41 protein-coding genes (2 of these 41 cut by a window edge) are annotated in these 57671 nt (G+C 67.2%); 25 read left to right on the top strand and 16 right to left on the bottom strand.

Features of this window, described 5'->3' with window-relative positions; all coding sequences use genetic code 11:
- Both xseA and AC07PZ_RS29635 read left to right on the top strand, forming a co-directional pair.
- Positions 1 to 630, top strand: partial view of an exodeoxyribonuclease VII large subunit gene (xseA, locus tag AC07PZ_RS29640; RefSeq protein WP_495298766.1) — the final stretch only. It extends 654 nt beyond the left edge of the window; 630 of the gene's 1284 nt are visible here — the last part of the coding sequence; its start codon lies off the left edge, out of view; its stop codon occupies positions 628 to 630.
- 89 nt (positions 631 to 719) lie between these two features.
- A complete protein-coding gene (locus tag AC07PZ_RS29635; RefSeq protein WP_495298765.1) occupies positions 720 to 1301 on the top strand; it encodes a superoxide dismutase in 582 nt (193 codons plus the stop codon).
- 80 nt (positions 1302 to 1381) lie between these two features.
- Here the strand turns inward: AC07PZ_RS29635 and AC07PZ_RS29630 are convergent, their stop codons facing one another.
- The 3 genes from AC07PZ_RS29630 to AC07PZ_RS29620 all read right to left on the bottom strand — a co-directional run bounded on the left by AC07PZ_RS29630 (position 1382) and on the right by AC07PZ_RS29620 (position 2624).
- A complete protein-coding gene (locus AC07PZ_RS29630) occupies positions 1382 to 1849 on the bottom strand; it encodes a DUF192 domain-containing protein (RefSeq protein WP_495298764.1) in 468 nt (155 codons plus the stop codon).
- 77 nt (positions 1850 to 1926) lie between these two features.
- Entirely contained in the window at positions 1927 to 2151 is a 225-nt protein-coding gene (locus tag AC07PZ_RS29625) for a hypothetical protein (protein WP_495298763.1), read from the bottom strand.
- 149 nt (positions 2152 to 2300) lie between these two features.
- The gene (locus AC07PZ_RS29620) at positions 2301 to 2624 is read right to left on the bottom strand and encodes a cell envelope biogenesis protein TolA (protein WP_495298762.1); all 324 of its coding nucleotides are present in this window, start codon (positions 2622 to 2624) and stop codon (positions 2301 to 2303) included.
- A 197-nt stretch (positions 2625 to 2821) separates the two neighbouring features.
- On the opposite strand from AC07PZ_RS29620, the gene icd reads away from it, so the two are divergent.
- The 6 genes from icd to sbcB all read left to right on the top strand — a co-directional run bounded on the left by icd (position 2822) and on the right by sbcB (position 12635).
- Complete coding sequence (icd, locus tag AC07PZ_RS29615) at positions 2822 to 4081, top strand: NADP-dependent isocitrate dehydrogenase (RefSeq protein ID WP_495298761.1); 1260 nt, start codon at positions 2822 to 2824, stop codon at positions 4079 to 4081.
- A gap of 209 nt (positions 4082 to 4290) precedes the next feature.
- A complete protein-coding gene (locus tag AC07PZ_RS29610; RefSeq protein WP_495298760.1) occupies positions 4291 to 6528 on the top strand; it encodes an NADP-dependent isocitrate dehydrogenase in 2238 nt (745 codons plus the stop codon).
- 292 nt (positions 6529 to 6820) lie between these two features.
- Positions 6821 to 7177, top strand: a complete 357-nt coding sequence (gene clpS, locus AC07PZ_RS29605; RefSeq protein ID WP_495298759.1) for an ATP-dependent Clp protease adapter ClpS — start codon at positions 6821 to 6823, stop codon at positions 7175 to 7177.
- Between the two features lie 67 nt (positions 7178 to 7244).
- The gene (clpA, locus tag AC07PZ_RS29600) at positions 7245 to 9566 is read left to right on the top strand and encodes an ATP-dependent Clp protease ATP-binding subunit ClpA (RefSeq protein WP_495298758.1); all 2322 of its coding nucleotides are present in this window, start codon (positions 7245 to 7247) and stop codon (positions 9564 to 9566) included.
- 168 nt (positions 9567 to 9734) lie between these two features.
- A complete protein-coding gene (gene cls, locus AC07PZ_RS29595) occupies positions 9735 to 11180 on the top strand; it encodes a cardiolipin synthase (protein ID WP_495298757.1) in 1446 nt (481 codons plus the stop codon).
- Positions 11181 to 11192: 12 nt separating this feature from the next.
- Positions 11193 to 12635 (top strand): exodeoxyribonuclease I, encoded by a 1443-nt coding sequence (gene sbcB, locus AC07PZ_RS29590; RefSeq protein ID WP_495298756.1) that lies wholly within the window; start codon positions 11193 to 11195, stop codon positions 12633 to 12635.
- Between the two features lie 57 nt (positions 12636 to 12692).
- Here sbcB and gbd read toward each other — a convergent pair whose 3' ends face one another.
- Entirely contained in the window at positions 12693 to 13829 is a 1137-nt protein-coding gene (gene gbd, locus AC07PZ_RS29585) for a 4-hydroxybutyrate dehydrogenase (RefSeq protein ID WP_495298755.1), read from the bottom strand.
- Between the two features lie 129 nt (positions 13830 to 13958).
- Here gbd and AC07PZ_RS29580 point away from each other — a divergent pair, with 129 nt between their 5' ends.
- Positions 13959 to 14888: an alpha/beta hydrolase gene (locus tag AC07PZ_RS29580; RefSeq protein WP_495298754.1), complete on the top strand. Its 930-nt coding sequence runs from the start codon at positions 13959 to 13961 to the stop codon at positions 14886 to 14888.
- Positions 14885 to 15775, top strand: coding sequence for a YbgC/FadM family acyl-CoA thioesterase (locus AC07PZ_RS29575; protein WP_495298753.1), 891 nt, complete (start codon positions 14885 to 14887; stop codon positions 15773 to 15775). The genes AC07PZ_RS29580 and AC07PZ_RS29575 overlap by 4 nt, the downstream gene beginning before the upstream one ends.
- Positions 15776 to 15814: 39 nt before the next feature.
- Here AC07PZ_RS29575 and ygfZ read toward each other — a convergent pair whose 3' ends face one another.
- A complete protein-coding gene (gene ygfZ, locus AC07PZ_RS29570) occupies positions 15815 to 16756 on the bottom strand; it encodes a CAF17-like 4Fe-4S cluster assembly/insertion protein YgfZ (protein WP_495298752.1) in 942 nt (313 codons plus the stop codon).
- 85 nt (positions 16757 to 16841) lie between these two features.
- Between ygfZ and mltG the strand changes: the two genes are divergently transcribed.
- From mltG to AC07PZ_RS29505, 13 genes are all read left to right on the top strand, one after another.
- Positions 16842 to 17879 carry an endolytic transglycosylase MltG gene (mltG, locus tag AC07PZ_RS29565; protein ID WP_495298751.1) on the top strand — a complete coding sequence of 346 codons (1038 nt, stop codon included), beginning with the start codon at positions 16842 to 16844 and terminating at the stop codon, positions 17877 to 17879.
- Positions 17876 to 18523 carry a dTMP kinase gene (gene tmk, locus AC07PZ_RS29560; RefSeq protein ID WP_495298750.1) on the top strand — a complete coding sequence of 216 codons (648 nt, stop codon included), beginning with the start codon at positions 17876 to 17878 and terminating at the stop codon, positions 18521 to 18523. The genes mltG and tmk overlap by 4 nt, the downstream gene beginning before the upstream one ends.
- Positions 18523 to 19527, top strand: a complete 1005-nt coding sequence (locus tag AC07PZ_RS29555; RefSeq protein ID WP_495298749.1) for a DNA polymerase III delta subunit-related protein — start codon at positions 18523 to 18525, stop codon at positions 19525 to 19527. The genes tmk and AC07PZ_RS29555 overlap by 1 nt, the downstream gene beginning before the upstream one ends.
- Positions 19524 to 19886 (top strand): PilZ domain-containing protein, encoded by a 363-nt coding sequence (locus tag AC07PZ_RS29550; protein WP_495298748.1) that lies wholly within the window; start codon positions 19524 to 19526, stop codon positions 19884 to 19886. Before AC07PZ_RS29555 ends, AC07PZ_RS29550 begins: the two co-directional genes overlap by 4 nt.
- Positions 19887 to 19956: 70 nt before the next feature.
- Positions 19957 to 20763, top strand: a complete 807-nt coding sequence (locus AC07PZ_RS29545; RefSeq protein WP_495298747.1) for a TatD family hydrolase — start codon at positions 19957 to 19959, stop codon at positions 20761 to 20763.
- 7 nt (positions 20764 to 20770) lie between these two features.
- The gene (locus AC07PZ_RS29540; RefSeq protein WP_495298746.1) at positions 20771 to 21433 is read left to right on the top strand and encodes an ankyrin repeat domain-containing protein; all 663 of its coding nucleotides are present in this window, start codon (positions 20771 to 20773) and stop codon (positions 21431 to 21433) included.
- A 366-nt stretch (positions 21434 to 21799) separates the two neighbouring features.
- The gene (locus AC07PZ_RS29535) at positions 21800 to 23419 is read left to right on the top strand and encodes a methyl-accepting chemotaxis protein (RefSeq protein WP_495298745.1); all 1620 of its coding nucleotides are present in this window, start codon (positions 21800 to 21802) and stop codon (positions 23417 to 23419) included.
- Between the two features lie 2 nt (positions 23420 to 23421).
- A complete protein-coding gene (locus AC07PZ_RS29530; protein ID WP_495298744.1) occupies positions 23422 to 23967 on the top strand; it encodes a chemotaxis protein CheW in 546 nt (181 codons plus the stop codon).
- On the top strand, positions 23964 to 25250 hold the full coding sequence (locus AC07PZ_RS29525) for a CheR family methyltransferase (protein ID WP_495298743.1): 1287 nt from the start codon (positions 23964 to 23966) through the stop codon (positions 25248 to 25250). The genes AC07PZ_RS29530 and AC07PZ_RS29525 overlap by 4 nt, the downstream gene beginning before the upstream one ends.
- Positions 25243 to 25944 carry a chemotaxis protein CheW gene (locus AC07PZ_RS29520; protein ID WP_495298742.1) on the top strand — a complete coding sequence of 234 codons (702 nt, stop codon included), beginning with the start codon at positions 25243 to 25245 and terminating at the stop codon, positions 25942 to 25944. Before AC07PZ_RS29525 ends, AC07PZ_RS29520 begins: the two co-directional genes overlap by 8 nt.
- Positions 25941 to 28283 carry a hybrid sensor histidine kinase/response regulator gene (locus AC07PZ_RS29515; RefSeq protein WP_495298741.1) on the top strand — a complete coding sequence of 781 codons (2343 nt, stop codon included), beginning with the start codon at positions 25941 to 25943 and terminating at the stop codon, positions 28281 to 28283. Before AC07PZ_RS29520 ends, AC07PZ_RS29515 begins: the two co-directional genes overlap by 4 nt.
- Positions 28280 to 29335 carry a chemotaxis response regulator protein-glutamate methylesterase gene (locus AC07PZ_RS29510; RefSeq protein ID WP_495298740.1) on the top strand — a complete coding sequence of 352 codons (1056 nt, stop codon included), beginning with the start codon at positions 28280 to 28282 and terminating at the stop codon, positions 29333 to 29335. Before AC07PZ_RS29515 ends, AC07PZ_RS29510 begins: the two co-directional genes overlap by 4 nt.
- Before the next feature lies 1 nt (position 29336).
- Complete coding sequence (locus tag AC07PZ_RS29505; protein ID WP_495298739.1) at positions 29337 to 30362, top strand: diguanylate cyclase; 1026 nt, start codon at positions 29337 to 29339, stop codon at positions 30360 to 30362.
- A 49-nt stretch (positions 30363 to 30411) separates the two neighbouring features.
- On the opposite strand, the gene AC07PZ_RS29500 is transcribed toward AC07PZ_RS29505, so the two are convergent.
- A complete protein-coding gene (locus tag AC07PZ_RS29500; protein ID WP_495298738.1) occupies positions 30412 to 31209 on the bottom strand; it encodes an SDR family oxidoreductase in 798 nt (265 codons plus the stop codon).
- A gap of 347 nt (positions 31210 to 31556) precedes the next feature.
- On the opposite strand from AC07PZ_RS29500, the gene AC07PZ_RS29495 reads away from it, so the two are divergent.
- Entirely contained in the window at positions 31557 to 32528 is a 972-nt protein-coding gene (locus AC07PZ_RS29495; protein ID WP_495298737.1) for a ferritin-like domain-containing protein, read from the top strand.
- 15 nt (positions 32529 to 32543) lie between these two features.
- Positions 32544 to 34124, top strand: a complete 1581-nt coding sequence (locus AC07PZ_RS29490; RefSeq protein ID WP_495298736.1) for an Nramp family divalent metal transporter — start codon at positions 32544 to 32546, stop codon at positions 34122 to 34124.
- 13 nt (positions 34125 to 34137) lie between these two features.
- Here the strand turns inward: AC07PZ_RS29490 and AC07PZ_RS29485 are convergent, their stop codons facing one another.
- The 10 genes from AC07PZ_RS29485 to AC07PZ_RS29440 form a co-directional block, all read right to left on the bottom strand.
- Positions 34138 to 35034, bottom strand: coding sequence for a radical SAM protein (locus AC07PZ_RS29485; protein ID WP_495298798.1), 897 nt, complete (start codon positions 35032 to 35034; stop codon positions 34138 to 34140).
- A 68-nt stretch (positions 35035 to 35102) separates the two neighbouring features.
- Entirely contained in the window at positions 35103 to 35990 is an 888-nt protein-coding gene (locus tag AC07PZ_RS29480) for a hypothetical protein (RefSeq protein ID WP_495298735.1), read from the bottom strand.
- The gene (locus AC07PZ_RS29475; protein ID WP_495298734.1) at positions 35987 to 37090 is read right to left on the bottom strand and encodes a methyltransferase; all 1104 of its coding nucleotides are present in this window, start codon (positions 37088 to 37090) and stop codon (positions 35987 to 35989) included. Before AC07PZ_RS29475 ends, AC07PZ_RS29480 begins: the two co-directional genes overlap by 4 nt.
- Positions 37083 to 37700, bottom strand: a complete 618-nt coding sequence (locus AC07PZ_RS29470) for a nucleoside/nucleotide kinase family protein (RefSeq protein ID WP_495298733.1) — start codon at positions 37698 to 37700, stop codon at positions 37083 to 37085. Before AC07PZ_RS29470 ends, AC07PZ_RS29475 begins: the two co-directional genes overlap by 8 nt.
- Positions 37701 to 37710: 10 nt before the next feature.
- Complete coding sequence (locus AC07PZ_RS29465; protein WP_495298732.1) at positions 37711 to 38592, bottom strand: efflux RND transporter periplasmic adaptor subunit; 882 nt, start codon at positions 38590 to 38592, stop codon at positions 37711 to 37713.
- Between the two features lie 35 nt (positions 38593 to 38627).
- Complete coding sequence (locus tag AC07PZ_RS29460) at positions 38628 to 40640, bottom strand: preprotein translocase subunit SecA (RefSeq protein ID WP_495298731.1); 2013 nt, start codon at positions 40638 to 40640, stop codon at positions 38628 to 38630.
- On the bottom strand, positions 40633 to 42783 hold the full coding sequence (locus tag AC07PZ_RS29455) for a hypothetical protein (RefSeq protein ID WP_495298730.1): 2151 nt from the start codon (positions 42781 to 42783) through the stop codon (positions 40633 to 40635). Before AC07PZ_RS29455 ends, AC07PZ_RS29460 begins: the two co-directional genes overlap by 8 nt.
- A 7-nt stretch (positions 42784 to 42790) precedes the next feature.
- Positions 42791 to 44605 (bottom strand): GAF domain-containing protein, encoded by a 1815-nt coding sequence (locus AC07PZ_RS29450; RefSeq protein ID WP_495298729.1) that lies wholly within the window; start codon positions 44603 to 44605, stop codon positions 42791 to 42793.
- Complete coding sequence (locus AC07PZ_RS29445) at positions 44602 to 44925, bottom strand: DUF3467 domain-containing protein (protein WP_495298728.1); 324 nt, start codon at positions 44923 to 44925, stop codon at positions 44602 to 44604. Before AC07PZ_RS29445 ends, AC07PZ_RS29450 begins: the two co-directional genes overlap by 4 nt.
- Positions 44926 to 44964: 39 nt before the next feature.
- Positions 44965 to 57671, bottom strand: partial view of a DUF4347 domain-containing protein gene (locus AC07PZ_RS29440; protein ID WP_495298727.1) — the end only. 17020 nt of this gene lie beyond the right edge of the window; the window shows 12707 of its 29727 coding nt (coding positions 17021-29727); the start codon falls outside the window, past its right edge; the stop codon is at positions 44965 to 44967.

The raw sequence follows: 57671 nt of genomic DNA, 5'->3' as shown, positions 1-57671 counted from the left end.
CTGTGGGCATTCAATGACGAAACGCTCGCACGCACCATCGTGCGAAGCCCGGTGCCTGTGGTGTGCGGCGTGGGGCACGAAACCGATTTCACCATCGCGGATTTTTGTGCGGACGTGCGCGCACCCACGCCGACCGCGGCGGCGGAACTGGTTTCCTTGCCGCGTGACCTGTGGCAAGGTGCGCTCGACCTGATCGAAGAACGCCTGCAGGGCGCCCTTGGCCGGCGGATCGATCTCATGGCGCAACGACTCGACCTTGTGGCGGGCCGCCTGGGCCGACCATCCGCCATCGTCGCCGGGCAGCATCTCCGGCTTTCGGGGCATGCACAGCGTCTGCGACACGCGGCGGCTGCACGGCACGCCCTTGCGGTCAACGCGCTCGGTTTGCTGGAGGCCGATCTGCCCCGCTGTTTTTCATACGACGTGCAGCGCCGACGCGATCGACTCGATCAGCTCGAGGCCCGCTTGAAACTGCTCGATCCGGCGCTGGTTCTTCAGCGAGGTTATGCCTGGCTGAAGGATGCCGACGGACGCACGGTCACACATGCAGCGGTGCTCGCCAGCGGCGATTTCGTGTCGGGGCGGCTCGCACACGGCTCCGTTGATTTCACGGTGCGCAAGGTCCGTTAGATCAGGGGGGTCGATGCGCCGCTGTCCGACGCAGGAGGAATAATTCCTTTCTAGAATGGAACGTTCGACAACCAACCCACGAGAAATACATGGAACACGTTCTTCCGCCCCTGCCTTACGCCATTGACGCATTGGCACCCGAGTACTCCAAGGAAACCCTCGAATACCACTACGGCAAGCACCACAATGCATACGTCGTGAACTTGAACAACCTGCAAAAGGGAACCGAGTTCGAAAGCCTGACGCTTGAAGAAATCGTCAAGAAGTCCAGCGGCGGGATCTACAACAATTCCGCGCAGATCTGGAACCACACGTTCTTCTGGAATTGCATGAAGCCTCAAGGCGGCGGCGCTCCGAGCGGCGCGCTGGCCAAGGCCATCGAGGCCAAGTGGGGCAGCTTCGACGCCTTCAAGGAAGCCTTCGTGAAGTCGGCAGTCGGTAACTTTGGTTCGGGCTGGACGTGGCTGGTCAAGAAGGCCGACGGCACGGTCGACATCGTCAACACAGGTGCTGCCGGCACGCCGCTGACGACCGCTGACAAGGCGCTGCTGACCGTCGACGTCTGGGAGCACGCTTACTACATCGACTATCGCAATCTGCGCCCGAAGTTCGTCGAGACCTTCCTTGCAAAGCTCGTGAACTGGGAGTTTGCAGAGAAGAACTTCGCCTGAGTTCTTTCTGCGCCATGAAAAAAGCCGACCCTGAGGTCGGCTTTTTTCATGCACCGGGCGAAGGCGGAGGGGCGGTTGTCTCAGCGACGCACCTCAAACGGCGGGCCGCCCAGTTTGAAGCCCTTCGCGATATTTTTCTTCGCGAACCAACCCTGGTTCATCTCGAGCACGTAGCGGACCGGTTCCTGCGAGCAGTGCGAGTCGAGCGTCTGTGGCTTCATGTCGACGAGATTCACGATGCGGCCGTCGTCGGCCACAAAAGCGGCGGTCAGGGGTAGCACGGTGTTCTTCATCCAGAAGCACTGCGTCGAAGGCTGCCGAAACACGAAGAGCATGCCTTCCTGCTGAGGCATTTCCTGTCGGTACATGAGTCCTGTTTGTTGCTCGGCAGGAGAGACCGCCACTTGTGCGTCGATCTGGTACATGCCTGCTGAGAGGTGGACGCGCTGTAGATTCATTTGCGGCTGTTCCTGGGACCATGCGGGTCCGAAGGGAAGCAGCGCGGCAGCAGTGACACAGCAGATGGAAAGAAGGCGACGAATGACCATGACGAAGAGGGTTGTGACTGAACCAAAAATGCCCGCTTGTGAGCGGGCATTTTCCAGGTAAGGAGCTTACATCGGCTTCAGATTTGATGCTTGTGCTTGGCGTGTGCCGGCTTGTGCTTCGCCTTCACCACGTGCTTCTTGTGCGATTTGGTGGCTTTGTGCGCCACCTTGCTTTTCGTCGGATGGTGCGGCGCGGCGTGTTTCGCGACCCGCATCACTGGAACGGGAGCGGGCGCCGGGGCCTGGGCAAAGGCGCTCATGACAAAAATGCTGGCGGTGAGGGTAACGAGAAGCTTGTACATATAAAAGTCCTGTGTAACTAAATTCGACTGATGGTCGGCTCCCCTACAACGAGGACCTGGATTGGCGGTTGACCATTTGCCCGACTGCAATCAAATAAAAAAAGCGCCTCGAAAGGCGCTTTTTTTGACAGAGCGCAATGCTCTATCAATTACTGCGGCGTACCGCCTTGGGTCGTCTTGCGCTTCACGCCACCACCCTTGGCAGGGCGACGTGCGTCGCGCGTTTCTGCGCGCTTTTCACCGGCCACGGCAGCCTTGTCGGTTCCGACGGCGCCGCCTTCTGGCGTCTTGTTGATGTCGCCACCGGCAGCGGCCTTGACACCTGGCTTCTTCGCAGCGACCTTGGCGTCAGCGCGTGCCTGGGGCTTCGAATTGGTCACCGGCGCTTGTTCAGCCGACGCACCGGCCGGGTTTTGCGCGTAGGCGCCCGCTGCGAACAGACCAGCGATCATGACTGCGAGAAATTTGTTCATTACGGTTCCTCTGTGGAGTTAATTTGAGAATGCCTCCCGGCCAGCAGAAGGTCTGCAAACAACGAAGCCGGCATGGCCGCCGTTGACAGGCCTTCATGCCCCTCCGGTTGCGTCTAAAATTCTACGGCTATTCCGCTGGCAGTTGCTCCGCGAAAAAGCCATCGACCTTTGACTGTCACCCCTGCGCCACACTCCCAATGCCCAGCTATCAGCACATCCAGGTTCCCAGCGAGGGCCAGAAGATCAGCGCCAACGTCGACGGATCGCTCGCAGTACCCGATGTTCCGATCATTCCGTTCATCGAAGGGGATGGCGTAGGGAGGGATATCACACCGGTGATGATCAAGGTCGTGAATGCCGCTATAGAAAAGGCATACGGCGGCAAGAAAAAGATCCAGTGGATGGAAATCTACGCAGGTGAGAAGTCCACCAAGGTCTACGGACCGGACATCTGGCTGCCGGATGAAACCATCCACGCGGTGCGCGATCACCTGGTGTCGATCAAGGGACCGTTGACCACGCCGGTGGGCACCGGCATCCGTTCCTTGAACGTTGCACTCCGCCAGGAACTCGACCTGTACGTATGCCTGCGGCCCATCCAGTATTTCAGCGGGGTGCCTTCGCCGCTGAAGGAGCCCGAAAAGACCAACATGGCCATCTTCCGCGAGAACTCGGAGGATATCTATGCCGGCATCGAATTCGAGGCAGGAAGCGACAAGGCCAAGAAACTCATCAAATTCCTGATGGAAGATCTGGGCGTCAAAAAACTGCGTTTCCCCGAGACCTCGGCGCTTGGCGTGAAGCCGGTGTCGCGTGAGGGCACCGAACGTCTGGTGCGCAAGGCGATCCAGTACGCCATCGACAACGACAAGCCGTCCGTGACCCTTGTGCACAAGGGCAACATCATGAAGTTCACCGAAGGGGGATTTCGTGACTGGGGCTACGGGCTGGCGGCCAAGGAATTCGGTGGCGAACTGATCGACGGCGGTCCGTGGATGCGTGTCAAGAATCCACGGACAGGCAGAGACATCACGGTCAAGGACAGCATCGCCGATGCATTTCTGCAGCAGATACTGATGCGGCCGGCCGAATATTCGGTCGTTGCCACGCTGAACCTGAATGGCGACTACATTTCCGACGCCCTGGCGGCGCAAGTAGGCGGCATGGGGATCGCGCCGGGCGCGAACATGAGCGACACGATCGCCATGTTCGAGGCGACCCACGGCACGGCGCCGAAGTACGCCGGCAAGGACTACGTGAACCCCGGGTCGGCAATCCTTTCGGCGGAGATGATGCTGCGGCACATCGGCTGGAAGGATGCCGCGGATCTGATCATCAGCTCACTCGAGAAGTCGGTCGTCAGCAAAAAAGTCACCTATGACTTCGCGCGCCTGATGGAGGGCGCAACGCAAGTCAGTTGCTCCGGCTTCGGTCAGGTGATGATCGACAACATGTGACCGCCACGAACTGGCTCGACACAAGAACCGCACGAACGCGCTGGAATCTCAGAGGAATCGCGACGCATTTTTCATTGGTCCTGAGCTTCCAGTGAGGTTTCAGGACATACCCCTCACCATCGGAGCCGCGCCGCCACTGTCTCACGAAGACCGCGTGCAGCAAGGCCGCCGAGTGACCCGATCGACCACCACATCAAGGACCCAAGCGCATGAGTACGACGCAACCCACCATCATCTACACGCTGACCGACGAGGCACCGGCCCTTGCGACGCGTGCGTTTCTGCCTATCGTGCGCGCCTTCACGGCTCCGGCTGGCATCGATGTCACGACCAGTGATATCTCGGTGGCGGCCCGCATCCTTGGCGAATTTCCCGACTACCTGAGCGACGCGCAGAAGGTCCCGAACACGCTGGCCGAACTGGGCAAGAAGACGCTGGAGCCCGATGCCAACATCATCAAGCTGCCGAACATCAGCGCCTCGCAGAACCAGCTGGTAACGGCCATCCGCGAACTGCAAGCCAAGGGCTACGCGCTCCCCGACTTTCCGGAGCAACCGCAGACCGACAAGGAAAAGGACATCCGCGCGCGCTACAACAAGTGCATGGGCAGCGCCGTCAACCCGGTACTGCGCGAAGGCAATTCCGATCGTCGCGCGCCCAAGGCCGTCAAGGAATACGCGCGCAAGAACCCGCACAGCATGGCCGAATGGAGCCAGGCGTCGCGCAGCCACGTCTCGCACATGCACGCCGGGGACTTCTACCACGGCGAAAAGTCGATCACCCTCGACGGCGCACGCGACGTCAAGATGGAACTCGTCACCGCCTCGGGCAAGACCATCGTCCTGAAGCCCAAGGTTGCACTGCAGGCTGGCGAGATCATCGACAGCATGTTCATGAGCAAGAAGGAACTGCTGGCGTTCTACGAGCAGGAAATCGACGACGCCTACAAGACCGGCGTGATGTTCTCGCTGCACGTCAAGGCCACGATGATGAAGGTGTCGCACCCCATCGTGTTCGGCCACTGCGTGAGGATCTTCTACAAGGACGCCTTCGCCAAGCACGGCGCTCTGTTCGACGAACTCGGCGTGAACGTGAACAACGGCATGGCCAATCTGTACGACAAGATCGCCACGCTGCCGCAATCGAAGCAGGACGAGATCAAGCGTGACCTGCACGCCTGCCACGAGCACCGTCCCGAACTGGCGATGGTTGATTCGGCCAAGGGCATCACCAATTTCCATTCGCCCAACGACATCATCGTCGACGCGTCGATGCCCGCAATGATCCGCAACGGCGGCAAGATGTGGGGCGCCGACGGCCGCCTGAAGGACGTCAAGGCCGTGATGCCGGAATCGACCTTCGCCCGCATCTATCAGGAGATCATCAACTTCTGCAAGTGGCACGGCAATTTCGACCCGAAGACCATGGGCACGGTACCCAACGTCGGCCTGATGGCGCAACAGGCCGAAGAATATGGCTCGCACGACAAGACCTTCGAAATCGCCGAAGCCGGCGTTGCGAACATCGTCGACCTCGCCACGGGCGAGGTGCTGCTGAGCCAGAACGTGGAGCAGGGCGACATCTGGCGCATGTGCCAGGTCAAGGACGCGCCGATCCGCGACTGGGTCAAGCTGGCCGTGACCCGTGCCCGCAACTCCGGCACGCCCGCCGTGTTCTGGCTCGACCCGTACCGTCCGCACGAAAACGAGGTCATCAAGAAGGTTAAGCTCTACCTGAAGGACCATGACACCAGCGGCCTGGACATCCAGATCATGTCGCAGGTCCGTGCCATGCGCTACACGCTGGAACGTGTGATTCGCGGCCTGGACACCATCTCGGTGACCGGCAACATCCTGCGCGACTACCTGACCGACCTGTTCCCGATCATGGAACTCGGGACCAGCGCGAAGATGCTGTCGATCGTCCCGCTGATGGCCGGCGGCGGCATGTACGAAACCGGCGCTGGCGGCTCCGCACCCAAGCATGTGCAGCAACTGGTCGAAGAGAATCACCTGCGCTGGGACTCGCTGGGCGAATTCCTCGCGCTGGCCGTGAGCCTGGAAGACCTGGGCCTGAAGACCCACAACGAGCAGGCCAAGATTTTGGCCAAGACACTGGACACCGCCACCGGCAAGCTGCTCGACAACAACAAGAACCCGTCGCCGAAGACGGGCCAGCTCGACAACCGCGGCAGCCAGTTCTACCTGGCGATGTATTGGGCGCAGGAACTCGCCGCACAAACCCAGGACACGGCACTGCAGGCGAAGTTCGCTCCGTTGGCGCAGGCGTTGACGAGCAACGAGAAGAAGATCGTCGATGAACTCGCAGCGGTGCAGGGCAAGCCGGCGGACATCGGCGGCTACTACCTGCCGGACGAAGCCAAGTGCGTCGCCGTCATGCGTCCGAGCGAGACCCTGAACGCCGCGCTGAAGACCGTTTCAGCTTGAGCGTGGACCTTTGAGCCGCAGGCCGGCTGCGGGCGCGCAAGCGCCTGGTTGGCTGGTGAGTTGCGTCAAGCTTCGTCAAGACAAGCCCCGAGCCGGCGACGGCCTCGGGGCTTTCTGTTTTTGGCTCTTCCAGCTGGTACGAAACTCGCAACTGCGGCGACGCGGAAGATTTTTTGTTTTTTGCGCGCTTTTGCGCCCGATGTCCGAGTTCCCAGCCCTTGATTTATCCTTACTATGACAGCAAATCCTGTGGCGCCGACGTGGCGCTTGGACGGTCGATAGAATGAATTTCATGGCAACCAGAATCCCCTCGACTCCGAAGGCGCCGGCGATCAAGCCCAAGCGCGACGACGGCGACGCGGTCGTGCTGGAACGGCGCCCGCAGAAGACGGCGCCGCCGTCGATGTACCAGGTCGTGATGCTCAACGACGACTACACACCGATGGAATTCGTCGTGGTCGTGATCCAGGAGTTCTTCAACAAGGACCGGGAAAGCGCGACGCAGATCATGCTCAAGATCCATCTCGACGGACGTGGCGTCTGTGGCGTGTATTCACGCGACATGGCCGCCACCAAGGTCAACCAGGTGATGGAAGCTGCGCATCAGGCGGGTCATCCGCTGCAGTGCGTGAGCGAGCCGGTCGAATGAACCTGTTGAATTCAGCGCACTCCAACCCATCTGACCATTTATTTACAGCAAGGCAAAAGGAAATCTCATGATTGCCCAGGAACTGGAAGTCAGCTTGCACATGGCCTTCGTGGAGGCCAGGCAACAGCGCCACGAGTTCATCACGGTGGAGCACCTGCTGCTCGCTTTGCTGGACAACCCGAGCGCCGCGGAAGTGCTCCGCGCATGCTCGGCCAATGTCGACGACCTTCGCGCATCGTTGACGAATTTCATCAAGGACAACACGCCGCAGGTGGCGGGTACCGACGATGTCGACACCCAGCCCACACTCGGTTTCCAGCGCGTGATCCAGCGCGCGATCATGCATGTGCAGTCCACAGGCAACGGCAAGAAGGAAGTCACCGGCGCCAACGTGCTGGTCGCGATCTTCGGCGAGAAGGATTCGCATGCCGTGTACTACCTGCACCAGCAGGGCGTGACGCGCCTCGACGTCGTGAACTTCATCGCGCACGGCATCAAGAAAAGCGATCCGCCGGAAGCCGCCAAGGGCAGCAGCGAAGCGCCGTCGAACGAGGGCGAAGAGGGCGGTGGTGAAAAGAACGAGAAGGCATCGCCGCTCGAGCAGTTCACACAGAACCTCAACCAGATGGCCAAGGACGGCAAGATCGATCCGCTGATCGGCCGCGAATACGAGGTCGAGCGCGTCATCCAGATCCTGTGCCGCCGGCGCAAGAACAACCCGCTGCTGGTCGGCGAGGCCGGTGTCGGCAAGACCGCCATCGCCGAGGGCCTGGCCTGGCGTATCACGCAGGGCGACGTGCCCGAGATCCTGGCTGAAGCCGTGGTGTATTCGCTCGACATGGGCGCGCTGCTGGCCGGCACCAAGTACCGTGGTGACTTCGAGCAACGCCTGAAGGGTGTGCTCAAGTCGCTGAAGGACAAGCCGAATGCCGTGCTCTTCATCGACGAAATCCACACGCTGATCGGCGCGGGTGCCGCATCGGGTGGCACGCTCGACGCATCGAACCTGCTGAAGCCGGCGCTCTCGAGCGGCCAGCTGAAGTGCATCGGCGCCACCACCTTCACCGAATACCGCGGCATCTTCGAGAAGGATGCAGCCCTGTCGCGTCGCTTCCAGAAGGTCGACGTGGTCGAGCCGACGGTGCAGGAAACCGTCGACATCCTGAAGGGCCTGAAGTCGCGCTTCGAGGAACACCATGGCGTGAAATACGCCGTGGCGGCCCTGCAAGCTGCGGCCGAGCTCAGCGCGAAGTACATCAACGACCGTCATCTGCCCGACAAGGCGATCGACGTGATCGACGAGGCGGGCGCCGCCCAGCGCATCCTGGCACCAAGCAAGCGCAAGAAGACCATCAGCAAGACCGAGGTCGAGGAAATCGTCGCGAAGATCGCGCGCATTCCCCCGGCGAACGTCAGCAACGACGACCGCGGCAAGCTGCAGACGCTCGAACGCGATCTGAAGAGCGTCGTGTTCGGCCAGGACAAGGCACTCGAAGTGCTGGCCTCCGCCGTCAAGATGGCGCGTTCGGGTCTGGGCAAGGGCGACAAGCCGATCGGCTCGTTCCTGTTCAGCGGCCCGACCGGCGTCGGCAAGACCGAAGCGGCCAAGCAGCTCGCCTACATCATGGGCATCGAGTTGATCCGCTTCGACATGTCCGAGTACATGGAGCGTCACGCGGTGAGCCGCCTGATCGGCGCGCCTCCGGGTTACGTCGGTTTCGACCAGGGCGGCCTGCTGACCGAAGCGATCACGAAGAAGCCGCACGCGGTGTTGCTGCTCGACGAAATCGAGAAGGCGCATCCGGACATCTTCAACGTGCTGCTGCAGGTCATGGACCATGGCACGCTGACGGACAACAACGGACGCAAGGCCGACTTCCGCAACGTCATCATCATCATGACGACGAATGCGGGCGCCGAAACCATGAACAAGGCGACCATCGGCTTCACCAACCCGCGTGAATCGGGTGACGAGCAGGCGGACATCAAGCGCCTGTTCACGCCCGAGTTCCGCAACCGCCTGGACGCGCAAGTGAGCTTCAAGGCGCTGGACGAGACGATCATCCTGCGGGTGGTCGACAAGTTCCTGCTGCAGTTGGAAACCCAGCTGGCCGAGAAGAAGGTCGACGTCACGTTCACCGACGCACTGCGCAAGCATCTCGCGAAGAAGGGCTTCGATCCGCTGATGGGCGCGCGGCCGATGCAACGTCTGATCCAGGACACGATCCGTCGTGCGCTGGCCGACGAGCTGCTGTTCGGACGTCTGCAGGACGGTGGTCGCCTGACCGTCGACCTCGACGACAAGGACGAAGTGCAGCTCGACATCCAGCCGCTGCCGAAGAAGGAAGGCAAGGCCAAGCCCGAAGCGGAAGAAACCGCCGCAGGCTAGCTGGGTTCTCCCCCAGGCTTCGGCGCACTTCGTGTCGCCTCTCGCCAACCCCCTTCCGGGGGCATCACCAGCGGCCCGGCAAAGCCGGTTCCGCGGTGCTTCTCGAATGGACAGAAAAGGCCGGTAGCATCGCTGCCGGCCTTTTTCATTTTCCGATCGATCCTTCTCTTGCTGCTCCCCACTCTCAGTCCTGAATGGAAAACCGGGCTCTCCTTTGCCTGGAGCGGCTACATCGCCGTCCTGTCCGTATGGATCGTGATGCAGAAGCGTGCGCCGGTTTCCACGATGAGCTGGATCCTGTCGCTGGCGTTGCTGCCTTTCGGCGGCTTCCTGATCTATTACTTCCTCGGGCCGCAACGGCTCAAGAAGCAGCAACTCAAGCGGCTGCGCAGCCGCCTCAAGGCGCAATCGTCGGCGGAGGTCGCGCGGCTGCGCAATGCCGATGCCAGTGCACCGCCCGCGCTTCGGCAGATGGCCGAACTCGGCGCGGCCGCCTGCGGCATGCCGGTGTCGAGTGCGACCAGCGCCACGCTGTTGTCGGGCGGCGCACGCACCTTCGATGCGATCTTCGAAGCCGTGCGCGAGGCGCGGGACCACATCCATCTCGAGTACTACATCTTCGAGCCCGACCGCATCGGCACTGCATTGCGCGACCTGCTGATCGAACGCGCACGCGAGGGCGTCGCGGTGCGGTTGCTGCTCGACGCACTGGGCTCGAAGCGCATCGGCCGGAAATTCATGGCACCGATGCATGCAGCCGGCATCCAGGTCGCGCTGTTTCACGAGACGCGCATCGGCCGCCGCCTGCGACCGGTGACCAACTACCGCACCCACCGCAAGATCGTGGTGTGCGACGGCCGCATCGGCTTCACCGGTGGCGTGAACATCACCGACGAGGAAGACCGCCGCACGCGGCCTGACGCGTACCACGACATCCACCTGCGCTTCGAAGGCAGCGCCGTTCGCTGGTTGCAGGCGACCTTCCTCGAAGACTGGACCTATGCCACCGGCGAAGACCTGCGTTCGATCGCTGGCGGCATCGAGCATCTGCTGCCCGTGCTGGAAGCAGGCGATATCCCGATGCAGATCGTCACCAGCGGGCCGGACACGCCGCTGGAAGCCATCCACCGCATGCACGTGGCGGCGATCCATTCGGCAACACGCCGCGCCTGGCTGACCACGCCATATTTCGTGCCGGGCGAGCCGGCGCTGATGGCGCTGACCAGCGCGGCACTGCGTGGGGTCGACGTGCGGCTACTGGTACCGCGCCGCAGCGACTCTGCGATCGTCAGTGCAGCAGCGCGCTCCTACTACGACGAGTTGCTCGCGGCCGGCGTGAAGATATGGGAATACAAGGCGCGCATGCTGCATTCCAAGACCATGGTGGTCGACGACCAGTGCGCGATGATCGGTACCGCCAATTTCGACAACCGGAGCTTCCGGCTCAACTTCGAAGTGATGGCCGTGGTGTATGGTCCCGCGCTGGCTCGATCGATGGCGGCGCAGTTCGAGGCTGACCTGCACAGCGCCGCGCCCGTGGCATTGCGTCGCCGGCAAACCTTCTGGCGGCGTCTGGGCGATGCCTTTGCACGCCTGTCTTCCCCTTTGCTCTGATACTTTTCCGCCATGTCCGCTCACACCTTCCTCTGGCACGACTACGAGACCTTCGGCGCCGTGCCGCGACGGGATCGCCCCTCGCAATTCGCGGCGATCCGCACCGACGCCGACCTCAACGAGATCGGTAAACCGGTGATGGTGTACTGCAAGCCCGCCCCCGATTACCTGCCAAGCCCCGAAGCGTGCCTGCTCACCGGCATCACGCCGCAGTTGTGCCTGGAACGGGGCGTCCCGGAGCACGCCTTCGCGGCCGAGATCGAAGCCGCATTCGTGCAGCCGGGCACCATCGGTGTCGGCTACAACACGATCCGCTTCGACGATGAGGTCACGCGCTTTCTCTTCTGGCGCAATCTCATGGACCCGTACGCGCGCGAATGGCAGAACGACTGCGGCCGCTGGGACCTGCTCGACGTCGTGCGCCTGACCTATGCGCTGCGCCCAGAAGGCATCGAGTGGCCGAAGAAGGCGGACGGCAAGCCCAGCTTCAAGCTGGAGGACCTGGCGCGTGCCAACGGCCTGCTGCATGAAGCGGCGCACGACGCGCTGTCCGATGTGCGCGCCACCATCGCGCTGGCCCGGTTGATCCGCGACAGGCAGCCGCGGCTGTTCGACTTCGCGTTCGGGCTGCACCGCAAGGACCGCGTGGCGTCGGAGCTCGGTCTGCCGGCGACGCCGGCGAACGCCAAACCGTTCCTTCACGTTTCCGGCATGTTCCCGGCGGAACGCGGCTGCCTCGCCGTGATGTGGCCGCTGGCCAATCACCCGACCAACAAGAACGAACTGATCGCCTGGGACCTGGCGTACGACCCGAGCGAACTGCGCGACCTGGACATCGACACCCTGCGCCAGCGCATGTTCACCCGCACGGCCGATCTGCCCGATGGCGTGGTGCGGCTGCCGATCAAGGGCGTCCACCTCAACAAGTCGCCGATGGTGGTCGGCAACCTGCGCACGCTGTCGCCCGCGATGGCCGAGCGCTGGGGCGTCGATTTCGCCACGGCGATGCGCCATGCCGAAATCGCGCAGGGGCTGCCCGACATGAGCGCGATCTGGCCGCAGGTCTATGCGCGCCCGAAAGAGGCCACGCCCGATGTCGACGAGGACCTGTACGGCGGTTTCGTCGGCAACGCCGACCGGCGCCGGCTGAACCAGCTGCGTGAACTGTCGCCGGCTGCGCTTGCACAGGCGCGCACCGGCTTCGACGATCCGCGGCTCGAGGAACTGCTGTTCCGCTACCGCGCGCGGAATTTCGGCGACACGCTGTCGCCGGAAGAAGCCGAGCGCTGGGAGGCGCACCGTGCCGCGCGCCTGCTCGAAGGCGAGGGTGGTGTACGCAACGTCGACCAGTTCTTCGCGGAGATCGACACGCTCGCCGAAACGGCCGATGCGCGCGCCGAGGACATCCTGGGTGCGCTCTACGAATATGCGGAAGCGATCGCGCCGTCCTATTGAGCAGCGTTCGCAGCCGGGCCGCGCAGCAGCGGCCTCGGCCCGCCCACATCGGCGCTTTTACATCGACGCTTCGAGCATCTCGCGGTAGTCGTCGCGCGTCGCCAGCCGCGGATTGGTCTTGTGGCAATGGTCGGCCATCGCGCCGTCGATGATCTTCTCGAACAGGTCGGGCGTCACGCCGACCGCGGCCAGGCCGCTCGGCAGCGACAGGCGCGCGCTCATGTCACGGATCGCGTCGCCCAGATCGCCGGCCGAATCGAGGTGCATCGCCTGTGCCATGCGCTGCAGCCGCTGGTCCTTGCGAACCGATTCGGCGCCTGAATTGAAACGGATCACGGCCGGCAGGAAGAGGGCGTTCAGCGTGCCGTGATGCAGGCGCGGATCGACGCCGCCCAGGCTGTGGCTCAGCGAATGCACGCAGCCCAGCCCTTTCTGAAAGGCCATCGCGCCCTGCATCGATGCGCTCATCAGGTTGAGGCGCGCCTCGCGGTCGCTGCCGTCGGTGGTCGCGCGTTCGATGTGGCCCCAGGCACGCTCCAGGCCGTCGAGTGCGATGCCGTCGGCGGGCGGGTTGAAGGCGGCCGACATGAAGGTTTCCATGCAGTGTGCGATCGCGTCCATGCCGGTCGCAGCCGTCAGCTTGGGCGGCAGGCCGAGCGTGAGTTCGGGGTCGCAGATCGCGGCCTTGGGCATCAGGAACCAGCTGTGGAAGCCGAGCTTGCGATGGTCGTCGACGATCACGATGGCGCCGCGCGCCACCTCGCTGCCGGTGCCGCTGGTGGTCGGCACCGCGATCAGCGGCGCCACGCGTTCGGTGATCTTCGGCGAACCGCCTTCGATCGTCGCGTAGGTCTTGAGCGGCCCCTCGTGCGTCGCCGCGATGGCGACGCCCTTGGCACAGTCGATGGCGGAGCCGCCGCCGACGGCGATCAGGCCGTCGCAGCCGCCACTGCGGTAGACCTCGACGGCCGCGCGCACGGCGGCTTCGGTCGGGTTCGACGGTGTCTGGTCGAACACCGAAACCGGCATGTCGCCGAGTGCGTCGAGTGCCTTTTGCAGGATCCCCACGGCGCGCACGCCGGCATCGGTCACGATGAGCGGGCGCTCGATGCCGATGCGCGCGCATTCGCTGCGCAGCAGCTGGATTGCGCCAAATTCGAACTGGATCTGGGTCAGGTACTGGATGAGGGCCATGGGTCTCGAGGGCTGTACGATTTGGACCCTTCGAATCTAACAAGCGGAGCCGATCTTGCCCACCCACAATACCCGCGCTGCTGTCGCCTCAGGCACTGGGCCTGCGCCGACCCACGCGGGCCTGCACCGATGCTGACGCCCAAGATGGCCAGCGTGGTCGAGCGCATGGCGCGCGCCGGCCATCCACCTTTTCATGCGATGGGCGCGGCCGATGCCAAGGCCGCTTACGCCAAGGGCGCCGGCGTGCTCGAAGTACCCAAGCCGCCGCTTGCGCGCATCGAGGACCTCCACATGCCCGCGCGCGACGGCTTCGCGCTCCCGGCAAGGCTGTATGCACCGTCGCATGACGCGCTGCCGGTGCTGCTGTACTTCCATGGCGGCGGCTTCACGGTCGGCAGCATCGAGACGCACGACACGCTGTGCCGCGTGCTGGCCGGCCGCAGCGGCTGCGCAGTGGTTTCGCTCGACTACCGGCTCGCACCCGAACACAAGTTCCCGACCGCCTCCGACGATGCCTGGGACGCCGTGCGGCATCTCGTCGCCCATGGCGCCGGGCTCGGGCTCGATACCACACGCCTTGCGCTCGGTGGCGACAGCGCGGGCGGCACGCTCGCCGCCGTGTGTGCGCTGATGGCGCGCGACGCGGGCATCCCGATCGCACTGCAGCTGCTGTTCTATCCCGGCATGACCGCGCATCAGGACACGCCGTCGCATGCGCGCTTCGCCACCGGACCGCTGCTGGACGAAGCACTGATCAGCTGGTTCTTCGGGCAGTACGTGCGCACGCCGGCCGATCGCGACGACTGGCGCTTCGCACCGCTGAACGCGGAGGACGTCGACGGCGTCGCACCCGCCTGGATCGGCCTGGCCGAGGCCGACCCGGTGGTCGACGACGGCATCGCCTATGCCGACAAGCTGCGCGCCGCCGGCGTACCGGTCGATCTGGAGATCTACCGCGGCGTCATCCACGAATTCATCAAGATGGGCCGTGCCATACCCGAAGCCCTTCAGGCGCACGCCGATGCCGCGCGCGCCCTGCAACACGCACTGAACCCATGACCGACCCTCGCAGCACCGACACCCGCCCCTACATCCGCGCCGACTTCCGCCACCTGATGCGCTTTCGCGTTCGCTGGTCGGAAGTGGACATGCAGAAGATCGTCTTCAACGCGCACTACCTGATGTACTTCGACACCGCGATCTCCGAGTACTGGCGCGACATGGCGCTGCCGTACGAGGAATCGATGCACGCACTCGACGGCGACCTGTACGTCAAGAAGGCGTCGGTCGAATTCAACGCCTCCGCCCGCATGGACGACGTGCTCGACGCCGGCATGAAGTGCGTGCGCATCGGCAATTCATCGATCGTGTTCCATGGTGCGCTCTTCCGCGGCGACGAACTGCTGGTCACGTCCGAGCTGATCTACGTGTTCGCCGATCCGAAGACCCAGACGTCGAAGCCTGTACCGCTCGAGTTGCGCGCGATCATGACCGGCTACGAGGCCGGCGAGCCGATGCGCGAAGTGGTCACCGGCGACTGGCAGCAGTTGGCGACCGGCGCGGGCGCGTTGCGGCGCGCGGTGTTCATCAAGGAGCAGCACGTGCCCGAGGAACTCGAATGGGACGCGCACGACACGACGGCGCTGCATGCGGTCGCGCGCAACCGGCTCGGCCGCGTGATCGGCACGGCTCGGCTGCTGTCGGACGCGCCCGGCGTCGCGCGCATCGGGCGGATGGCGGTGCACCACACGCTGCGTGGCGGAGGCCATGGCGCCGCCGTGCTGCAGACCCTCGAAGCGGCGGCCAGGGCGCGCGGCGATCGCGAAGTGACGCTGCACGCACAGCGCAGCGCCGAAGCTTTCTATCGCCGGCTCGGTTACCTGCCGGAAGGCGAGCCCTTCGAAGAGGCCGGCATCGCGCACATCGACATGCGCAAGCCGCTGTGATGCCTTGAAGGCCGATGCGGCAGCACGCCGCAGGGCCGCTCAGATGTCCAGCAGCAGCGGGTAGGGCAGTGGCTCGACCTGCAGCGCAGGTCCGTCGGCGGTGCCTGCGCGCAGGCCGCCGGTGTCCAGCGCAGCGATCTGCATCGACACCAGCCCCGACCAGCCGCCATCGGGCGCCACGGCGGCCTGGGCGACCGTGCCCACCGGCTGCTCGGCGTCGCCGCCGGCAAAGACTTCCTGACCGGCGGCGATCGGCGCATCGGCGTTCACGAGATAGGTGCGACGCTTGAGCGTGCCGCGGAACTGGCTCCGGGCCACGATCTCCTGGCCCGGATAGCAGCCCTTCTTGAAGTTCACGCCGCCCACCGACTCGTAATTGACCATCTGCGGCACGAAGGCATCGAGCACCGGCGTGGTCAGGGTGACGATGCCGCTGCGCACTTCTGCCCACTGCCACGACCCGAGGTCCAGTTCGGCGCCGACCGGCTTCGGCGTGGCGGCGTCGGGCGCGATCCAGAGCGCACGCGGTACGCCGTCCGCGGGATGGAGCGCGACCACGCTGACCGGTGCCGAATCAGGCACCGCCAGCGCGGTACGCTGGCCCGGCGCGGCGGCGGGATCCGCGCCGTTCGCCGCGATCGCGCTGCCTGCCAGTCCGTAGAGCGGCATCGCCTCGGTGGCATCGCTCAGCTTGACCTTGGCGCGCAGCACGTACATCGACAGGCGCTTCAATGTCGCGGCGAGGATGTCGCGGCTGCAGACGAGCAGGATCAGTTCGGGCTGCGGCCGGATACCGACGAAGCTGGCGATCATGCGGCCCTTGGCCGTGCACAGCGCCGCCAGCCGGGCTTCGCTGCCATCGAGCAGCGCGAAATCCTGGGTCAGCTGGCCATGCAGGAAGCTGGCGGCATCGGGGCCTTCGGCGCGGATCACGCCGAGGTGGGAGAGGGTGGTAACACCCTGAAGGACGGCAGAGGTCATCGCTGAATTATCATGGCCGGCCCTGTCCCGCGGGCCCGAAGGGCTACCTCTCCGGCTCCGCGTTTCGCCGCCATCCTTCCCGTCCGTGCGCCGCATCTTCCTCACCCTGTTCCTGCTCTGTGCCCTTGCCGTGCTCGGCCTTGGCGCCGGAGCGCTCTGGTGGCTCAACCGCCCGCTGCCGTTGCCCGCGCCGAGCGTCGACCTCTCGGTCGAACCCGGCACCACGCCGCGCGGCATCGCGCAGCTCGTCGCCGACACCGGCACACAGGTCAATCCGCAGCTCCTGTACGCCTGGTTCCGCTTTTCCGGGCAGGACCGGCAGATCCGGGCCGGCAGCTACGAGCTGGAGCGTGGCGTGACGCCGCGCACGCTGCTCAACGTGCTGGTGCGCGGCGAAGAGGCCACGCGCAGCGTGGTGCTGGTCGAAGGCTGGAACTTCCGCCAGGTCCGGGCCGCGCTCGCCAAGGCTGAGCAGCTCAAGCCCGACAGCGTCGGCGACAGCGACGATGCCCTGATGGCGCGGCTGGGTCGGGCCGGCCAGCATCCGGAAGGCCGCTTTTTCCCGGACACCTACACCTACTCGAAGGGCTCGACCGATGTTGCGCTGCTGCAGCGCGCAATGCGGGCGATGGACAAGAAGCTCGATGCCGCCTGGGCCGCGCGCGCACCCGATCTGCCGCTCAAGTCGGCCGATGAGGCGCTGATTTTGGCCAGCATTGTCGAAAAGGAGACAGGCAAGACCGCCGACAGGCCGGAGATCGCAGCCGTCTTCGTGAACCGCCTGCGTGTCGGCATGCCGCTGCAGACCGATCCGACCGTGATCTACGGCATGGGCGCGCTGTTCGACGGCAACCTGCGCAAGAAGGACCTGCAGACCGACACGCCCTGGAACACCTATACGCGCGGCGGCTTGCCGCCCACGCCGATCGCGATGCCCGGCAAGGCGGCGCTGCTGGCCGCGGTGCAGCCGGCGCAGAGCAAGTCGCTGTATTTCGTCTCGCGCGGCGACGGCAGCAGCCAGTTCAGCGGCTCGCTCGACGAACACAACCGTGCGGTCAACCGCTATCAGCGCGGCCTCGGCGGCGCATCGGCGCCGGACGCCACCCCACGGAGCGGCCAATGAGCGATCGCGCATCCCCCTTGTTCCTCACGCTGGAAGGCATCGACGGCGCCGGCAAGTCCAGCCACATCGAAGCGCTCGACGCACTGTTCCGCGGCCTCGGCCGGCAGGTCACGCGCACCCGCGAACCCGGCGGAACGCCACTGGCCGAGACGCTGCGCACGCTGGTGCTCGACCGCCCGATGGACGCGTTGACCGAATCGCTGCTGGTGTTCGCTGCCCGCCGAGACCACATCGTGCAGGTGATCCAGCCGGCGCTGGCGCGTGGCGACGTCGTGCTGTGCGACCGCTTCACCGACGCCACCTTCGCCTACCAGGGGGGCGGCCGCGGCTTCGACCTCGGCGTGCTGTCGACGCTCGAAGGCTGGGTGCAAGGTGGTGCCGTGCAGGCCGACGTGCTGCTGCAACCCGATCTGACGATCTGGTTCGACCTCGCACCCGAAACCGCCGCCGAGCGGCTGGCCGGCGCACGCGTGCCCGATCGCTTCGAGTCGCAGCCCGTCGAGTTCTTCCGGGAGGTGGCGTCGGGCTATGCGGCCCGGGCCGCGCAGCACGCCGGCCGATTCGCCCGCATCGATGCGGACCAGCCGCGCGAAGCCGTCTGGCAGCAGATCGAAGCCGCGCTGCGGTCGAAGGGTTGGATCTGATGGCGCCGCTCGCTCCCTGGCTGCTCGCGCCACTGGCCGACCTGTTGCGGCAGCGCGGCCACGCCTGGCTGCTGCAAGGGCCGTCGGGTCTGGGCCAGTACGAACTGGCGCTGGCGCTGGCCGCGGCCTGGCTTTGCGAGTCACCGACGCCGCAGGGCGCCTGTGGCCACTGCGGCAGCTGCCATGCCATCGACGTGCGCACGCATGCCGACCTCTGCGTGCTGATGCCCGAGACCGCGATGATGGCTTTCGGCTGGCCGCTCGACGAGAAGACGCAGTCCGACATCGACGACAAGAAGCGCAAGGCCAGCCGGGAGATCCGCGTCGAGGCCATGCGTGACGCGATCGGCTTTGCGCAGCGCACGAGCGCGCGCGGCCGGGGCAAGGTCGTGCTGGTCTATCCGGCGGAACGCATGAACGCGATCACCGCCAACGCGCTGCTGAAGACGCTGGAGGAGCCGGTCGGCGATGTCCGTTTCGTGCTGGCCAGCGAAGCTGCCTGGCAACTGCTGCCGACCATCCGCAGCCGCTGCCTGGGCTTCCCGCTGGCCTGGCCCGAGACCGGGCAGGCCACCGAATGGCTCGTGGCGCAGGGCGTTGCCGCGGCCGATGCGCCCGCGCTGCTGCGCGCGGCCGGCGGCCGGCCGAGCGATGCGTTGCGGCTCGCCGGCAGCGGCCAGTCGCCGAAGGCGTGGGCACTGCTGCCCAAGGCCATGTCGCGTGGCGAGGTGGCCGCGCTCTCCGACCATGCGCCCGCGCAGGCCATCGACGTGCTGCAGAAGCTCTGCCACGACCTGATGGCCGTCGGCAACGGTGCCGAGCCTCGCTTCTTCGCGCCGGCCGATCTGCCGGCTGCGCCGTCGCATCTCGTGCTCGCGCGATGGTCCAGGTCGCTCGCCCAGGCGGCGCGCACCGCCGACCATCCGTTCAATGCCGGGCTGATGCTCGAATCGCTGGTGAGCGAGGCACGCAGCGCGCTGGTTTCCGCAGGCCGCCGTCCATGAACTCCGGCGCGCGCCCGTCTGGCCGTCCCAGCGTGATCCAGCTGGCGATCCGCGAGCGCAGCGCGCTGTATACCGCCTACATTCCGTTGTTCGCCGAGGGCGGGGTGTTCATTCCGACCTCGCGCACCTATCGGCTCGGCGACGACGTCTACGTGCTGCTCACACTGCCCGACGACCCGCAGCGACACCCGATTGCCGGCAAGGTGGCGTGGATCACGCCCTCGCGCGCCGGCGGCAACCGGACGCCCGGTATCGGGGTGCGTTTTCCGCCGGACGAGAAGTCCCGCCAGCTCAAGGCCCGGATCGAGGAAGCGCTCGACGGGCTTGCCGGCTCGGACCGCCCGACCCAGACACTCTGAATTCCGCCGCGCGTGTGCGCGGCCTGCTCGCCATCACCGTTCCGGTACGGCCACCGCCATCGAGATTGCCATGTTCACAGACTCCCACTGCCATTTGACCTTTCCCGAACTCCTCTCGGAAATGCCGCAGATCCGCGCCGCCATGGCGGCGGCGAAGGTCGACCGCGCGCTGTGCATCTGCACCAAGCTGGAGGAGTTCGACGCAGTACAGGCGCTCGCCGCGCAGTACGACAACTTCTGGGCCAGCGTGGGCGTGCATCCGGACGAGGAAGACATCGCCGAGCCCAGCCTCGACGACCTGCTGAGCCGTGCGGCGCGGCCGAAGGTGGTGGCGATCGGCGAGACCGGGCTCGACTACTACCAGATGGCCGAGCGCAAGGGCGGCCGGACGATCGCCGACATGGAATGGCAGCGCGACCGCTTCCGCCTCCACATCCGCGCCGCGCAGCAGACCCGCAAGCCGCTGGTGATCCACACCCGCGAAGCCTCGGCCGACACGCTGGCCATCCTCAAGGAAGAGGGCGAGGATGCGTCGGCCGGATCGGCCGGCGGCGTCTTCCATTGCTTCACCGAAACGGCCGAAGTGGCGCGTGCCGCGCTCGACCTCGGTTTCTACATTTCCTTCTCCGGCATCCTGACCTTCAAGAAGGCGCAGGACCTGCGCGACGTGGCCGCCTTCGTCCCGCTGGACCGCATGCTGATCGAGACCGACAGCCCCTATCTCGCGCCCGTGCCCTACCGCGGGAAGACCAACAATCCGTCGTACGTGCCGCTCGTCGCGCAGCAGATTGCGCAGTTGCGGCAGATGCCCGTCGAGGCGGTGGCCGAAGCCACCAGCCGGAATTTCGAGACGCTGTTCAACGGCGTGACAACCTGAGATCGCCATGAAGAAACTGCTTTGCCTGGCCGCGCTCGCGGCAGCCCTGTCCGCCACGCTGCCGGCCCATGCCGGCTCGTTCGACGACTATTTCCGCGCCGTGCACGGCGACAACCCCGGCGCGGTGCGCAACCTGTTGAACCGTGGATTCGACCCCAACACGCGCGACGAGCGTGGCCAGACGGGCCTGCTGATCGCGCTGCGCGAGCCTTCGCCGAAGGTGATCGACGTGCTGCTGTCGTCGCCGCAGACCGACGTCAACGCGCGCAACGCCAGCGACGAGAGCGCGCTGATGCTGGCCGCGATCAAGGGCCAGTCGGACCTGGTCGACAAGCTGCTGGCGCGCGACGCCGCAGTCAACAAACCGGGCTGGACGCCGCTGCACTACGCAGCCAGCAGCGGCCAGCTGAGCATCATGAAGACGCTGCTCGACAAGTACGCGTTCATCGACGCGCAGTCGCCCAACGGCACCACGCCGCTCATGATGGCCGCGATGTACGGCTCGGCCGAAAGCGTGAAGCTGCTGCTCGACGAGGGCGCCGACCCGCTGATGAAGAACGAGCTGGGAATGACCGCCCTCAACTTCGCGCAGCAGGGCAAACGGCCCGATGCGGTCGAGATGCTGACTGCGGCCGTGCGCGCCAAACAGCCCGGCGCAGGCAAGTGGTGAGCGCCTGATCGCGTCAGGGTAGCAGCGCGGTGCGCTTGCGCGTGGCGAACGAGTCGCTGCGCGACGCGCCGGGCCTGCGCCACACGTTCTGACGAGGCAAGGCCCGCCGCAGCGACGACCTGGGCTGCGGCGAGCCCGGACGCCCGGCTGCCGAGACGTTCCGTTCGCCGTCGGCAGCGCCGCGAATCTCAGAGAGATGAGCACCAAAGCATCAGTATCATCTGACTCAAGTTGACAATCAGATGGCGATAGCTCGGATTTTTCCTGCATTCGCTGTTCCTGGTCGAACACTTGTGCACAAAATGTTGCACTCACCGTCCTCCGCGGGCGACAAGCGCGCGCCACGTTCGTTGCAACACTCTCTGTATGAAAAATCTGACACTCCGCCAGCGCATGCTCGCCAGCTTCGCAGTCATCCTGGCGATCATGGTCCTGATGGCGGCGATGAACTTCCAGCGCCTGCTGTCGATCGAGCGCGACGTCGAAGTCATCCGCAACGACTCCGTTCCCGGCCTCTACTACAGCGCGACGATGCGTTCCAGCTGGGGCGGCAGCTTCGTGCGGCTGCGCGAGGTCATCGAGCAGACCACGCCGGAGAACCGCCGCGCGCTGATGGAGTCGCTGGCCAAGGCGGACCGCCAGTTCGACGACCTCCTGGCCGGCTACGAGAAGTCGGTCAAGCGCACGGACGAGATGGCGATGTACGAGGACTTCCGGAAGATCATCACGAACTACCGCCGCGTCCGCGACACGCTGCTGGCCGACGATCCGACGACGCTGGCCGCACGCGGCCGCACGGTCCTGCAGGAGCAGTTGAGTCCGATCTTCAACGCGGGCACCGAAATCCTGGCGGCGATCGTGACCAACAACAAGAAGCAGGCGGACGAAGCCACCGAAGGGATCGCGAATGCCGTTGCCGGCGCCGAAACCGGCATCCTGGTGTCTCTGGCGCTGGCATTGGCCGCCGCCGTGGCCTGCGGCTATCTGCTGATGCAGGCGATCACCCAGCCCATGCACAGCATCGTCGGCACGCTGACGCAGCTCGGCGGGGGCGACCTGACGCGCCGTCTCGACCTGGACCGCAAGGATGAGTTCAATGCGGTGGAAGTCGGCTTCAACACGATGGCCAACGAGCTGTCGACGTTGGTGAGCAAAACCCAGCGCTCGGCGATCCAGGTGGCGACCTCGGTGACCGAGATCGCCGCGACGTCGCGGCAGCAGCAGGCGACCGCAACCGAGATCGCGGCCACGACGACCGAGATCGGTGCCACCTCGCGCGAGATCTCCGCTACGTCGCGCGACCTGGTGCGCACGATGACCGAAGTGTCCAGCGCCGCCGAGCGCACCGCGTCGCTGGCGGGCAACGGGCAGGGCGGCCTGGCGCGCATGGAAGACACGATGCGCAACGTCGTGGACGCCGCCGGTTCGGTCAACGCCAAGCTGGCCATCCTCAACGAGAAGGCCGGCAACATCAACCAGGTGGTGACGACCATCACCAACGTCGCCAACCAGACCAACCTGCTGTCGCTCAACGCGGCGATCGAGGCGGAGAAGGCCGGCGAGTACGGCCGCGGCTTCGTGGTGGTGGCCACCGAGATCCGCCGGCTGGCCGACCAGACCGCCGTGGCGACCTACGACATCGAACAGATGGTCCGAGAAATCCAGTCGTCGGTCTCGGCCGGCGTCATGGGCATGGACAAGTTCTCCGAGGAAGTCCGCCGCGGCATGGCCGACATGCAGCAGGTGGGCGACCAGCTCACGCAGATCATCCAGCAGGTGCAGACCCTGGCGCCGCGCGTGCAGATGGTCAACGAAGGCATGGGCGCGCAGGCGACGGGCGCCGAACAGATCAACCAGGCGCTGGCCCAGCTCAGCGAGGCGACGCAGCAGACCGTCGAGTCGCTGCGCCAGTCGAGTTCGGCGATCGACGAGCTGAATCTGGTCTCGAACGACCTCCGGACCGGCGTTTCGCGCTTCAAGGTGTGAGCTTGGCGGTTCACGATCCCTTGCGGCATGCGGGCGCGTCGATGCCGGCACGCCGCAAGCTCTTCCTGCTGTTCCGCATGGGGACGGATCGCTACGTGCTCGACGCCGCCTGCGTGCAGCAGGTGCTGCCGCTGCAACCGCTCAAGCAGTTGCCGGGCGCGCCGGGCTGGGTCGCCGGCGTGCTGCCGGGGCTGGCGCAGCCTGTTCCCGTGATCGACCTGTGCGCGCTCGCCATCGGCCGGGCCGCCAATCCCGTGACCAGCACACGGATCGTGCTGGTCGAATACCGCGGTGCGGCGCCCGCGCAAAACCCGACGCGCACCTTGGGCCTGGTGCTGGAGCGAGCCACCGAAACCATTCACCGCGACCCCGCGGCGTTCGTTCCGAGCGGGCTCGACAACCCGGGCGCCCGTTATCTCGGGCCGGTTCTCAATGAAACCGGCGGCATGGTGCAGTGGGTAAGGGTGGAAGACCTGCTGCCCGAGCACGTGCAGGCGCTGCTGTTCACTGCCGAAGATGGTGCCGACGCCGGCAGCCATTCGCCATGAACGCCGTGCGCAACCGCTTCGGCCAACTGCTGAAGACCCGCATCGGACTGGATGCCGGCTCGATCGGCGAGGCCGCGATCGAGCGCGCGGTGCGCTTGCGCAGCGCAGCGAGCGGCGCGGTCGACGAGGACGATTACTGGAAGCGCCTGCAGCTGCATCCGGCCGAGGTCCAGGCGCTGATCGAGGCCGTGGTGGTGCCGGAGACCTGGTTCTTCCGCTATCCGGAGTCGCTCGCGGCGCTGGCCGATGCCGTCCGCGAACGCTTCAAGGACAAGGACACGGTCCGCATCCTGAGCCTGCCTTGCTCCACCGGCGAGGAGCCTTACTCGATCGTGATGGCGCTGCTGGATGCCGGCGTCGCCGCCGAGCGCATCGTGGTCGACGCCATGGACATCAGCGAGAAGGTGATCGAGTTCGCCAGGCGCGCGGTCTATGGCAGCAACTCCTTCCGCGGCGAGGCGCAAGGCCTGCTGCGCGAGCGCCACTTCACGCCGGCCGAACGTGGGCAGGCGTTGTCGCAGCGGGTGGTCGAGCGTGTGCGCTTCCAGCAGGGCAACCTGTTCGACTCCCTGATGCTGGCAGGTGCCGCGCCCTATGACGTGGTGTTCTGCCGCAACCTGCTGATCTATTTCGATGGCCCGACACAGGAGCGTGCCGTCAAGATCCTTCGGCGCCTGACGCAACCCGATGGCCTGATGTTCGTCGGGCCGGCGGAAGCCAGCCTCCTGACGCGCCAGGGCATGCCGTCGATCGGCCGCGCCCATGCATTCGCGTTCAGCCTGGCGCGTGCGCCGGAGAAGCGGTTTGGGTCCGGCGCGGACGAGTCGTCCTCCGTGTCGATGGCGCTGCCGGCGAGGGCGGCGCCGGCCCGGTCGCATCCCGCTCCGGAGCGCCCGCTTCGTGCGGTCGGCCGGGCGGCCGAAGTCGCGGCAACTTCAACGGGTGCTTCTTCCGCTGCTGCATCCGGCCCGGCGCCGGACGCGGCCGCCGAACTGCTGCGCCTGGCCGATCTCGGCCGCCTGGACGAAGCGCTGGCCGCGTGCGAGCGTTGGCTGGCGACCAGCGGCCCTTCGGCCGACGCCTACTATTTCCAGGGCCTGTTGCACGATGCCGCCGGCCGCGCGCACCAGGCCCAGACCGGCTACCGCAAGGCCTTGTACCTGGACCCGGCCCACACCCGCGCGCTGCTGCAGCTCGCGGCCTTGCTGGAGTCGCAGGGCGATCTCGAAGGCGCGCGCCGGTTGAAGGCGCGCGCGAGCCGCAAAGAGCGCGAACATGGATGACACCCTCGATACGGCGCCCGTGATGGCTGCGGTGGACGACTGCTGGAACCGGATCGGCATCCAGGGCGACAAGAGCTGCGACAAGCTTCCGCCGCATGTGCATTGCCGCAATTGCCCGGTGTATGCGAACGCCGCCAAGGACTTGCTGGATCGCCTGCCGCCGAGCCTGGAAACCCGCGTGCTGGCTGCGCCGATCGCGCGGGCCGGCGCAGGCGAATCCAGCCAGCGTGCGAGTCTGCTGGTCTTCCGGGTCGAGCGCGAATGGCTGAGCCTGCCGACGCGTGCGCTCGACGAGGTCGCACCCGTGCGCCCGGTGCATGCCTTGCCGCATCGCCGCGACCCGGCCTTGCTGGGCGTCGCCAACGTGCGCGGCAGCCTGACGGTGTGCGTGTCGCTGGCACGCATGCTCGGCCTCGAGCCGCAGCCCGCCGCGCCGTCTTCTTCGGATGGCCGCGAACGTCCGGGCCTGCCGCGCATGCTCGTGATGGCGATGGGCGGACGGGGCGTGGTGCTGCCGGTGGACGAAGTCGACGGCATCTACGGCATTCCCGAAAGCGCGATCGAACCGCTGCCGGCCACGCTGGCCGGGTCGTCCATCAAGTTCTCGCGCGGCGTCGCACAGTGCGGCGCGCGCACCGTCGGCCTACTGGACGAGGCGGCATTGGCCCACGCGATCGACCGGAGCCTTGCATGAACCCAGACCAGCTCCGAGATGCGTCGATGCTGGAGCTGTTCCAGCTCGAAGCGGACAACCAGGTGCAGGTGCTCAACACCGGACTGCTCGCGCTGGAACGCGATCCGCAGGCGGCGCAGCACCTCGAGGCCTGCATGCGGGCCGCGCACTCGCTCAAGGGCGCGGCGCGGATCGTCGACCTGGAGCCCGGCGTGCAGATCGCGCATGCGATGGAAGACTGTCTGGTCAGCGCGCAGGAAGGGCGGCTGCTGCTGCAGCCGGCCGACATCGATGCGCTCCTGATGGGCGCGGACCTGCTGCTGCGGATCGCCTCGACGGACCGGGACCTGGGGCCGGAGATCGCGCAGTTTCTTGCGCGCCTGGCCCAGCGGGGGAGTGCGGGCGCACCGATGACCGCGCCTGCGCCGGCTCATCCGGCCTGGCCGCCGTTCGAACTGGAGCCACCCGCCGCGTCGGCCCCGGCGCTTCCTGCGGCACCACGGTTGCCCGCCGAACCGGCCGCCAGCGCGGCAGACGACCTGCAGGAGTCTCCGTCCGGACTGGCCACGCGACCGGCGTCGGCGCGCGGCGAGGGCGCGACCGTCACCGACGGCGAGCGCGTGCTGCGCGTCACCGCCGACACGCTGAACCGGCTGCTCGGCCTGTCGAGCGAAACGCTGGTCGAGTCGCATTGGCTCGCGCCCTTCAATGCGTCGATGCTGCGGCTCAAGCGGCAGCAGGGCGCGGCAGGCAAGGCGCTCGACACCATCCGCTCGCTGCTGGCCGCGCAGGACACCGACGCGCAGCTCGACGCCGCACTCGAGGACGCCGTGCGCATCGTCGGCGAATGCGAGCAGGGTCTCGGCCGCCGCATCAACGAACTCGACCAGTACGGCTGGCGCATGGGCCATCTGGCGCAGCGCCTTTACGACACCGCGCTGGCCTGCCGCATGCGGCCGTTCGGCGACGGCCTCGGCAGCCTGGCGCGGCAGGTGCGCGACCTGAGCCGCTCGCTGGGCAAGCAGGCGCGGCTGGAGATCGAGGGCGACAGCACGCAGGTCGACCGCGACATCCTGGAAAAGCTCGACGCGCCGCTGACGCATCTGCTGCGCAACGCCGTCGACCATGGCATCGAGCTGCCCGAACGGCGCCTGGCTGCGGGCAAGCCGGCCGAGGGCGTGCTGCGCCTGCATGCGCGGCACAGCGCGGGCATGCTCGTGATCGAGATATCGGACGACGGTGCCGGTGTCGACCTCGACCAGCTCCGGCATGAAATCGTCGAGCGCAAGCTCTCGAACACCGAGACCGCCGCGCGGCTCAGCGAGGCCGAGCTGCTCGAGTTCCTGTTCCTGCCCGGCTTCAGCACGCGCGATGCCGTCACCGAGATATCCGGCCGCGGCGTCGGGCTGGACGTGGTGCAGAACATGGTCCGGCAGCTGCGTGGCGCCGTGCGGGTGCAGCAGCAGTTCGGCCGAGGCACGAAGTTCGTGCTGGAAATGCCGCTGTCGCTGTCGGTGGTGCGCAGCCTGCTGGTGGAGATCGGCGGCGAGAACTACGCCTTTCCGCTGGCCTACGTCGCGCATGCGCTGGAGGTTCCGCTCGCCGACATCGAGCAGCTCGAAGGCCATCAGCACGTTCGCTTCCAGGGCCGCCAGATCGGGCTGGTGTCCGCTCGCCAGCTGCTGCAGTACGGCGACGGGCAGGCCGCGACCGGCACGGCTTGCGTGGTGGTGATCGGAGACCACGACATCACCTACGGCGTGGCCGTCGACCGCTATCTGGGTGAACGCACCGTGGTGGTCCAGCCGCTCGATCCGCGTCTCGGCAAGGTGCAGAACATCCAGGCCGGCGCCTTGATGGAAGACGGCACGCCCTTGCTGATCCTCGACGTCGAAGACCTGCTGCTGTCGATCCACAAGCTGGTGGCCGGTGGACGGCTCGCGCGGGTGGACGCCGGCTCGGCGCCGATCGGTGCCGAGCGCCGCAAGCGCGTGCTGGTCATCGACGATTCGTTGACCGTGCGCGAACTGGAGCGCAAGCTGCTGTTGAATCGCGGCTACGACGTCGCGGTCGCGGTGGATGGCCTGGACGGCTGGAACATGCTGCGCGCCGAGGCCTTCGACCTCGTCGTGAGCGACGTCGACATGCCGCGCATGGACGGCATCGAGCTGGTGTCGCGCATCAAGCGCGACCCGCGGCTGCAGAACGTGCCGGTGGTCGTGGTGTCATACAAGGACCGGCAGGACGATCGGCAACGCGGCCTCGACGCCGGTGCCGACTACTACCTGGCGAAGAGCAGCTTCCACGACGAGGCGTTGCTCGACGCCGTCGAGGATTTGATCGGAAGGGCGCGGCCATGAAGATCGGTATCGTCAACGACATGCCCCTGGCGGTCGAGGCACTGCAGCGCGCGGTGTCGCTGGAGCCGGGCTTCCAGGTCATCTGGCGCGCGTCCAACGGCGCCGAGGCGGTGGAGCGCTGCGCGGCGCAGCGGCCCGACGTGATCCTGATGGACCTGATCATGCCGGTGATGGACGGCGTCGAGGCGACGCGCCGCATCATGGCCGAGACGCCGTGCGCCATCGTGATCGTCACGGTCAACGTGGGCGGGCAGACCGGGCGCGTCTTCGACGCGATGGGCTACGGCGCGCTGGATGCGGTCGACACGCCGGCGCTGGGGCAGGGCGACATCCGGGAGGCTGCCGCGCCGCTGCTGCGCAAGATCCGCAACGTCGGCTGGCTGATCGGCCACTTCAATGGCGGTCGGCCGGCCGCCGCCAAGGCCGCACGCATCGCACCGCCGCGGCAACTGCCGCCGCTGGTGGCCATCGGCGCATCGGCCGGCGGGCCGCCCACGCTGGCCAAACTGCTGGGCGCCCTGCCGGCGAACTTCCCGGCCGCGATCGTGCTGGTGCAGCATGTGGATGCGCAATTCGCCGCCGGCATGGCCACCTGGCTCGATCAGCAGGTGGGGTGCCCGGTCCGGCTCGCGACCTCGGGTGAACGGCCGGCAGCCGGCATCGTCTTGCTGGCCGGCACCGACGATCATCTTCACCTGCAGTCCGATGGGTGCCTTCATTACACGAGCGAGCCGCGCGAATGCCTGTACCGGCCGTCGATCGACGTGTTCTTCTCCGACGTCGCGCGGCACTGGAAAGGCGAGGCGGCCGGCGTGCTGTTGACCGGCATGGGCCGCGATGGCGCCGAAGGATTGAAGGCCATGCGAGAGCGCGGCTTCCTCACCATCGCGCAAGATCAGGCGACCAGCGCCGTCTACGGCATGCCGAAGGCGGCCGCCGCGCTGAACGCAGCCGTCGAGATACGGCCGCTGGCCGAGATCGCGCCGCGGCTGGCCAACCTGTTCCCGGCACCGGGTCCCGATCCGCTAGCGGTATCTCCGAAAGGAATTTGACATGCCTCCCAATCCCGAGAGTTTTTCCCCGAGCGGTACGCCGATGCCCACGGCCATGGTGCTGCTGGTCGACGACCAGGTGATGGTCGGGGAGGCCATCCGCCGGGCGCTGTCGACCGCACCGAACATCGACTTCCATTTCTGCCAGGACCCGCAGGAGGCGCTGGCCACCGCCGTGGCAACGCGGCCGACGGTCATCCTGCAGGACCTGGTGCTGCCCGGCGTGAACGGCCTCACGCTGGTGCAGGCCTACCGCGCCAATCCGGTGACGCGCGACATCCCGATCATCGTGCTGTCGACCAAGGAGGACGCGTCGGTCAAGAGCGCCGCCTTCGCGGCGGGCGCCAACGACTACCTGGTCAAGCTGCCGGACACGATCGAGCTGATCGCGCGCATCCGCTATCACTCGCGCTCCTACCTCGCGATGGTCCAGCGCGACGAGGCGTACCACGCATTGCGTCAGAGCCAGCAGCAGTTGCTGGAGTCGAATCTCGAACTGCGCCGCCTGATGAACTCGGACGGCCTGACCGGCCTGGGCAATCGGCGCTATTTCGACGAGTACCTGGGTGCCGAGTGGGACCGCGCCGTCCGCCAGGGACTCGAACTCAGCGTGCTGATGATCGACGTGGACAACTTCAAGGCCTACAACGACTGCTACGGCCACATACCGGGCGACGAAGCGCTCAAGCGCGTGGCCGGCGCCATCCTCGCGGCCTGCAATCGCCCGACAGACCTGGCTGCGCGCTTCGGCGGCGAAGAGTTCTCGGTCATCCTGCCCGGCATGCCCGCGGGCGGCGCACGGCTGGTGGCCGAAAAGCTGCGCCGGTCCGTCGAGGCGATGCAGATTCCACACGCCGATTCGGCCACCGGCGCATGGCTGACGGTCAGCGTGGGCGTGGCCTCGGGCACGCCGCAGATCGACGGCAAGTTCTCGGACCTGATCGAGATCGCCGACCGGAGCCTCTACCAGGCCAAGCGGCACGGCCGCAACCAGGTCGTGGTCGGCGAACCCCTGCACCCGATCTGAAGCCCGAACGCGGCGCGGCGGGTGCCCGAATCCGGGTTCGGTCGCGGACTCAGATCATGGGCACCACGGCACCGTCCATCGCCAGAATCGCGCCGGTGATGTAGCTGGCCTTCGACGACGCCAGAAACAGCACGGCGTTGGCGATTTCCTCGGGCGTGGCGATGCGTTGCAGCGGCAGCCTGGACGTGGCGCGGGCGAGGGCGTCCGCCGCATCGATGCCTTGTGCGCGCGCGTCGGCCGCCATGCCTTCCTGGAGGCGCTCGGTCAGCGTCAGGCCCGGATTCACGGCATTCACGCGCACGCCTTTGGACCCGTAGGCCGCCGCCATGCCGGCGCTGACCAGCATCAGCGCCGCGTTGGCCGCGCCCCCGGCCATGTGGGTCGGGCTGGCGACCTTGCCGCCGGCGCCGATGACATTCACGATGGCGCCGCGGCCACGCCGGCCCATGCGCTTGACGACCGGGTCGATCATGTGGATGTAGCTGAAGTACTTGGCATCCATCGCGTCGTGCCAGGCGGCGGCGGTCAGCTCGTCCGGCGGCGTGCGGCGCGCGGCACCCGCCGAATTGACCAGCACGTCGACCGGCCCGAAGGCCTGTTCGGCCGCATCGAGCGCCGCTTCGGCCGCCAGGGGCTGCTTGAGGTCGGCTTCATGCAGCGAGATGCGGCCGGCCGCTGCGGCGTGGGCGGCAACGAGCGTCTGCTCGGCCTGGCGCAGGTTGGCGCCGTTCCGCGACACGAGGCTGACGCGCGCGCCTTCCTGCAGAAACCCCAGCGCGCATGCCAGGCCGATGCCTTTGCTGCCTCCGGTGATCATCACGTGCTGGTTGTCGAGATGCAGGTCCATGGCGGATTCGGTGCTTGAGTTGAGGGCGGGCGGATTATGCGGCTGGGGTGTTGACATACCTCCTGGTCGGGATTGCCTTGATATTTATACAATGTATATTATGTTAAATCAAAGAAGGCCGAAATCAGCAACGCTCCATTGCGCCGCACGTGCCGCAATGCCTGAATCCACGACGGATCGGCAGCGCGTATGTAGTGAGGACATGCACGATGGCATCGCTTGCCGCTCAAGCAAGAGAGCGTCGTGACTGTTCGACGTGCTGCGTCGCCGATCCTGGTGGCTCAGTGTCTCTTGCGGCATCGGTGACGTCGTCCTCTTTCAGCAGGCGCGTCGCCAAGGAGAAACTCATGCTCGGTAGTCCCCTGACATTGAACATCTTGCAGCAGCGCAGCGAAAAACTCGCGGAAAGGCGGCGGTTCTTCCGCAAGAGCGGCGGTTTTGCAGTCGGCATGGCGGGTGGCGCCATCCTCGCGGCCTGCGGCGGCGGCAGCGACTCCGTTGCCCAGACGGCGCCTGGCCCATCCGACGTCGACATCCTGAACTTCGCCCTGAATCTCGAGTACCTCGAGTCCCAGTTCTACCAATACGCGGTGTTCGGCCAAGGCCTGAGCGACGACCAGCTTTCGGGCACCGGCACTCGCGGCATGGTCATCGGCGGCCATGCCGTTCCATTCAAGGATCCGGTGGTGGCCGCCTATGCGCGCGAGATTGCCAAGGACGAGGCCGATCATGTGCGTTTCCTGCGCGCGGCACTGGGCAGCGCTGCCGTGGCGCAACCGCAGATCGACGTCGGCGGTACCGATCCGAACGGTGCGTTCTCGACGGCTGCGCGGGCTGCGGGGCTGGTGGGCCCGGGTCAAGCCTTCGACCCCTACGCGAGCGACGAGGCCTTTCTGCTGGGCGCCTTCATCTTCGAAGACGTGGGCGTCACGGCCTACAAGGGTGCCGCGCCGCTGATTTCGAACAAGACCTATCTGGAAGCGGCCGCCGGCATCCTCGCCGCGGAGGCCTACCACGCAGGTCTGGTGCGCACGGTGCTCTATTCCAAGGGTCTGGCGACGCCCTCCCTTCGCGCTGGTGCCGATGCGATCTCCAACGCACGCGATTCGCTGGACGGCTCCAGCGACGTCGACCAGGGCATCAGCGGCACGTCCGACACCTCGAACATCGTGCCGCTGGACAGCAACGGCATCGCCTACAGCCGGACACCCGGCGATGTGCTCAACATCGTCTACCTGAGCAAGGACGCCGTGAACAAGGGCGGCTTCTTCCCCGCGGGCGTCAACGGGGCCTTGAGCCTGAGCAGCGCCTTTGCCTGATGACGAGACGGTGCCGTGCGCCGTTCGCGGCAGCACGGCGCCTCTTGTCCGAACATCGAACGCATCAAGGAAACGTCATGCACATCGAAGCACAAGGCGCCGTCAGGCTGTCGCCGCAGGCCGCTTGGCGGCCCGCCGTCAGAAAGGCTCGGCGCTGGACCGGTTTTGCCATCGTCCTGTTCGGGGTTGCACTCGTGGGCAGCGGCGCGACAGGATGGATTTCGGGTTGAGCCTTTGCTGATTGGAGAAGTCCCCGTGCCACCTTCGTCAGCCCCCGTACAAGAAGCCCTGGAGCTGCCCTCTTCCATGGTGGCACGCCCATTGGCAACGAAACGAATTCCGGTGCTGCTGAACGCGTCATGGCTGAAGCGGATGATGCGTTTCGCCGGCCCCGGCTACCTTGTCGCCGTTGGCTACATGGACCCGGGCAACTGGGCGACCGACCTGGCCGGCGGCTCCGCCTACGGCTATTCGCTTCTCTGGATCGTGGCGATGTCGAGCGTCATGGCCATCTTCCTGCAGGTGCTCTCGGCACGCCTGGGCATCGCCTCGGGCCTGGACCTCGCGCAGGCCAGCCGCAAGTTCTCGTCCCCCAGAACCGTGCTGCCGCAGTGGCTGTTCTGTGAAATTGCCATATGCGCCTGCGACCTCGCCGAGGTGATCGGGACCGCCGTCGCCTTCAAGCTGCTGTTCGGCTTGCCGATGCCTTGGGGCGTCGCGCTGACAGTGCTCGACGTGTTGTTCGTGCTGTGGCTCCAGCAGCGAGGGTTCCGGTACCTCGAATCGGTCATCGTGAGCATGCTGGCACTGGTGATCGCCTGTTTCGGGATGAGCCTGGTCGTTGCACAACCGCAGTGGTCGGCCGTTCTCGCCGGCTTCATGCCGACACGCGAGACCGTGACCAACCCGGGCATGCTGTACATCGCCATCGGCATCATCGGGGCCACCGTGATGCCTCACAACCTGTACCTGCATTCCTCGATCGTGCAGACCCGGGACTTCCCACGCGACGATGCGGGCAAGCGCAGCGCCATCGGCTTTGCAACGATCGACATCGTCTCCGCGCTGCTGATCGCCTTCTTCATCAACGCCGCCATCCTGATCGCGGCCGGCGCCATCTTTCACGCCAACGGCCTGCACGAAGTCGCCGACCTCCAGGACGCGAGCGAATTGCTCGGTCCGGTGACGGGTTTCGCGATCGCGGGTACGGTCTTCGGTATCGCCCTCCTCGCCTCGGGCCTGAGTTCTGCCGTGACCGCGACCCTGGCAGGCCAGATCGTGATGGAAGGCTTCATCCGGCTGAAGATGCCGCCTTGGGCGCGGCGGTTGCTGACCCGTTCGCTGGCCATCATCCCGGCCTTCTTCGTGACGCTGAATTACGGCGAAGCGGGCGTCACCAAGCTGCTGCTCCTGAGCCAGGTCATCCTGAGCCTGCAGTTGCCGTTTGCCATGGTGCCGCTCATCCGGTTCACCAGCCGCCGCGAGATCATGGGGAGCTTCGCGAATTCACGCATCGTCGTCTGGATTGCCGGTGTGATCGTCGCCTGCATCGTTGCGCTCAACACGGTGCTGGTCTGGCGCGTGCTCGTGGCGTAGTCGCCGTTCGGCTCTATCCCCTCGGCAACACTGCAGACTGCGCACGAACCCCACCCGATAGCGGCGAAAGCTCCCGCTCATGCCAGCCGAACTTCTTGATGTAGGCCGTGTTGAGCCCCAGGCATTGCTTCGAGGCACACCGGGCGCGGTGGGCGCACTGGTAGAAGCCGTTGCGCATGAACTCCACCCAGAACGCATCGTCGATGTAGAGCTCCGGCTGGTCGTTGTGCAGCATCGCACCATCGCTGCCCAGCAGGCATTCCGGGAAGTTCTTGACCTCGATGCCGCGCCCCGAAACACGGGCATCTCCGATGGCCTGCTTCAGGTAAGGCAGCGCCGCCATGTGCGATGCGACGAGCCCCTTGTCATCCTGCTCGCTCATCGGAAAGTAGAACCAGAACTCCATCTGGGCCAGCTGCCTGAGGTGCGCGAGCCGCGCAACGAGCGCCGGCAACTGGCGGTAGCTGCGCTCTGTCACCACGGTGTTGGTGATGGTCACGACGCCCGGCGTGCGGTCGAGGATCTCCAGGCCGCGCAGCGTCTTGTCGAAGGAACCGCGCACCGTGGTGATGCCGTCGTGCGTCTCGGCATCGGCGGCGGCCACGCTGATGAAGAATTCGTTGACGCCGGCCTCGACCAGTTCGGTGCAGTAGTCCTCGCTGCCCAGCCGCATGCCGTGCGTCTGGATGCGGATCTTCTCGAAGCCCGAACTGCGCGCCATATGGACCCATTCGGGCAGGTCGCGGTGGAGGGTGATCTCCGAGCCCGTGAGGATCAGGCCCTTCCACTTGCGGTGCATCAGGTTGGTGGCGCACAGCGCCTGCAACTGCGCCTGGGTCTGCGGTGCCAGCCGGTCCATGGTGTCTTCGATCATGCAATGGACGCACTTCAGATTGCATCTGAATTCCATCGTCATCGAGACGTATTGCGTGTGGTCGAAAACACCCATGGGGTCTTGTCCTGTGCAGTTCTGTGCGTCTAGAACGCGCCGTAGTATGCGCTCTTGATCACCTTCAGCCGGCCGTCTTCCATGCGGTAGTCGATGCCGACGTCGTAGAGCAGATGGTTCAGTTCGGCCCGGTGCTTTTCCGCGAATTCGATCTGCGCCGCCGGGAAGCCCATCCGGCGCAGGAAGAACAGCAACTGGTCGATGGTGATGCGCGAAAAATAGACGCCGTCGTGGTGCCGCTTGTTGGCGACGACGATGGTCTGGCATCGGCGCAACTCCGGCCACAGCACCGTGTCGATGTCGAAATGCGCGAGGTCGAGATAGGCGGACGAGCGCACCTTGTCGACGATCTCGCGGATCTGCGTGCGCGCGTCGAAGAAGAAGTAGAAGTTCTTCATCGTCACCGCCCTCGGCGTCACCTCGTAGCAGATGCCGGACGACACCGTGCTGCCCACGTTGCCGATGTACATCTGCAGCGCTTCCAGCGGGCGCCCTTCGTCGAGCACGGCACGGTCGAGGTCGATCGAGAACATGAAGTAGTCGCGCGCCTCGTTGATCGACAAAGGCGACGCGACCCAGGGCCGGATGACCTCCAGCAGCCGGGTGACCGAGCGGCTGCGCTGTCGGCGCGCGTAGTCGTAGACATAGAGTTCCCAGCTGATGCCGCCCGCACTCCCCTCCTCCCGCTTGACGCCCCAGACGGTGCGTTGCGGACCGAAGGCCCGGCGCACCGCCGCGATGAGTTCGGCCGCACGAGGCCCCATGTTCTCGCTCGCCAGGCTGTTGTGGAGCAGGTTGATCGATCGCAGCTTGCCCTCGGCCGGCGATGGCGGCGTGTACGCCCACAGGCAGTAGTCGACCTGGAGCTCGCCGGCCTCGACCCGCTCCAGCGGCAGCGGTGTGTGGAATGCGGTCATGGCCTTGGCCGCGTAGCGGTGATGAGGATGAAGGGCATGTCGAGCAGCACCTCGGTGATGGTGATCGATCGGAAGCCAAGCGCCGACAACTGTGCGCCATAAGCCTGCGGCGCGCGGTACGAGCGGAAGAACAGCATCAGCGGCAGCTGGCCGAAAGGCAGCGGCAGTGCGCGCGTGTCGTCCGCGAGCTGCCGGCGCTCGAAGATCAGCAGCATGCCGCCCGGTGCCAACGCGTCGTGCGCCCTGCGCAAAAAGTCCGCCATCTCGGCATCCGGCCAGTCGTGCAGCATGGACTTGAAGGTGATCAGGTCATGGCCTCCGGGCAGCGCCGGTGCTGCAGGATCGCGCCGGACGAAACGGATGCGCGCGCCCTCGCCCGCCTCGGCCGCGCGGGCCACATGCGCGGCGCCGATGTCGCAGACCACCGGCAGGTCGTACACGGTGGCTTCGAGCGCCGTGTGCGCGCGGCACAGCCGCAGCGCGAACTCGCCGCTGTTGCCGCCCACGTCGAGCATCCGGCGGTGGCGCGAGAAGTCATGCACGGCCATGCAGGCGGCCGCCTCGTAGCGCGTCAACGCGGTGGTCAGCCGCATCCAGCGCGCCGTCCTTGCGAGGTTGTCGGGCGTCGACGCCAGCGCGTGCTGGTAGGAAAACAGCTTGAAGATGCGGGCCTGCTCGGCGAAGCGCGCCGGCGCCATGAGCAGGGTCGTCAGCGACTGCACGAAGTCGGGGGCGACGAGCTTGGCGAAGTACAGCTTGGCTTCGAGGATGTCGCGAAAAGCGAGCGCCGCGCGGAACGCCGGCGTCAGCGTCGGTGCATCGGGTTCGCCGCCGACCACCCCATTGGCACGCAAGAGCCCAAGCAGGAATTGCAGGCCGCGTGCATCGAGCGCCAATGCGTCGCGCAGGCCGGCCACGCCGCTGGAAGGATGCTCGGCGAGGTGGTCCACCACGCCGGTCTCGAAAGCGGTCGACAGCGCCGTCGCGCCCGCCATGTCGGCCATGAAGGCGTCCACGCACAGGTACGCGCGTGCCTGGGCCAATGCCTCGGTCGGCAGCGCAAGTCGTGCATCCATGGCGTCCATGCGTACCTCAGCCATGGCGCTGCGCCATGAAGGCCATGACCTGCCCGACCAGCGTGCCGACGTCGTGCCGCCCGTCCAGCACCAGATCGGCCTGCGGCCGCACCGACTGCCGCTGCGCCTGCAGCACACCATGCAGCACGGCGGCGTAGTGCGACAGGTAGTCGTTCAGCCAGGCCACGCCGTTGCGCATCTCGGTTGCGTTGCGCTGCAACAGCCCGCCGCAGATGTCGCGCACGCGTCGCGCCAGGGCGATGTCCAGCGGCACGTCGACCCAGACCAGCAGGTCGATGTCCGCCGCGGTGGCCGTCCAGGCGCGGCCCAGCGGCATCTCGAAGACGATGGGCACCGGCACCGCATCGCTGCGGGCGCGCAGCACGCGCAATGCATCGGCGAGGCCCGGCGCCTGCAAGCGGTCGAAATCGGCGCCCTCGGCCAGCCAGGCTCCGAGCGCGCCCACCGATTGCCGGGTGGCGTTCTCGTAGTCGTCGAAGCGCAGGGTCGGCGCTCCGCCCAGCGCTGCAGCCAGGCCGTCGACCAGCGCCGACTTGCCGCCGCCGATCGGTGCAGCCACGGCGACCACGCGCCACGGTGGCCGGGTCGGACGCTGGGGCAGGGAATCGACCACGGCCGCGAACCTATTTGCCGAAGCGCACGTTGCAGCGCATGCCCGCCGGAATCCGGTTGCCGGGGTTCGGCAGCTCGAGCCGCACGCCGAAGGTGCCGCTGGCGGCATCGATCACGCGGTCCACCACCTTGACGGTGGCGATGTAGCTGCCGCCCATCATGGCGCCGAGCTGCACCGTACCCTTCATGCCGGTGCCGATGGCGCCGAACAGCTCCACCGGCACGATCACCTCGACGTGCAGCGGATCGATCTGCGCCAGCTTGAGGATCTTCTCCTGCGAGACATGGTCGCCCGGCGACAGGAAGCGTTCGACGACCACGCCGTTGAGCGGGCTCGTGATGGTGCGCAGGGCAAGGATCTCTTCCTGCTGCTTGCGCTCCAGCGTGGCCAGCCGGGTCTGTGTTTCCAGTTCGTCCTTCTCGCTGGCGGAAATCAGTTCCTTCTTGTAGAGGTCCTCGTTGCGCTGCACCTTGCGCTGTCCGAAGGCTTCCTGCGCCGCGCGCAGCGTGACCGTCGCGCTCTCCACGGAGGAATTCAGGCGCGCCACCACCTGGCCCTTGCGCACGTTGGCGCCGCGGTCGACCAGCACCTGGCTCAGTGTCCCTTCGACCGGGCTGCCGACGTTGGCGACCAGCGAAGGTTCGAGCAGGCATTCCATGTCGTCGCCGATCTTCTTGCTGCGATTGCCGCTCAGCGGCACGGCGGCCACCGGTGTGGCGGCCGGGTTGCCACCGGCCGCGGGTTGCCGGGCGCCCGGCAGGAGATTGGGCACCGGCGCCGGCACGGCCATGACGGCCGGCGGCTTGTCGGCGGCCATCGCAGCCGTGCAGGCGACGGCGAGCCCGGCCATGGCCAGCAGGGTCGCGACGCGGCGGGAACGAAGGTGATGCATGGTGTCTTTCTTGAATCTTGATCGGCGCGGCGCGGTTATTCCGCGCGGCCGGAGAACGACAGGATGTCGCCCATCTGGCGGTCGGACTTGAGCAGTCCTTTGCGCATGCGCGACTGCAGGCGCTCGGTGCGCCGCTGCAGGCGCCGCATCCAGCGCGCATAGATGGTGTCCTTGCGCGCGCTCCACGCGGCCGCGAGCCGGCGCACGGCCATGCCCGGCATGCCATGCGCGTGCGGCGCGACCAGCGCGTCCTGCAGCGACAGGATCGCCTCGACGTGGCCCGGGTCGCCCTGGCGCGCACAGCGCCCCGCGATCTGCCGGTCGATCCGGCCGGCCTCGTGGCGCTCGGTCAGGATCACGTGCAGCCCGCCCAGCGCCACCGCGTCGGGCGCGATCTTGATGTCGGTGCCACGCCCGGCCATGTTGGTGGCGATGGTGATGCGGCCGCACTGCCCGGCTTCCGCGATCACCTCGGCCTCGGCGCTGTCCTGCCTGGCGTTGAGCACCTGATGGCCGATGCCGCGCGCCGCCAGCAATGCCGCCAGCGTTTCCGACGACACCACCGAGCGCGTGCCGACGAGGACCGGGGCGCCACGCCCATGGTGCTGGAGCACGCGCGCCATCACGGCGTCCCACTTCTGCGCATCGGTCTCGACCACGCGGTCGGCCAGCGTGCGGCGCCGGCTGGGCCGGTGGGTCGGCACCTTGACCACCGCCAGGCCATAGATGCCGCCCAGCTCGCCGGCCACTTCGGATGCGGTGCCGCTCATGCCGGACAGCAGCCGGTAGCGGCGAAAGAAGCGCTGGTAGCTGATGCGCGCCAGCGGCTCGCGCCGGGCCGTCACCTCGCAGCCCTCCTTCACCTCGATCAGCTGATGCAGACCCTGACCCCAGGACCGGTCGGCCATGACGCGGCCTGTGAACTCGTCGATCACCTGGATCTTTCCGTCGCGCAGCAGGTACTGCTCGTCGCGTGCGAACAGGTGCAGCGCCGTCAGCGCCTGCGAGACCAGCTCTTCGCGCCGCAGCGTCAGCGCCCAGACGCCGCCCAGCGATGCGCTCAGCTCGATCGCCTGCCGATGGCCGGACTCGCGCATCTCGATACGGCGCTCGCCGGCGATCACGTCGAAGTGCTCGCCTTCGACCAGTTGGCGTGCCAGCGCGATGGCCTGCGCGGCCAGTTGCGCCTCGCCGGGCGACGAGACCTCGGCCGAGATGATCAGCGGCGTGCCCGCCTCGTCGGCCAGCACGCTGTCGGCCTCGTCGACGATGGCATAGCTCAGCCCGCGCAACAGCAGCCGGCTGACGCGCGTCGGCTGGCCGCCCTCGCCAGCGCTTTCGCCGCCGCCGTAGATCTTCTCGAGCTTGAGGTGCAGCGAGTCGGCCTGCGCACCGAGCACGATGCGGTCGCGCAGGTAGTCGAAGACCACCGTCTTGTTGGTGCAATAGACGACGTCGCAGGCATAGGCCAGTTGCCGCTGCGCGTGCGTCATGTCGGACGTCACGGCTGCCGAACTGATGCCCAGTGCCGCATAGACCGGCCGCATCAGCGCATGGTCGCGTTCGACCAGGTAGTCGTTCACGGTGATCACGTGCACCGGCTGCCCGGCCAGTGCCGCGGTACAGGCCGGCAGCGTGGCCGTCAGCGTCTTGCCCTCGCCGGTCTCCATCTCGGCGACCATGCCCTGCAGCAGCACCCAGCCGCCGATCAGCTGCGTGTCGAAGTGCCGCATGCCGAGGATGCGGTCGGACGTCTCGCGCACCAGCGCGAAGGCATGCGCCACCAGCGCGTCCTTCAAGCCCTCGCGGCGCAATTGGCGCGTGAGCTCGCGCGCCGTTTCGCGCAGGCCGTCCGCATCGAGCGCACGCATCTCGGCCTCGAAGGGCTGCACCTGCCGCACGATGGCGCGCACCCGTTGCGGGCGCGCACGCAGCCTGCGCGCGATGCGGCCGACGACCGCATCGCCCAGCCGGTCGAGCAGCAGGTCGCCGCGGAGCTCCGGACGCTCGGGGTAGACGTCGTCGAAAGCTGCGACGCCGCTAGACATTGAAGGTCCGGAGGAACAGCCGACGGGCCGCCGCATACCACTGCAGCCCGATCGGCTCCGGCGCATGTTCGAAGCGCACGTAGACGCGGCTGCCGAGCTTGTCCATGCGGACGCCCACGGGCAGTTGCAGATCGAGCACGAACAGCTTCTGCAAGGTCTTCGGCTCGCCCTGCGCCGCCGACGGGTCCAGGCCGATCCGGCCGCCGCCCTGGAGGCTCAGCGTCATGCTGGGCAACTGGCTGGTCGCGCCCGGCACCTCGCGCAGCACCTGCGCCGGCACGATGGCCGCGGGTTGGTCGACCGGACGCACCTCGACGCGGCGGGAGCCCTGGCGGATCTTGTCCGCATTGACCTGCGGGATCACCACCCGCACCGTGGCCGGCCCGTCGTCGGTGACATAGGCCAGCAGTTCGCCGCGCTGCACGAAGCGGCCGGGCATGTTCTGCACGTCGGCCACCACGAAGGTGCCGTTGCCCGGGCTGCGCACCTCGATCTCGGCCAGCCGCTTCTGCGCCAGATCGACAGCCACCCGCGCGTGCGCCATCTGCTGCAGCAGGATGTCGGCCTGCACCCGGTTGGCGCCGAGCGCGGCGTTGTACTTGGCGCCGATCCCGGCCAGCTCGGCCTGGAGCACGGCCAGGCGGGCGATGAGTTCCGGGTCTTCGCACTGCACCAGCAAGTCGCCCTTGCGCACCTGCTGGCCGGGCGAGGCCGCCACCCGGGTGACGAAGCCGTCGACGTTGGCGCGCACCTGCGCCTCGTCGGGTGCCCACACTACGCCTTCGCTGCGGGTAAAGGACGGCGCCGGCAGCACGAACAGCAGCAGCGCCGCCACCAGCACCGCCGCGCTGCTGACCACCAGCGCCCGGCCGCGGCGCCGTTGCAGCTTCGGGCTGTTCAAGAGATAGCCCAGCTTGCGGGCCAGCGGCTGCACCAGCATGTTGTAGATCGACCAGATCGCCATCAGCACGCCGAAGACGAAGAACTTGCTCGCCACCAGCAGCACGATGGTGAACATCATGAACATCCGGTAGAAGAACGAGGTGATGCTGTAGAAGACGAACCAGCGCCGCTCGCCGGCGGCCACCACCGGCGAATGCACCTTGTCGACCGCGAACAGATACCGGTTGATCAGGTAGCCGAGATAGTCGTTGGCGCGCTGGCCAAGGTTCGGAATCTCCAGCCAGTCCGACAGGATGTAGTAGCCGTCGTAGCGCAGGAACGGATTGCCGTTGAACAGCAGCGTCGAGATGCCGGTGATCAGGATGACGTTGTAGGCCACCGCGCGGTCGGTGCCCGGCTCCAGGTAGACCCAGGCGATCATCGCGACGGCGGCGATGAACAGCTCGGTCAGCATGCCGGCGGCCCCCACGAGCATGCGCCATCGCTTGTCCTCGAAGGCCGAGGCGGACGACGCGTCGACGTACGGAATGGGCATCAGCAACAGCAGCATGACGCCCATCTCGTGCACCTCCCCGCCCCGTGCCTTGATCGCAAAGGCATGGCCGAGCTCGTGCAGGATCTTCACCAGCGGGAACAGCAGCCACATCAGCAGCACGTTCTCGACCGAGAACACGCGGTCGAGCATGCCGTCCGAGAACGCCTTCCAGTGCATCGCGGCCAGCACGATCGCCGTCAGCACCGCGCCGCACCACAGCGCCGCGCCGAACCAGCCGAACAGCGGCCGCACCCAGGGCATCAGGCGCGTCAATGCGCGGTCCGGGTCGAACAGCGGGAAGCGCAGCGACATCGGGTTGCCGATGTACTGCCTGATGCGCTGCTTCAGGTGCTTGCTGCGGCGCTCGTGTTGCTCGCGGATGTCCGGTGGCGCGTCGCTGCGCAGCACGTCGGCCCGGTGCAGGTCGGACAGCAGCTTGATGATCTCTTCCTGCGACGGCACCTCGTTGCCCAGGCGCTCGCTCGCCAGGTCCCAGATCTCCTGCATCGTGCGCTTGCCGTCCATGAGGCCGATGACCAGGTTGGCGACCGGCGTGAAGCGGTGGAAGCGTCCGCTGGCATGGTCCTGCAGCACGTACCAGATGCCGCCGCGATAGACGTGCCGATGGATCTGCGCATGGCTGCGCAGCCGCGGGCGCACGTGCGCCACCCGGTACCACGATTCGCTGTAGAGGGACTCGGCCATGCGGCGCCTACACCCAGGACCAGAACGCCAGGCGGAACCAGTCCAGCATCTTGTGCGTCCACTGCCAGATCAGCTTGCGCTCGCCCACGTCGATCTTGCCGACGCCTTCCATGCCGGGGCGCAGCCGGTCGCTCGCCTGGCCGACCGCCGCCTCGACACGGAAGAAGGTGCGGCCTTCGTGCGAGGTGGTCACCGGCGTCAGGTGTCCGATGGCCAGCGGAAAGACCTCGCCCGGCAGCGAACTGAGCATCAGCTCGCCCGGCAGTCCTTCGCGCACGTCGGCGATGTCGCTCTCGTCGACTTCGAGGATGACGCGGTATTCGTTCAGCGGCGCGATCTCGAAGAGCGTCTGGCCGCGTTTCACCGCGCCGCCCAGCGACTGCGACAGATCGCCGCTGACCACGATGCCGTCGAACGGCGCCGTGATGCTGGCCCGCGCGATCTGCTCGCCCAGCAGCGCCATCTGCGCCTTGGCCTGCTCCACCTGCGTGAGCGTGACGTTGACCTGCACGCGGTCCGACTTGGCCAGCGCCTCCTGGTACTGGTTGGCGTACTGGTCGGCCTGGCTGGCCCAGCGCAGGTATTCGAGCTGCAGGTCGCGCCGGTCGAGCGTGGCCAGCACGGCGCCGGCCTTGACCACGTCGCCCGCGCGTTGGCCGGCCGTCTCGATGTAGCCGTCGTAAGGCACCACCAGCACCCGGCGCACCGCGCCCTCCAGCGAGGCGTTGGCGCCCACGTGATAGCGGCTGCCGGCCACGCAGAAGAAGACCACCAGCAGCAAGGTCATGGCGGCGGCCAGCTTGCGCCCGAAGTAGCGCGGCCCGATGAAGCGCGCGAGCTGTTCGCGTGCGAGGTCCGCGAGGCGTGCAACCAGCAGGCGGTCGTTCAGCCGCTTTTCTTCCAGCACGCGGCTGCACAGGGCCACGACCGCCTGGCACAGCTCGACCTCCTGCGGCAGGAAAGGCCGGTCGCCCGGGCGCTCGAAGGTGAAGGCGCCACAGATGCCTTCGACCGTCACGAAAGGCACCGTCAGGATGCAGTCGCTCCCATGCTGGCGGGCCAGCGCCGCATGGTCGCGGACCACCAGCGCCTGCGCGGCCGGTGCGGGCATCCGGAGCGGCGATTTCTGGTCGATCGCCTCGTCCATCGCGCTGCCGATCGCGCGGATCAGGTCCATGCGCTGGCCGATCTGCGCGGTGTGCGACACGGCGTCGATCCGCGTGTGCGTGCGGCGGCGAAAGCCCACGCTCACGCGGTCGCAATCGAGCCGGATCGCCAGCTCGGTCACCAGCGCGTGCGCGGCGGCCGAGAACTTCTGCTCGGCCATCGCGGAGGCGACCAGGTCCAGCGTGGACATCAGGCGCTCGCGCGTGGCCTGCTCGTGCAGCGACTGCCGGCGCAGCAAGGCCGCCTCGATGCCCTGCACGCCCCACTGCAGTTGCCGGATGGCCTGCTGGACGGCAGCGTCGCCGCGCGTGGCGGCCTGCAGCGCAACCAGCCCGTGCAGGTGCGTGCCCAGCATGATCGGGTAGGCGATGGCGGACTCGCCGTCGCGCTGCAACGCCGTCGGCTGACGGGCTTCCAGCGCCAGATCGGCCACCTCTGCCAGAAGCTCGGTGGCGGCACGCCCGACCGGCCAGAACGCAGCCGGCAGGAACGGGCCGGTGTCGGGCGGGCCGAGCACCAGCACCGCCTGCGTGGCACCGTCGATCTGCCCGGCCTGCAGCGCGAGCCAGGTGGCATTGAACTGCTGCGGGTCGGCCACCACGGCATCGGTCGCCGTGGCGTCGGCCAGGCGATTCCAGAGCGCCTGCGACGTCATGCCGGCGGGATGGCGCCGAAACGCTGCTCGTAGTCTTCGACGCCTCGGGCCAGCGTCTGGGCCAGGCGCTTGGCGGCGAAAGGCGTCAATGCGATGCGGTGCGACAGCGCGGGGCCGGCTGCGTCTCCGGCGGACGATGCCGGTCGGCGACCGAACAGGAGCGTGATCACGGCGTCGGTGCCGCTCACCTCGCACAACGTCGCCGGCACGCCGTGGGGCGCCGCGTCGTCCCATCGCGGCGCGATCGGGACGCTGCTGGCGACCGGCGCGACCGGCGAAGTGGGCACAGCGGCCACGCCGTTGCTGTCATTCTTCAACATGCTCTGTCGTTCCTGTTCGATGTCTCTGGGTGCGGATTGTCAGGGGGTCGTCTCCGTTTCTTCGCTGGCGGCGGCGTCCCACTGGACCGCCGGCGCGCCGCGCGCACGGCCCGTCGCGGCGCCCGCATCCGCATCCAGCCACTGGCCGGTGCGCAGGTCGAAGCGCATCGCGGCGCCCTTGGCCGGCGACTTGCCACGGATCTTCCAGGCACCGGCGCCGACCAGGCCGGCCATTGCGATGTCGCCGAGCGATGTGGATGTGGATGCCGACATGGCCGCCTCTTCGGCGACGCCCGCATCGCCGCCGACCGCGGGGCCAGCGGGACGCGGCGCCACCAGCGCCGCAGCGGACGCCCCTCTGCCGACGGGGCCCATGACCGCGCCGCCTTCGGTGGCCGGCACGTCCGGCAGCGGCGGCACCATCGGGCCTTCGCCCGGGCCGGCGTTCTCGGCTTCGGCGGCTGCACGGTTCGCCGCCATCTGCGCGTCGTCGGCCGCGCCCTGGCTCGAAACCAGTTCCGTCGGCCGCAGGCTGAACTCGACCGCGGCACCGGCCTGCAGCTGCGGCGCGGCGATGCTGGCGAGCAGCTCGGTCATGCGTGCCTGCATCGACGGGCTGCCGACCTCGGCATCGGGCTCGCGACCCGCGTCGAACAGCGGCGTGTAGACCACGTCCTGCGCACGCGCGATCAGGTCGGGCGAATTCCCGGCCCAGCCGAAGCGCACCAGCGACACCGCCTTGTTGCCTTCGAAGGTGATGGCCGCGTAGTCGCCGGCCATCACATCGTTGGTGAACGAGCCATACAGCAGGTCGCTGCCGACGCCGCCGAACAGGATGCTCAGGTTGTTGCCGCCATGCAGGATGTCGTTGCCGCCCTGGTAGAGGTCGATGGTCTGGGCCAGCGCCACCCGGCCGTTCTCGTACAGCACCTGCGCGTTGTCGCCGATCACGATGTTGAAGCCGTCGCTGCCGAACAGCTCGTCGTTGCCGTTGCCGCCGAACAGGACGTCGTCGCCATGGCCGGACTCGACCCGGTCGTCGCCGCCGAGCTGCGGCTGCGTCGTGACGATTTCGACGTAGGCGCCGCTGGCGTTGCGCGTGATCTCGCCGTTGTCGCCCAGCATGACGTTGCCGCCGTCACCGGCCTGGAGATCGTCGTTGCCGATGCCGCCGATCACCACGTCGCGGCCGTTGCCGGCCACCACGCGGTCGTTGCCGCCGACTGCCGTGTTGGTGCTGACCATGTCGCGCACGGTGCCGGCGTCGTCGATGGTCAGGCGGCCGTTGTCGCCGAAGACCACGCTGTCGCCATCGCGCAGGCGGATCACGTCGCTGCCATAGCCGCCGAGCACGACCTTCGGGCCGTCCTGCGACACGATGGTGTCGTCACCGCCGCTCGCTGCCACGTCGTCGAAGGACTCGATCAGCGTCGCGCTGCCGGTGGCATTGAGCACGACGCGGCCGTTGTCGCCCAGCAGGATGTCGTGGCCGTCGACCGTGCGGATGCTGTCGTTGCCGACGCCGCCCAGCACGACGTGCGTGCCGCTGCCGGCCTCGATGATGTCGTCGCCGCCCAGGCCGGCCAGGTAGTCGGTCGTCTCGATCAGCTGCGCCACATGGCCCGCGGCGTCGAAGATCACATGGCCGTCGTCGCCCAGCAGGATCGCGTTGCCGTTCCCGATCCGGATGATGTCGTGGCCCACGCCGCCGATGACGAACTTGTCGCCATCGAGCGCCGTGATGACGTCGTCGCCACCGCTGGCCTTCGTGTCGACGCTGGAATCCATCGCCGTCACGCGGCCCGCCGCGTTCAGCACGATGCTGCCGTTGTCGCCCAGGATGTAGTCCCGGCCGTTGCCGGTCGTGAGCGTGTCCTTGCCGTAGCCGCCGATGACGAAGTGGTTGCCGTCGCCCGCCGCGACGATGTCGTCGCCACCCAGGCCGGCCAGGCCGCCCAGATAGCCGGTGCTTTCGAAGCGCTGCAGCAGTTCGCCCGCCGCATCGAAGCGCACCAGGCCGTTGTCGCCGAGCACGACGCCGTCGCCATTGCCCAGCGAGATGGTGTCGCTGCCGACGCCGCCGATCACGTTCTTGCGGCCATCGACCGAGGTGATGGTGTCCGCGCCACCGCTGGCTTCGAGGTCGCTGCTGGCGTCCAGCAGCACGGCCACGCCCTGGGCGTTGAAGCTGATCACGCCGTTGTCGCCGAAGAGCGTGTCGGTACCGGTGCCGGTCGCGATGTGGTCGCTGCCGTAGCCGCCCATGACGACGTGGTTGCCGTCGCCGGTGGCGATGACGTCGTTGCCGCCCAGTTCGGCCAGGTAGCCCGTGTTCTCGATCCGCTGCAGGACGAGGCCCGCCGCATCGAACGCCACGGTGCCGTTGTCACCCAGGACGACGCCGTTGCCGTTGCCCGCGGTGACGCTGTCCGCGCCGACGCCCGCAATCACCAGCTTGTCGCCGTTCGATGCCTGGATGGTGTCGTCGCCGCCGCTGGCCTGCGTGTCGACGCTGGAATCCATCGCCGTCACGCGGCCGGCTGCATTCAGCACGATGCTGCCGTTGTCGCCCAGGATGTAGTCCCGGCCGTTGCCGGTCGTGAGCGTGTCCTTGCCGTAGCCGCCGATCACGAAGTGGTTGCCGTCGCCCGCTGTGACGATGTCGTCGCCGCCGAGGCCGGCGAGGTAGCCGGTGCTTTCGATGCGCCGGATTAGCGCCCCGGCCGCGTCGAAGCTCACCAGGCCGTTGTCGCCGAGGATGACCGCGTTGCCGTTGCCCACGGTGATGCGGTCGCCGCCCACGCCGCCGATCACGTTCTTGTCGCCGTCGGCAGCCACGATGGTGTCGGCACCGCCGCTGGCCTCGAGGTCGCTGCGGGCGTCCAGCGCCACGGCCACGCCCTGGGCGTTGAAGCTGATCACGCCGTTGTCGCCGAAGACCGTGTCGACGCCGCTGCCGGTCGTGATCGTGTCGTTGCCGTAGCCGCCCAGCACGACGTGGTTCCCATTGCCGGCCGTGATGCTGTCGTTGCCGCCGAGGCCGGCCAGGTAGCCGGTGCTCTCGATCGTCTGCAGCATGGCACCGGTCGCGTCCAGCGTCACGATGCCGTTGTCGCCGATGAAGGTGCCGTTGCCGTTGCCCGCACGGATGCCGTCCGCGCCCACGCCGCCGATGACGGTCTTGTCGCCGTTGCCGACGACGATGGTGTCCGCGCCGCCGCTGGCTTCCACGTCGCTGCTGGCGTCGAGCTTGACGGCCACGCCCTGCGCGTTGAAGGTCACCGTGGCGTTGTCGCCGAACACGATGTCCGTGCCGTTGCCGGTCGTGACCGCGTCGCTCCCGAAGCCGCCGATGACGAGGTGGTCGCCATTGCCCGTCACGACGGTGTCGTTGCCGCCCAGGCCACCTTGCAGGGCAGGCACGGCCGGAACCGTGAGGTAGTCGTCGCTCGCGATTTCCAGCGCGAAGCTGGCGGTCGGGTCGAGCTGCACGTGGCCGTTGTCCCCGATGACGATGCCGGTGGTCGTCGCGCCCTCGCCCATCCGGATGGTGTCGCCGCCCACGCCGCCGAAGACGAGCTTGTCGCCGCTGCCGGTCGTGATGACGTCGGCACCGCCGCTGCCTTCCTTCGTGTCGGTCGTGCGCAGCAGCGACGCGAGGCCGGTGGCGCCGAAGACGATCTTCCCGTTGTCGCCGAACACCGTGTCGGTGCTGCCGCCGCTGGTCGTGATGCTGTCGCCGCCCACGCCACCGAACAGGATGTTGCGTGCCGCCGTGCTCGCGATGGTGTCGCCCGCGCCCAGGAGCGCGTCGTAATCGACCGTCTCGATCGACACCAGACGGACGGCGTCCGCGCTGAAGACGACCTTTCCGTTGTCGCCGACCACGATGGCGGATGCGCCGCCCAGGGTGATCTTGTCCGCACCCAGGCCGCCGATGACGATGTTGCTGCCCGACAGGTCGAGCAGGGTGTCGTTGCCGCCGGCCGCATCGCCGAAGCTCGCCACCTGCACGACCTTGCCGCTGTCGACCAGCCGGTGCGTGCCGGCGATCTGGGTGATCACGCCGTGGTCGCCGATCACGATGTCGTCGCCATCGCCGCCGTCGATCGTGTCCTTGCCCACGGCCAGGCCATCGCGCGTGGCCAGCGTGTCGCCGGCGCTGGCGGCGTTGACCACCGTCAGCATGTCGGGCGAGGCGATGTCGTAGCGCTTCGACAGGTCGATGTTGAAGCCGCTGTCGCCATACAGATGGTCGTCGCCGCCCATGCCGTAGATCGTGTCGTCGCCCGACCCGCCGGCGATCTGGTCGGCGAACTCGCTGCCGTGGATCGTGTCGTTGCCCTGGCCGCCGTAGATCGTCACGCCGCCACCCGCGCCGCGCGCATCGATGACGTCGTTGCCGAAGTTGCTGAACGTGCGTCCATTGCCGGTCAGGGCCGTGACGGTGGCGTCGTAGAAGCTGCCGTCCTGGCTGGTGTCGCCGAACAGCACCAGCGGCGCGTTGCCGCCGGCGCCATCGACGACCGTCAGATGGTCGTCGCCACCACCGCCCTGCACCACCGTCACGGCGCCTGCCACCGTGTGCGACACGGTGAAGGTGTCGTTGCCCTGGCCCAGCAGCACGTCCACGACCTCGAAGCCGTGGAAGGTGATGCCGCCGTCGAATCGCCGCACGTCGGGCGTGCCGGCCGTGCCGAAGTTCAGCGCGATGCCGGTGCCCATGTTCAGGCCGCTCAGGTTGCCGTAATCGGCCAGGTTCACGTCCGCTACGTCGATGCCGACCAGCGCCGCGATGCCGGAGGCCTGCGTCGCGGCACCGAGCGTGCCGGTGTCGGCGTCGACGCTGCCGTCGTTGAAGATGTTCAGCGTGTCGGTGTTGCTGCTCTCGGCGTTCTGCAACTGGAGGACCGGCAGGTCGGTGTCGGACTCCGTCGGCAGCATGACCGCCTGCCGCAGCGACCGGTCGCGGCCTTCGACAGTGCTGCCTTCGACGAAGAGCGAGCCCTTGACCGATGCCACCACGTGCGCCTGCTGCGGATAGACCTGCACGGGCACGGTGCCGACGTCGGTGCCGGCGTTCGGGTTGAGCGACACCTTGACCTTGAAGGGCGTGGCCCAGTCGGCGACACCGAAGGTCACGGTCGCGACGCCGTTGGCATCGAGCGAGAAGCGCGGGTCGCCGTCGTAGCTGGTCAGCAGCGTCTTGCCGTCCGGCAGGAGCTTGATCACCACCGGCGCCGTCGGTGGCTTGGTCAGCGCGATCGTGTACGACTCGTCGCTGGTCGCCGAGACCACGGTGCTGCCTTCGGACTGCGTGATCACCACGCCGCCGATGTCGTTGTCGCGCACATCGACCGTCAGGTCCTGCGGCTGCACCGCCGCATAGGCGCAGCCGTTGCCGCCGTCCACGCTGGTCACGGTGTGGGTGACGACGACGTCGGTGCGGTTCTCGGGCACCGCGTCGTCCACCGCGGTCACGCGGATGTCGAACACGCTCTGCCAGTTGCCGCTGTCGAAGGTCAGCGTGCCGGCCTGCACGTCCAGGCGCGCGGCCAGTGCCGGGTCGAGCGACGCGATCTGCAGCTGGGTCAGGTCGAAGCCCAGGTGCACCGTGACGATCTCGCCCGGCTTCGGCGCCTGGGTCAGCGAGATGCCGTAGCTGTCGCCCACGGCATCGCCTTCGACGGCCACCGTCGCGCCGGCCGTCTGGCGGATGACCAGGCCGGCCTGGTCGTCGTCGATCACGCGGACCTGCACGTTGGCCAGTGCGAGGTGGTCGTAGGCCGCGTTGGCGCTCTGGACCGAATGGCTCACCATCGCGACCCGTTCGCCTTCGACCGCGGCGTCGCCGACGGCGCGCACGTAGATCTTCTGGCTGCGGCCCCAGGCGTTGGCGCCGGTGCTGGCCGTCGGGTCGAAAGTCAGCACGAGCGCCTGGCTGAAGTGGATGCCGTCCAGCGAAACCTCGATGCTGGCGCCGCCCAGCGCCGCGTCCTGGCTGCTCGCCTGCGTGGCGGACACCGTCATGTAGACCAGCGCCGTGTCGGCGGGCAGCGGCACCTTGTTCATGGCCACCGTGTACCAGCTCGTGTCACTGCCGGCGGTGCCGTTTTCGAGCAGCAGCATCTCGCCGGCCGTCTGCTGGCGGATGCCGATGGCGCCGACCGCGTCGGTCACCACGTCGAGCTTGATGCCCTCCGCATAGATGCCGTCGTAGGCCGGGTCCGCGCTCGACACGCTGTGGTTGATGAAGCCGCTGGTGCCTTCCACGTCGGCCGACACGATGGTCTTCGACACGTCGCCGCCGACGTCGACCGTGTCGTTGCCCAGGCCGCCGATGATGGTCGTGACCATCGACGCGGCGGTGCTCAGCACGAAGAAATGGTCATCGCCTTCCAGGCCGTCGACCTCGAGGCGCTCGACGCCGGAGAGGTCCACGTTCAGGCCCGCGCCCTGCACGCCGCGGTCGGTGATGACGAAGTTGTCGGCCGCCTCGGTGCCCACCACGACCACGGTGTCCACGCCCGCGCCGCCGTCGATGCTGACCGGCGCGTTGATGTTGTATTCGATGTGGTCGTCGCCATCGCCGCCGCTGAGCTGCATGTCGGCGATCGACAGGCCGGAGCCTTCCTGCACGAAGGCGCGCACCACGAACTGGTCGTTGCCGTTCTCGCCGAAGAGCTTCAGCGGCGCCTTGTTGCTGTAGACGGTGAACTGGTCGTCGCCGTCGCCGCCGAACACCGTGGTGGCGAAGCTGATGCCGCGCGACAGGTAGCCCAGCGTCGTCTTCACGGTGGCGACCTCGTCGCCGGGCGCGACGTACGGAACGCCGCGCGCTGCGCCGAACATCTGGCCGAACTGGAAATAGTCCTCGCCCTTGCCACCGTCGAGCGTGGTCAGCGTCGCGTTGTCGTCGACGTAGAACGCGTCGTCGCCATCCAGGCCGTTGACCAGCAGCCGGCCGTTGACGGCCTCGTCGTAGTTGATGCGCTCGACCTTGTCGGTGTAGCCGGTGCCCGCCGCGTCCGCGTTCATCGACGCGACGAAGTTGGCGCGCAGCAGGAAGGTGTCGTCGCCGGCCGTCCCGTTGATGGTCAGCTGATCGGCTCCGTCGTCCGGCGCGCCGCTGTCGTCGATGTTGACGACGTAGTCGGAGGCACCGCGCACGTCGACCGTGAAGAGGTCGGTGCCGCCCTGGCCGTCGATCGTGATCTGGTCGCGCACGCCGGCCTGCCATGTCGTCATCGCGGCCAGGTGGCTCACGCGGATCTGGTCGTCACCGGCGCCGCCGAGGATCGCCGTGTTCGCCTTCAGCACGAGGTCGTGGGCGGCATTGAAGCCGGGCACGGCGCTGTCCGGATTGAGCGCGATGCTGTCGTCGCCGTCGCCGCCGTACAGATTGAACTGCGCCGCGCTGACCGTGCCCCAGACGCGGATCACGTCGTCGCCGCCCAGGCCGCGAATGTCGATCGCCTGGACCGCCGTCAAGCTGCCGCTCAGCGCGATGGTGTCGGCCTGCGCTTCGCCCGAGATGACGATGCGCGTACCGGCCGTCAGCGTGCCCGCGATGGCGATCGTGCTGCCCTGGGCATCCACGTTGAGCTGGCCCGCCGGTGCGGCGTTGCCGTCTTCGTCGCCCTGGTAGTCGCCCTCGATGGTGATCTCGGTCTTGGCGATCACATGCGCACCGGCCTCGATCGTGACGTCGTCGCCCGCCTGGATGTGCACGAAGGACTGCGTGCTCTGGACCGTGACCCCGGTGACGATGGTCACGCCGTCGCCATCGCCGAACTTGTCGTGCGCGGTGATGCGCACGCCGTCCGCACCGACGACGTCTGCGCCGATGCTGATCGGGCTGGCCGCCGATATCGAGACCGAGCCGGCCGACGAGATGGCCGCGCTCGCCGTGCTGGCCGCGCCTTCGAGCCGGTCGAGCGACATCGCGCCGGTGTTGTCGATCCAGATGCTGCCGGTGGTCGACATGCCTTCGAGCGTGCCGATCACCGTGTTCAGGTGCTTGCCCGCGGCGCCGATGTCCCGGGTGGCGAACAGCTTGACGCGGCCGGACGACACGTTGCTGGCCCCGTCGTTGCGGCCGTTCAGGATGGCGCCCGCGCCCGCGGAGATGAAGGCGGTGTACGTGGTGCCGACGACGGCACCGGCGCCGGTGCCGATCTGGTTGATCAGCAGGTCGCCCAGCGCTTCGTTGATGAAGGTGTCCCGCATGCTGGCCGTGGTCAGCGTGCCGCCGGTACCGGAGAAGCCGCTGTCGATCTCGATGCCGCTGCCGGAACGCCCGATGCCACCGTTCTGCGCGGTCAGCACGATGCTGCGGCCGATGACGTTGGTGCGCATCGGCAGCGCATGGCCGAGGCCGTCGGTCTCGGCATTGACGATCGAGCCGTTGGCCACCAGCTGGACGTCGCCCCGGGTCGACAGGACCACGTCGATGTTCAGGTCGCCCTGCATTTCACGCAGGTAGATGCTGCCGTCGGCCGTCGCCTGGACCGTGCCCTGCGCGCTCAGGTCGGTTTCGAGCGCGTTGCCGCTGGCACCGATCTCGCCGCTGGCCTTGAGTTCGATGCGGCGGGCCGCGATCTTGGCCGTGTCGCTGGCCAGGGCGTCGAGGATCGAGCCGGCGCGGGCCTCCAGGTGCACGACGCCCGTGACGGACAACGCGCCTTCGAGATTCATGTCGCCGGCAAGCTCGGTGATGTACATGTCGCCGTACGAGCGCGCCGTGAGCGTGCCGGTGGCCGTCAGGTCGACCAGGAAGGCCTGGGTCGCGCTGCCGATGCTGCCCTGCCCCGCTTCCAGGATCAGGTCGCCGCCGGCGACGTTGGCCGCGCCCGCCGTCGAGGCGTCGTTGACCAGCCCGAACTTGCTCTTGATGCGCACTTCGGCGCCCGAGGTGCTGGTCACCCGGTCGATGTGCATCGCCTCCTGCAACTGGCCCGACCCGAGGTAGATCGTGCCCTTGGCGCTGACCTGGACGCGGCCGGTCGCGTCGACGTTGATGTCGTCGCGCTGCTCGATGGCGATGGAGGTGATCGCCGGGCGCAGCAGCGCCGGATCGATGACCTGCGGCGTGAACACGGCCTCCACACCGACCTCGGCGACCAGCGCGCTGCCCGCCGCCAGGGTCAGGGTGAGCGTTTGTTCGGTGACGCCGGTGATCGTGTAATAGCTGCCGCTGGCGTTCGCGTTGCCCGTGTTGCCGCTGACCTGGAAGAGTCCGCCTGCCACGAAGCCGTCGGCCAGCCAGTCGCCGCCGTCCTGGCGGGTGATGGTCGAGACGCCATTGACCGTGGCGAAGTCGACGCTCGCGGCGACCACGTCGGAGCGCTCCGGATTCAGCGCGATCGGCGTGATGGTCACGGTGCGGCCGGCCTCGGCCTGCAGTTTCGCGCCGGAGGTCAGCGTGATGGTGCTGGTCAGGACGCCATTGACGACGATGTCGTCGATGCGCTTGATCTGCAGCGACACGCCCTTGTCGGTCGCGTTGACGCTGTTGCCGCTGATCTGGATGTGCATGCCGGCCGCCAGACCCGCCGCCGACCAGCTCGCGCCGGTCCGCACGATGGTGTCGTTGCCCGTGGTGCCGTTGTCGTTGTCGTTGAAGTCGACCACGCCGGTCACCGGACTGCCGATCCGATAGGTCACGTCGATGCGGTCGGCGGCGGCGAAGGCGAGCTTCTCGGCGTCCGTCAGCACCAGCGGCTGCGGCCGGTTGGTCAGGTCGATGATCAGCGGACCGGCATTGGTGCCGACATTGCCCTGTGCCGTGGTCAGCGTCACGTCGTGGCCGATGATGTTCGGCGCTTCGATGTCGAGCTGCGTGTTGGCGGCGGGCTTGAGCAGTCCGGCGCTCATGGTGTTGAGTAGCTCCTCGGCCGTCCAGATCTTGATGCCGGCCTTGATCTGGTTCACCTCGCTCAATCCGACACCGCTGGTGACGTCGAACGTGTAGCTGGCCAGGTAGGTGTTGCCCACGGCGCCGTAGCGCGCGTTCAGCGCGTGGTACTCGGCCGTGATCCGGTTCTCGAGCGTGGTGATCCCGGCGGTGTCGTAGTGCAGCACGTCGGTGTAGTAGCTCTTCTGCTCGGCCGTCAACTTGACCTGGAAGCCCGCGTCATAGACGGCAGGGTCGGGCTGCTGGTTGCGGTACGTCCAATAAGTCAGGTACTCCTGCTGCCGGGCCATCTGGTAGGCGAGCACGGCCTCGTCGACCTTGGCATTGGCGCCGGTCTCGGCCGTGAGCTGCAGGTCGGTCCAGACGCCGGTCAGCAGATCTTCGCGCGCGCGCTCGTCCACTTCCTGCACCTTGTTGCCGTCGACCAGCGACCCGTTGGTGACGGTGATCTGCACGCTGCCGGTGACCGAGCGCGACTCGATCTTCTCGACCCGCATGTCGTCGCGGCCGGTCGTGGCGAGCGCACCCGCATAGATGCCTTCGCTCAGGTAGATGCTCTGTGCGGCCAGCGCGATCACGCTGTCGGCATTGGTGCTGCCCGAATAGAGCGTGAGCGCGTGGCCGGCGATGCCGATGCTGCCGTTGAGCGCATTGAGCGTGACCGATCCGCCGCGCTGCGTGGCCGAACCGATGCTGCCCGCGGTCCAGGTCGCCGCGGTGGCCTTGGCCGCCACGATGGAACCCTGGGCCGTCAGCGTCACGGCCTGGCCCGCGCCCGCCCTGACGTTGGCCACGGCGAGATCGCCGGTCACTTCGTCGATCACCACCTGGCCATTGGTCGTGGTGGCCGTGAGCGACGGCAGCGATTCGACCTTGAGCCACTTGCTGGTGTCGGCGTAGTTCTGCGTCGCGAGATCGAGCTTGGCCGCCGAGCCGGTGTACCTGTAGACCTGGCCCGCTTCGCCGCCGCCGGTGTAGCTGTCCGCCAGCAGCACGCGCTGGCCCACCACGATGTTGGTGCCGTTGCCGGCGACGTAGTCGCCGCTCGTTGCGCCGGACAGTTGCCATCTGGACGTGTCGGCGTAGTTCTGCGTCGACAGGTTGAACGACGCATCGTTGCCGATGTATTCGTAGACCTTGCCCGCAGTCCCGCCGCTGCCGTAGTTGACGGCCAGCTTCACGCTCGCGCCCTTCGCGACCGCGGTCAACTGCGAAGCGGTGGTGAAGTCGTAGGTCGGCGTGGCCGAAAGATCGGTGTTCAGCCCTGCCACGCCATCCGTGCCGCCCAGCGAGGTCGCGCCGATGCCGTTCACGGCGCTCAGGACGATCGTCTGGCCGCCCACGTACGCGCTGTCCGTGAGCTGGTCGATGCGGTCCTTCGAGATCAGCGTGGTGGTGCCCGACGCGTTCGATATGGCGCCGTTCAGCAGGATCGCGCCGACCGAATTGACGGTCACGTTGCTGCTGTTGCCGCCGATGAAGTTGATGGCGATGTCATGGTCGGCCGCGATCGAGAAGGTGCTGATGTAGGAGTTCTTGGTTTCCTGGACGAAGGTCGTCCACTGCGTTTCCTTGCCGTACCAGGTGCTCGTCGTGTGCTGGTCGGTCTGCTTGACCGCCGCGGTGCTGTCGACGACCTTCTCGAAGTCGTAGGTGAAGGCCTTGCCGTTGTCGGCGTCGCCGGCCTTGGTCGTGTAGTAGTACGCGGCATCGCCGACCAGTGTCGGAACCCCGATCAGTTCGTGGGTCGTCCACTTGATATCGCCCGGGTCCTTGGCCAGGTCGTCGATGCCCAGCCAGGAGCTGACGCCGTAGGTCGCCATGTAGCGCTCGGCCGTCTCCTGCGCGATCGACCAGCCGTAGCGCTGGCCGGCGGCCACGTCGTAGACCGAGTTGTTGCCGACCAGGGACGACGTGATGTTCGAGCCTCCGCGGTCCACCGTGACGGTGACGTCGTCGCCCGCCTTCTGGTAGGTCGTGACGGTGAAAGCCTGGACCGTCTGCCCGGCGGCGTTGGTGACGGCCTTCGACCGATCGACGATCACCAGCTCGCCCGTGCCGCGCTCGGACGTGTCGATGCGCTGGATGACGATCGCATAGCTGGTCGCGTTGACGATGGAAACATCCGCGTAGCCGCCCAGCAGCTTGATCTGGCCCGTGCCCGTGTTGGTGACGTGCGCGTCGAGTTCGATGTAGCCGCCGCTGGCGCGCACTTCGTCGATCTGGATGCGCTGGTTGGCGACGTCCCAGTACACGTCGAAGTCGTCGTTCGACGCGGACGCCAGCCGCACCAGCCCGGTCGTGCCGCTGGCGATCCGCTGGATCTCGATCCGCGTCGCGTCGGTGATGTTCAGCGTGTAGCTGTCCTTGCCGCTCTGGATGATGCCGTTGACGTTCAGGGTCTCCGCGGTGATGTGGATGCGGTCGCCGTACAGGGTTCCGGTCGGGCCGGCGGCCGCGGCGGCGTTGACGGCATTCGTCACCGCCGTCGTGGCGGCGTTGCCCTTCACGGGCAGGCCGGTCGCGGGATCGATGGTGTTGAGCAGGTTGGTGACGGTCTTCCAGGTCGAATAGGCTTCGCCGCCCACGGAGTAGGCCGTGACGCCGTCGACATAGACGTTGCCGCCGGTGACGATCGCCATGTTCTTGGCGCGGACCTGGGCATCGATCAGGATGTCGCCGCTACCGCCCTGGATCGTCAGCGACAGGACGCCGCCGAGATTGGTGATGGCGCCGGCCACGGTGATGTCGGGCGAGTTGTAGGGGCTCAGCGCGATGGGCTTGCCCGACGACGGGTCGATGACCGAGTCCATGGCGACCTTGCCCGGAT

Source organism: Variovorax sp. GW821-FHT10B04, assembly GCF_059415645.1.
Note: the sequence above shows the minus strand (reverse complement) of the source record. Positions and strands in the feature narration are given on the sequence as shown.

Excerpts from the sequence above, each read along its gene's own strand:
- AC07PZ_RS29635 (WP_495298765.1), top strand. The coding sequence starts at position 720 with ATGGAACACGTTCTTCCGCCCCTGCCTTACGCCATTGACGCATTGGCA.
- AC07PZ_RS29630 (WP_495298764.1), bottom strand. The coding sequence starts at position 1,849 with ATGGTCATTCGTCGCCTTCTTTCCATCTGCTGTGTCACTGCTGCCGCG.
- AC07PZ_RS29625 (WP_495298763.1), bottom strand. The coding sequence starts at position 2,151 with ATGTACAAGCTTCTCGTTACCCTCACCGCCAGCATTTTTGTCATGAGC.
- AC07PZ_RS29620 (WP_495298762.1), bottom strand. The coding sequence starts at position 2,624 with ATGAACAAATTTCTCGCAGTCATGATCGCTGGTCTGTTCGCAGCGGGC.
- icd (WP_495298761.1), top strand. The coding sequence starts at position 2,822 with ATGCCCAGCTATCAGCACATCCAGGTTCCCAGCGAGGGCCAGAAGATC.
- AC07PZ_RS29610 (WP_495298760.1), top strand. The coding sequence starts at position 4,291 with ATGAGTACGACGCAACCCACCATCATCTACACGCTGACCGACGAGGCA.
- clpS (WP_495298759.1), top strand. The coding sequence starts at position 6,821 with ATGGCAACCAGAATCCCCTCGACTCCGAAGGCGCCGGCGATCAAGCCC.
- clpA (WP_495298758.1), top strand. The coding sequence starts at position 7,245 with ATGATTGCCCAGGAACTGGAAGTCAGCTTGCACATGGCCTTCGTGGAG.
- sbcB (WP_495298756.1), top strand. The coding sequence starts at position 11,193 with ATGTCCGCTCACACCTTCCTCTGGCACGACTACGAGACCTTCGGCGCC.
- gbd (WP_495298755.1), bottom strand. The coding sequence starts at position 13,829 with ATGGCCCTCATCCAGTACCTGACCCAGATCCAGTTCGAATTTGGCGCA.
- AC07PZ_RS29580 (WP_495298754.1), top strand. The coding sequence starts at position 13,959 with ATGCTGACGCCCAAGATGGCCAGCGTGGTCGAGCGCATGGCGCGCGCC.
- AC07PZ_RS29575 (WP_495298753.1), top strand. The coding sequence starts at position 14,885 with ATGACCGACCCTCGCAGCACCGACACCCGCCCCTACATCCGCGCCGAC.
- ygfZ (WP_495298752.1), bottom strand. The coding sequence starts at position 16,756 with ATGACCTCTGCCGTCCTTCAGGGTGTTACCACCCTCTCCCACCTCGGC.
- tmk (WP_495298750.1), top strand. The coding sequence starts at position 17,876 with ATGAGCGATCGCGCATCCCCCTTGTTCCTCACGCTGGAAGGCATCGAC.
- AC07PZ_RS29555 (WP_495298749.1), top strand. The coding sequence starts at position 18,523 with ATGGCGCCGCTCGCTCCCTGGCTGCTCGCGCCACTGGCCGACCTGTTG.
- AC07PZ_RS29550 (WP_495298748.1), top strand. The coding sequence starts at position 19,524 with ATGAACTCCGGCGCGCGCCCGTCTGGCCGTCCCAGCGTGATCCAGCTG.
- AC07PZ_RS29545 (WP_495298747.1), top strand. The coding sequence starts at position 19,957 with ATGTTCACAGACTCCCACTGCCATTTGACCTTTCCCGAACTCCTCTCG.
- AC07PZ_RS29540 (WP_495298746.1), top strand. The coding sequence starts at position 20,771 with ATGAAGAAACTGCTTTGCCTGGCCGCGCTCGCGGCAGCCCTGTCCGCC.
- AC07PZ_RS29535 (WP_495298745.1), top strand. The coding sequence starts at position 21,800 with ATGAAAAATCTGACACTCCGCCAGCGCATGCTCGCCAGCTTCGCAGTC.
- AC07PZ_RS29525 (WP_495298743.1), top strand. The coding sequence starts at position 23,964 with ATGAACGCCGTGCGCAACCGCTTCGGCCAACTGCTGAAGACCCGCATC.
- AC07PZ_RS29520 (WP_495298742.1), top strand. The coding sequence starts at position 25,243 with ATGGATGACACCCTCGATACGGCGCCCGTGATGGCTGCGGTGGACGAC.
- AC07PZ_RS29515 (WP_495298741.1), top strand. The coding sequence starts at position 25,941 with ATGAACCCAGACCAGCTCCGAGATGCGTCGATGCTGGAGCTGTTCCAG.
- AC07PZ_RS29510 (WP_495298740.1), top strand. The coding sequence starts at position 28,280 with ATGAAGATCGGTATCGTCAACGACATGCCCCTGGCGGTCGAGGCACTG.
- AC07PZ_RS29505 (WP_495298739.1), top strand. The coding sequence starts at position 29,337 with ATGCCTCCCAATCCCGAGAGTTTTTCCCCGAGCGGTACGCCGATGCCC.
- AC07PZ_RS29500 (WP_495298738.1), bottom strand. The coding sequence starts at position 31,209 with ATGGACCTGCATCTCGACAACCAGCACGTGATGATCACCGGAGGCAGC.
- AC07PZ_RS29495 (WP_495298737.1), top strand. The coding sequence starts at position 31,557 with ATGCTCGGTAGTCCCCTGACATTGAACATCTTGCAGCAGCGCAGCGAA.
- AC07PZ_RS29485 (WP_495298798.1), bottom strand. The coding sequence starts at position 35,034 with ATGGAATTCAGATGCAATCTGAAGTGCGTCCATTGCATGATCGAAGAC.
- AC07PZ_RS29480 (WP_495298735.1), bottom strand. The coding sequence starts at position 35,990 with ATGACCGCATTCCACACACCGCTGCCGCTGGAGCGGGTCGAGGCCGGC.
- AC07PZ_RS29475 (WP_495298734.1), bottom strand. The coding sequence starts at position 37,090 with ATGGCTGAGGTACGCATGGACGCCATGGATGCACGACTTGCGCTGCCG.
- AC07PZ_RS29465 (WP_495298732.1), bottom strand. The coding sequence starts at position 38,592 with ATGCATCACCTTCGTTCCCGCCGCGTCGCGACCCTGCTGGCCATGGCC.
- AC07PZ_RS29460 (WP_495298731.1), bottom strand. The coding sequence starts at position 40,640 with ATGTCTAGCGGCGTCGCAGCTTTCGACGACGTCTACCCCGAGCGTCCG.
- AC07PZ_RS29455 (WP_495298730.1), bottom strand. The coding sequence starts at position 42,783 with ATGGCCGAGTCCCTCTACAGCGAATCGTGGTACCGGGTGGCGCACGTG.
- AC07PZ_RS29450 (WP_495298729.1), bottom strand. The coding sequence starts at position 44,605 with ATGACGTCGCAGGCGCTCTGGAATCGCCTGGCCGACGCCACGGCGACC.
- AC07PZ_RS29445 (WP_495298728.1), bottom strand. The coding sequence starts at position 44,925 with ATGTTGAAGAATGACAGCAACGGCGTGGCCGCTGTGCCCACTTCGCCG.